The organism is Chitinophaga silvatica (genome assembly GCF_003419895.1).
Classification (GTDB): domain Bacteria; phylum Bacteroidota; class Bacteroidia; order Chitinophagales; family Chitinophagaceae; genus Chitinophaga; species Chitinophaga silvatica.
Genome location: NZ_QPMM01000013.1, coordinates 173014 through 230684 on the forward strand (window position 1 = coordinate 173014; position 57671 = coordinate 230684).

The window sequence follows — 57671 nt, forward strand, 5'->3', positions numbered from 1 at the left end:
ATGTAAGTCCTTATCTATTAAATCTATTGGAAGAATAACGTATTTTACCCCTATCAACATCTACCCGCATGAAAGTTTTTATAACAACCCTCCTTTGTTGCCTGGTCATTTCCTCATTTGCTTCCATTGATCGGACCACCAACGATTCTGCCCAATTCTTTACCTCTTTTGATGGCACTAAAATCCACTATACAGTCAAAGGATCAGGTAATCCAATCCTCCTGGTACACGGGTTTATCGTTGATGAAAGTTCCTGGCACAAGGCGCCTTTGTACGATTCCCTGTTGAAAAATGGATTTCAGGTAATTACCCTCGATTTGCGTGGCAATGGCCTCTCGGATCACCCACATGATAGCCTGGCTTATCTCAATGATGCTGAAGCTAAAGACATTATGGGGCTTGTTACCTATCTCAACTTACCAACTTACCGGGTAGTTGGCTATTCCAGAGGGTCTATCATTGTAGCCCGCCTCCTGGTACTGGATACTCGTGTAAGAAGCGCAGTAATGGGGGGTATGGGAATCGCTTTTACCAATCCTTTATGGCCAAGACGACTCCAATTCTACGATGCATTATCCGATAAATCGGTTCCCGAACTGGCTGAAATGGTAAAATATGTAAAGAAATCAGGATTAGATCAACGTGCCCTCGCCCTTATGCAATTTGGGCAACCCAGTACTTCTCCTGAAGAATTAAGCAAAGTAACAAAACCGGTTCTGGTGTTAGGTGGCGATAAAGATCCTGATAATGATACAGGTGGTTCCCTGGCCGCATTAATGCCGGTAGGCATGCATGGAACTGTTCCGGGTGATCACAATAGCGTTGTAAAAAGCAAACCGTTTGCAGACTGGGTCCTGCATTTCCTGCAGGAACACTAATATTTAGGTATGCAATAACTTATTAAAATATTCCGGCGCATATAATAACCTGCTTCCATACCAGGAAAACATTTCCCCGTCTACCAGTTTAATATTGGCTTCCGGTAACATTTCCTGCAATGCTAAAACATGCTTTTCCTTAAATGGATAGGGTTCGGACGACAATAAAATCCACTGATCTGGAACTTTCTTCAACTCTTCCAGTGAAATTTCGGGATATCGGGCAAGATTTTTAAACAGATTTGAAATGCCACATTTTTCAAGCATATAATTGATAAATGTATCTCCTCCTGCTACCATCCAGGGTTCCCGCCAGATAAAGTAGCTGGCATTTATTATTTTGTCTGATGGTTGAAGTTGGGCAAATGCCTGCTGAATATTTACAAGTAATTCCTGAGCAACTGCCCAACGATCTGTAATGGTGCCTATGCCATCTATCATGGCATAGGCATCTTCCAGGGTATGTATATCGCTTACCCAAACCGGGCAGATACTCATTAATGCTTCAATATCGCTTTGCAGATTTTCTTCTTTATTGGCGATAATTAAATCGGGGGATAGTTGCTTTACAATATCTATATGTACCTGTTTAGTGCCACCCACTCTTTGTTTGCTGTGAAACCACGTCGACGGATGTACGCAAAATTTGGTAATTCCGACAACTTCATCTTCTAGCCCCAAACTAGATAGTAATTCGGTCTGGGATGGTACCAGCGACACAATTCGTTTTGGTGCTTCTGGTATCTCAACTTCTCTGTTTAACTGGTCTCTGAAAATCATATTATCTTCCTAATGCCTGAATAATATCGTATTTGGTTACGATATGGTGATTACCGCTATCATCTCTGGTTAGCACTGCGCCATTTTCTCTGTTGATATACCCGGTAAGCTTTTCTATTGGTGTATCCTGGCCAACGAGTGGGAATGGGTTTTGCATCACCGTCCGTACAGCTGCATCTTTTAAATGGGTATCATCTATCAGTTTATTGAACAATCCATTTTCCGAAACAGCGCCAATTATTTCACCCTCAGCAATTACAGGAATATGTTCTATATCAAATTTCTTCATTTTAGCAATTGCTGTACTTACTTTCTCGTCTGCTCCAATAGTGACTAAAGGTTGATTTTTGCGACTATTGATTACATCCTTTACAGTTTTTACATCCAGGAAGCCGCGTTCCATCATCCATTGGTCATTATATACTTTCGCAACATACCGGCTGCCATGATCATGGAAAATAACCACAACCACATCGGTAGGTTTTAGCTGTTCCTTCAGTTGTAATAGTCCGGCAATCGCTGATCCGGCAGAATAACCAACGAAAATTCCTTCTTCCTTGGTGATTCTTCTGGCCATTACGGCCGCATCTTTATCTGTTACTTTTTCGAATGCATCAATAACCGACATATCATAGTTCTGAGGTACAAAGTCTTCTCCAATACCTTCCGTGATATAGGGATATACTTCATTCATATCGATGATGCCGGTATCGAAATATTTTTTCAGAAGGGAGCCATAGCTGTCAATAGCCCAAACCTTGATAGCAGGATTTTTTTCTTTCAGGTATTTACCGGTTCCGGTAACGGTACCGCCAGTACCTGTAGCCACTACAAGATGGGTGATCTTGCCTTCTGTTTGTTCCCAGATCTCGGGGCCGGTTTGTTCGTAATGCGCATCCCTGTTGGCCAAATTATCGTACTGGTTCACGTAAAAGGAATTAGGCACTTCGGTAGCCAGTCGTTTCGATACCGAGTAATAGGAGCGGGGATCTTCAGGTTCTACGTTTGTTGGACATACAATTACTTCGGCACCCACAGCTTTGAGGATGTCTACTTTTTCTTTAGACTGTTTGTCTGTAGTAGTAAAGATACATTTGTAGCCTCTCACAATGGCGGTGAGGGCAAGCCCCATACCTGTATTACCCGACGTACCTTCAATAATGGTACCTCCGGGTTTGAGCAACCCTTTTTGCTCAGCTACATCAATCATTTTTACGGCCATCCTGTCTTTAATGGAGTTGCCTGGGTTAAAAAATTCAACTTTTGCTAGCACGGTGCAGGGTAATGAAGCAGTAACCTTGTGCAATTTCACCATTGGGGTATGGCCTATTGTTTCCAGAATGTTATCACAATATTTCATATATATGAGGTTGTACTTTTACGAATGTAAGGGTTTCCGTGTTTCTCGCAAAGCGGCAAAGAAGCAAAGACGCAAAGGAAATTAATGATTATTTTAAAGGCTTCAGTCTGGTTTATAGCCTTATAGTTATCAATTAAAGGTTCCCTAAAAATATTCGCTATGATCCTAAATTTCCTTTGCGTCTTTGCTTCTTTGCCGCTTTGCGAGCAATATTTACCATTATATTTGCCAACAGATGAGTGAAAGAATATTTATAACCGGGATTGGTACAGGGGTCGGAAAGACCATCACCTCAGCCTGTGTTACAGAAGCCCTGCAGGCCGATTACTGGAAACCAATTCAAACCGGCCTGATGGAAGGCACAGATACTGATACCGTTCATGCTTTATTGTCTAATGATGTGTCAGTTTGTCATCCTGAAGCCTGGAAACTGGAAGCACCAGCATCCCCGCATCTGGCTGCGAGACTGGAAAATAAAACTATTAATCCTGATGCAATTATAGCGCGGGTTGAATCATATACACCCGTAAACCGGCCACTGGTTATTGAAGGCGCCGGCGGCTTGTTGGTTCCTGTAAATGATCATTATTTTACAGCTGAATTAATTTCAGATTTAGGAGCTAAAGCCTTGATAGTAGCGCAAAATTACCTGGGTAGCATCAATCATGCATTACTTACTTCAGCTATGCTGAAACACCTTGGAATTCCCGTTTTAGGCTGGGTATTTACAGGCGATTATCACTCCAATGAAGACGATATTGTGAAATGGAGTGGCTATCCAAAAATTGGTCGTATACCCTGGACGGAGCATGTAGATAAGTCATTTATTCAGCAACAGGCACAGTTGTTGTCTGCTTCCCTCCATACTTTACTGGCATGACCACTAAGAAGGATATACGAAAACATTTCCTGGAACTTCGATTAAATATGCCTGATGCGGAAGCTGCTGAACTGAATAACCAATTACTGCAGCAGGTACAGCTTCTTACGCTGAGCGAAATCAGAATAGCCCATATTTTTCTTCCTATTTCCGAGAAAAAAGAAGTCGACACCTGGCCAATGGTAAAATGGTTCAGGGAACATTATCCTGAAATTGAATGGACAATCTCCCGGTCTGATATGCAGTCAGGAGACATGCAGCATTTTTTGTGGAAAACCAATACTGTTCTCGTTAAAAACAAGTTTGGTATACCCGAGCCAGCGAGCGGAGAACTGATCGAACCATCGGAGATCGACCTGGTTTTTGTTCCAATGCTGGCATTCGATCTGCATGGCCACCGAATTGGCTATGGCAAGGGAATGTATGACAGATTTTTGCACCAATGCAAACCCGAAGTGAAAACAGTAGGACTATCCATCTTTGAGCCGGTAACTGAAATTAAAGACATTGAGCCCTGGGACATTCCGTTGCACAGCGTAGTTACCCCGACTCAGATTTATCAATTTAAATGAAATAACCGTGTTGAGCTACCTGAAATTTCTATTATACCCCTTCTCTCTGCTTTATGGCCTGGTAATGTGGATCAGAAACCGGTTTTATGATAAAGGCTTGCTGACAGCCGTACAATTCGATTTACCCGTTATAGCTGCCGGTAATCTTTCAGTAGGAGGAACCGGTAAAACACCGCATGTCGAGTATATGATCAGGCTATTGAAAGACCATTTTAAAGTGGCTACATTAAGCAGGGGATACAACAGAAGAACCAGCGGATACATATTGGCAGATGAAAATAGCACAGCTGCAGATATTGGGGATGAACCCATGCAGTTTCATGATAAATTCCCGGAAATTAAGGTTTGCGTAGGAGAAGAAAGAATGCTTGCCATTCCTCAGTTACTGGGAGATGAACCCGAAACGCAGGTAGTACTGCTGGATGATGCATTTCAGCACAGATCAATAAAACCCGGATTGAATATAATGATTACCGATTATAGCCGGTTGTTTACCCGCGACTATGTAGTGCCATTCGGCCGCTTAAGAGAAGGTCGGCTTGGCTATCATCGTGCAGATTGTATCATTGTATCTAAATGTCCGCCCACCATGTCGGTTGCCGAAAAGCAGGCATTAGAGAAAGAAATCAATCCATTGCCGCATCAGCAACTCTTTTTCACTACCTTGCAGTACGGAGCTCTAACAGATATGGTTACCCATCAACCTGTTGAGATTCCGGCTTCAGCAACTGTTTTACTGGCCTGCGGAATCGCCAGACCAGAGCCACTTGTAGAAGAATTAAGAAAACGTTTTGATCAGGTCTATTTATTATCATTCCCTGATCACTATTATTATACAGAAAAGGATATTGCAAAAATTAAGAAAGAATGTAACGACTTACCAGGAAACAACAAATTTGTAATCACTACGGAAAAAGATGCGGTAAGATTACAATTATTAAAAGCAGCATTGGCAGAACAAAACTTGCAGATGGCTGTTATGCCAGTTGAAATAACATTCCTTTTTGGTGAGGCGCCATTATTTAATAACTTTATTTTTGACTATATCAATCGGTATCAACTGATTACCAGTTAATGATCACCTTACAACTTACACATGAGTAAAAGAAAGAAAAATAAGCGGAAAGATAAACGTAACCATTTTCCCCAGCAGCAAAATAATAACGGATCAAAGAGAGTCTATAAAGGACTGGTAGAAGTAACCAGGTCGGGAATGGCTTTTGTCATCGTAGAAGGTTTGCCAAGGGATATCATGGTAAAGCAAAAGAATCTTAGCACCGCATTGGATGGAGACGAGGTATTGGTAGAAGTTTTGAAACAGGGCCGGCACGAAGGCCGGATGGAAGGGGTTGTAACGGATGTCACTAAACGTAGTAAAACCGAATTTACAGGCACCTTGCAATTAAACAAAGGGTTTGCCTTCTTAATACCAGATAAAGGGCTGTTTATGCCCGATGTATACATCCCTGCCAATTCTATTAAGGATGCAAAGGATGGTGATAAAGCTGTCGTAAAGATTGTTGCCTGGGGCGAAAAATCTAAAAAACCAGTTGGCGAAATCGTCGAAATTCTGGATGCCAACGACACAAATGACCTGGCTATGAAGGAAATCCTGGTGGAAGCCGGCTTCCCTTTAAATTTCCCTGCCGAGGTACTCAACGAATTAAGCCGGATTCAGGAAAATATTTCTGATGAAGAAGTAGCCAGACGTAAAGATGTCAGAGACGTTCTTACAATGACTATCGACCCGGTAGATGCAAAGGATTTTGATGATGCTATCTCAATTCGTTTACTGAAAAGCGGATGGTATGAAATCGGTGTACATATTGCCGATGTTAGCCATTACGTAAGACCTGGAACCGCACTGGATCTCGAAGCCGATAAACGGGCTACCTCTGTTTACCTGCCAGACAGGGTTTTACCAATGCTACCTGAGAAAATTTCAAATGAACTTTGCTCACTGCGCCCTCACGAAGATAAACTGACCTTCTCCGCCATTTTCCAAATGAATGAAAAGGGCGAAATCAAGCAACACTGGATTGGTAGAACCGTGATACATTCCAACCACCGGTTTACCTACGAGGAAGTACAGGAGATTATTGAAACAGGTGAGGGCCCATATAAAGAGGAAGTATTATTGTTGAATAAAATTGCACAAACTTTCAGGGCAGAACGTTTTGCAAAAGGAGCTATCAATTTTTCATCCCAGGAGGTAAGATTTAAACTGGATGAACATGGTAAGCCTCTGGGTATTGTAATCAAAGAGAGCAAGGAGGCCCACCAATTGATCGAGGAACTGATGCTGCTTGCCAACCGGACTATTGCTACCTATGTAGCCAAAATTCAGGTAAATAAACAACCAGTGCCTTTCCCGTACCGGGTACACGATACTCCGGATCCTGAAAAGCTGAGAATATTTTCTTTGTTTGCAGGTAGGTTTGGATATCGTTTTGATCTTTCAACCCCTGATAGCATCGCCCGTTCTTTCAATTATATGTTACAATTTGTGCAAGGGAAACCAGAACAGCCAGTATTGGAAACACTGGGTATCCGCACGATGGCGAAAGCCGCATATACAACCGATAATATTGGCCATTATGGTCTTGGGTTCGCCGATTATTGTCACTTTACCTCCCCGATTCGCCGATACCCCGATGTACTCGTACACAGAGTATTGGCCGAATGCCTGAGCAATAATGTGCATCCGGATAAACAGATGGAACAAAAGTGCAAGCATAGCTCAGAAATGGAGAGAAAGGCTATGGAAGCCGAAAGAGCAGGTAACAAATATAAGCAGGTAGAATACATGCAGCAGTTCATTGGTGAAACCTTTGAAGGTGTAATCAGTGGCGTTTCTCATTTTGGATTCTGGGTTGAAACTATCGATACTAAGTGCGAAGGCCTTATCAGTATTCATAACCTCAGCAAAAAAGAAGACTTTACATACAACGAGAATGAATATTCATTAGTCGGACAAGCATCCGGCCGTAAATTCAGTATTGGTCAGAAAGTTTCCATTCGGGTAGTTGCAGCTAATCTTGCTAAACGCCAACTGGATTACGATCTGGAAGAAGAATTGAGCGGCACCACTTATGCGGCTAATGCTCCAAAAGGCAGAACCAACAGGCCTCCATTTGCACCGGAGAAAAAGAAACAGAAAGAAAAAATCAGGCGTCAACCAACTCCTGCTCCAATTCCTCCTGTTTCGTTGGGCGAACCTACTCCAACTCCAATTGTGGATGTTGTAGAAGCAGAAACTCATATTGCCGTTGCTCCAGCTACCACAGAAGAAGTGAAAGCACCGGCCCCTGCAAATCCAACTCCTGAAAAGATAGAGGAAGTGACGAAAGAAGCAGGAGTTACAATTAAGGACTCTGGTACATTAAGTCCGGAAGGTCCTAAGAAGAAAACTAAGACTACAAAAGAAGAGAGTGCAGTAGCTCCTAAAAAAGCAGCTGCCAAAAAGGAACTTAAGAAGTCTAAAGAAACAAACGTTATCGCTCCTAAGGAAGCAGCACCAGAGAAGAAAGCGAAGGAAGCAAAAGAAGCAAAAGAAGAAAGTGCAGTAGCACCTAAAAAAGCGGTTACGAAGAAATTGAAGAATTCTAAAGAAAAAAGTGTAGAGGAAGCGGCACCAGAGAAGAAGGCTAAGAATACAAAAGAAGAAAGTGTAGTAGCGCCTAAAAAAGCCGCTGCTAAAAAGAAACTGAAGGATTCTAAAGTCGAAAGTCAAGTAGCTTCTAAAAAAGCGACGCCAAAGAAGAAAACCAGGAATACAAAAGAAGAAAGTGTAGTAGCCCCTAAAAAAGCGGCTGCCGGCAAGAAACATAACGATACTAAGAAAACGGCTGCTAAAAAGAATGTAAAGGAAGAGAAAACAACGGCTGCCGGGAAGAAAGCAAAGGAAACAAAAAAATCCGTTGCTGTGAAAAAAGAGCAGCCGAAGAAGAAGGCAACACCTGTGGTAAGCAGCGCTAAAAAGAAAGCGAAAAAAGTTGAAGTTAAGAAGGCGGCTCCAATCACTAAATCATCTAAAGCTCCGGCATCAGCCAAAAAAGCAGCAAAAAAGGCTGTTGCAAAAACTGCAGCCAAAGTAGAAGCTAAAAAGGCAGCTCCCAAGAAAAAGGCGGCAGCTCAAAAGGTTGTTAAAAAATCCGGAACCAAGGCAGCAGTAGCCAAAAAAGCAGCTCCTAAAAAAGGGGCGGCTAAAAAAAAGGCAACACCTAAGTCTTCCAGCCGGCAAATAAATGATTCAACAAAAAAAACAGTAACTAAAACATCAGCTCCTAAAAAGGCAGATAAAAAGGTTGCTCCTAAAAAGACGGAAAAGAAAAAGCGTAAATAATGCATTCATTTAAAGAGTTAATAGCGCAGTTTAATCAATATTTTGATCAGCAAAAGTTCCCGGAACAACCTGCAACACTGTATAATTCTGCCAGTCATATTCTAAACATGGGAGGGAAGCGTATACGTCCTGTTTTATGTTTAATGGGTAACGAATTATTTAATGAGCTAAATCCCGATGCATTTGAAGCCGGAACAGCGGTAGAACTGTTTCATAACTTTACATTATTGCACGACGATATTATGGACAAGGCGCCGCTGAGAAGAGGTAAACCAACTGCCCATACAGTATACGGTGAATCGGCAGCCATCCTGGCCGGAGATGTAATGTTGATCAATGTATATGAGCATCTGAATAAAGTGAATGCCGGATACAAGCAAAAGATCATTTCTGTCTTTAACCGCGCAGCCATTGAAGTGTGCGAAGGACAGCAAATGGATATGGATTTCGAATCGTTGGACCCTGAAGCCGTACAATACGACGATTATGTAAATATGATCGGATTGAAAACCTCCGTATTGCTGGCCGCAAGTTTACAAATGGGCTCCATCATAGGTGGAGCCGGAGATGGAAACCAGCAGCATCTTTACGCCTTCGGAAAGAATGTTGGAATTGCTTTCCAGATCCAGGACGATTACCTGGATGCCTTTGGCGACCCTGAGAAATTCGGTAAGCAACAAGGGGGCGATATCCTGGTCAATAAAAAGACCTTCCTTTTGCTTAAAGCCTTTGAATTATGTAACCCTGCCGAAAAAGAGCAGCTGAAAAAGCTGTTAACTTCCTCGCCGGATGATAAGGTAAACAAGGTGTTGGATGTATTTAGCAGCTGCAAAGTTGATAAATGGGCTGAAAAGGAAAAGGAGAGATTTACCCAACTGGCTTTTAATAACTTAGATGAAATTGCCGTCTTATCTGCAAGAAAAGAACCATTGAAAGAATTAGCTAACTTTTTACTGGAACGGCAGCAATAAGTTTTATATTTAAAATCGCATTATATTCGCGTGTCTATTTTCAGGACATAAGAAAGATGCTGCGCACCGATTAAGTCTGAAGACAATATCAGGTGCGCAGCATTTTTGCAATATAGCAACAACAAAATTTATTAAATTTAGACAACCTGTAATCTAATTCCTTAGCCAATGTCAAATTCGCTGTTTCGTAAAAAGTCACTTGCCGCCATTATTAAAGATTCTAAAGAAGGATTTACTGAGGGTCATGAAACAGGGAGTATGCATAAGGTCTTGAAAGTAAAAGACCTTACGGCAATGGGAATAGCCGCAGTAATAGGAGCCGGTATCTTTTCAACTATTGGTGAGGCTTCCTTTCACGGTGGCCCTGCTGTTTCGATACTCTTCATTATTACGGCTGTTACCTGCGGTTTCTCTGCATTATGTTATGCAGAATTTGCAAGTAGGGTACCGGTATCAGGAAGTGCTTACACCTATTCCTATGTAACTTTTGGCGAACTGGCTGCCTGGGTTATTGGTTGGGCTTTAATATTGGAATATGCCATCGGTAATATAGCGGTGGCCATTAGCTGGAGCGGATATTTCAACAACTTATTACATGGCCTGGGATTAGACCTTCCTGTCTGGTTGGCAAGCAACTATGATAGTGCTACCCCTGAAATTATTGCAGCAGCTCCCAAGATAGCGGGTTTACCTATTATACTCAATCTACCTGCCTTTTTTGTTGTTGTACTCGTCACTTATCTCGCATATGTTGGTATTCAGGAAAGTAAACGTAGTGCCAATCTGATGGTGGCGCTCAAGATTCTGGTTATCCTGTTTGTGATTGTAGTAGGCTTTTTTTACGTTAACACCTCCAATTGGCATCCTTTTATGCCAAATGGATTTTCAGGCGTTTTAAATGGTGTTTCTGCCGTATTTTTTGCATATATCGGTTTTGATGCAGTAAGTACAACAGCCGAAGAGTGTGCTAACCCACAGCGGGATCTGCCTAAAGGAATGATTTACTCTCTGATAATCTGTACAGTATTATATATTCTGATCTCATTTGTGCTGACAGGGATGGTACCGTTTACCTCCTTAAATGTGGCTGATCCATTGGCATTTGTATTCGATAAAGTAGGGTTGACCTGGATTAGTTATATTATTTCCGTGAGCGCTGTAATAGCAACTATGAGTGTGCTGTTGGTGTTTCAGATTGGCCAGCCAAGAATTTGGATGAGTATGAGCAGAGATGGATTACTGCCAAAGAAATTCAGTAAAATCCACCCACGCTTCAAAACTCCTTCCTTTGCAACCATTATTACAGGTATAATCGTAGGAATTCCGGCTCTTTTCCTTAACCTTACTATCGTTACAGATCTTACAAGTATAGGTACCTTGTTTGCCTTTATCCTGGTTTGTGGAGGGGTATTATTGCTGCCAAGAGAGGAAAAAGCTACAACCAAACGTTTTCAACTTCCATATATCAATGGCCGGATTATCGTACCAGCAATAGTTATTCTGTTTGCGGTATTATTCAGAAGCGGATTAGCCGAAAAGCTATCCTTCAGTGGTGGCTGGGAGGTATGGAAACATAATATCCCATTCTTTTTATTCGTGATAGCCACTATTATCATGACTTATTTTTCCTTCACAAAGAAACTTTCACTTATTCCGGTTTTGGGTATGTTAAGCTGTTTTTATCTGATGACAGAAATAGGGCTTAAAAACTGGGTCGTTTTCAGCATTTGGTTACTCATAGGTTTAACAATTTATTTTGGGTATAGCTACTACAATAGCAAGCTGAAAAACGCTGTTAACTCGTAATAGTTTAGTAACTTCATAGTAGCTCTTTGATCCTAAAATTTTTATTTTATGAACACGCTACAACGGATTGAACACTGGGGGGATACACATCATCCCAACTGGCTGAGTGCTATACGCATTCTGCTGGGGATTTTTCTAATGGCTGTGGGTATAAAGTTTGTAATGGACAGGAATGCACTCATAGCCGTAATTAATCAGAATCCCGGCTTAGCCGCATTGTCGGTAATGTTGGGTCACTACGTAGTTTTTGCCCATTGTGTTGGTGGGCTGTTTATTGCAATGGGGTTATTTACCAGATTAGCTGCATTATTGAATATTCCGGTATTAATAGGCGCTGTATTTTTTGTTCATTCCCCAACGGGATTGTTTAGCGAATATCAGCTCCTTGGACTTTCAATATTAGTATTAGCATTATTAATTCTTTTCGTAATTGAGGGTAGTGGCCGTATTTCAGTAGATGAATACATGCGGAGACATCCCGGAAGAGAATTCAGAGATAAGTATATAGACTTTTAAGTTCTTCCAAAAACAAAGTAATTAAAGGCATAAAATCTTAAGGGTTTTATGCCTTTTTGCTTTCTGGCAACCCATCTCCTAAAAATGCTGCTTTGCAGCTTTGAGAGAAAAAAATACTTTTGCATCTGAAGAATGCAATTATGAAATATCAAATAGGCGATAAAATATTACTGTTGAGCACTAAGGAAGAGGGCACAGTAGTGGATATAGTGAATGATAATATGGTGATGATTGAATTAAAAGGAACCTCTTTCCCTGTTTATTTAGATCAGATCGATTTTCCATACTTCCATAGGTTTACCCAACAAAAATTGGTAAAAGACAAACCTAAATTAGTACCAGGGGATGAGATCAAAGTAGACCGACGTAAGTATGAAGTTTTTAAAACTGATAAGGGTGTTTTCTTATCGGTTTTGCCTGTATATGAAACAGATGGTTATGATGAAGTTGTTAAATTGATGAAATTCCATCTGTTTAATGATACTCCGCATGCTATGAGATTCTATTTCCAGATATGGCTGAATAACCAGCTGGATATGGAAATCAAGAATGAAATTCTTCCATACAATCACTTTTATTTGGCAGATCTTTTATTCCCTTACCTGAATGATAATCCAAGATTTGAGTTTACTTTCTTCCTGAAAGAACCTCAGCCCGGATTGGCACCTTCTGTTAAGAAAACCTGGAAAATTAAGCCAAAGCAGATGTTTGTGCAGTTGGAAGAACTAAGAGCTAAAGCTGAAGCTACTTTAACCTATACATTATTCGATAAGTTTCCACCCAAAGAACCAGATCCGGTTCCTCAGCCAGAACCTTCGAAGAAAAAGTCGGCTCCTATTACCAGTATAGGTTCAGGCAATTTTGCAAGCCTACTGAGCAAAATTCAGTTACAGCCTGAAACTACAGTTGTACCGCAGCAGGAAGTGGATTTGCATATCGAAGCATTAGAGAAGAATCATAAAGGAATGAGCAATATTGCTATTCTGGCGGTTCAGTTGAATGCATTTCAACGGTATCTGGATTTAGCCATCAGTCATCATCAGCATAGTTTGGTGGTGATTCATGGAGTGGGTAAGGGCAAACTGAAGGAGGAAATTCATAATATTCTCCGACGTACTCCGGAAGTAGCCAATTTTGTGAATCAGTACCATGCAAAATATGGGTATGGGGCCACTGAGATCACTTTTCGCTAAAGTATTGATTTACTGAGAGATTTAATCTATATCTTTGTAATTAACTACAAACCGTGCTACCGCTTCATTGATAAGATGACGAGGAAAGTCCGGACAGCGTAGAGCAACGCACCACCTAACTGGTGGGTCCTGGCAGCCGCCAGGAACAGCTAGTGCCGCAGAAAATAACCGCCTCTGCTCTGTAGAGGTAAGGGTGAAAATGTGGGGTAAGAGCCCACGGCATTGACAGGTAACTGTTAGAGCGGGTAAACCTTGCGTGCTGAAATGCCATGTATACGGTCGTTTGAGGGCTGCTCGTCCGAGACCGAGGGTAGGCAGATACAGACAACGTGTGAGCGTTGTCGCAGATAAATGGTAGCATCTCTACTTCGTAGAGAACAGAATCCGGCTTACAGGTTTGTAGTTTTTTATTTTCCTTTTGAAAATCTGAAATAACCCCTTTATCTTCCATAATAATTTTAATATCTCTATCATATGGATCAAAAAGATGAACGTACCTGGGGCACCTTGGTACATTTAGCCGGTATTGTCGGCATTTCCATTATACCCAGGGTCGGTAATGTTATTGCTGTGCTCATTCTCTGGATTTTAAAACGTAACGAATCCAAATGGTACGATGAGCAGGGAAAGGAAGCTATTAATTTTCAGATCACTATCAGTATAGTGCTGGTTGGCCTGAATGTTATAAGCAGCATCAGAGACGGATTTTGGGAGTTGGGTTCAATGTGGTGGTCACATGGCTTTACCATTTTCCACTGGAGGAATAGCGGGTTGGAAGGTATAATAATGGTGGTAAACATAATCTTTAGCATAGTGGCTGCAATTAAAGCCAGCAAAGGAGAAAGCTATAAGTACCCATTAAGTTTACGCCTGGTAAAGTAAGATGTTTCTTAAATAAGAATGCCCCTTTCATATAGCCATTAACGGTTGATGAAAGGGGCAATTTATTTTTAATAAACCAACTAGTTTTTATTAACTGTTTTCAACTTTGGTTTATGTTGTTTCTTTTTCACATTCTCGCCTTTCAGAGTAGCAGCTAATTTCAACGCTTCATAGGTATTAACTATGCCACCAGATTTAGAGAGTTCAGAAAATTCTACCTGTTCGTCTTTTGTGCCTGGTTTGGTTACCATTTTGGTGCCATCCGGTAAAGGAGTAGCGCTTTTTTCCAACACATATTTCAGCTGTTGAGCACTGAGGTCCGGATAATAGGATAATACCAGTGCAGCTACACCGGCTACTACAGGGGAAGCCATACTGGTTCCGCTGGCAGATCTGTAAGTATTTCCTCCTGGTACTGTGGAGTAGATCTGTACACCTGGTGCAAATAAATCGACCTCACTTTTCCCGTAATTCGAGAAGTTGGCTACTTTATCATTTCCTCTGCCTGTGCTGCTTGCACCAACAGTGATGAAATTGCTTGCTTTACCACCACTCAAATAGTTAGGGTTAGGGTAGTTTGGAATTGAATCATTGTTGTTGCCATCATTTCCGGCTGCATGAATCAATAAAACCCCTTTGGATTCTGCATATTTTACAGCATCATCTACCCAGTCCTTATGAGGAGAAAATGGCTTTCCAAAGCTCATATTAATGATTTGGGCACCATTGTCAACCGCATAGCGGATCGCCAATGCAACGTCTTTATCTCTTTCATCTCCATCCGGAACAGCTTTTACGAACATGATCCTTACGTTATCTGCTACACCGTCGATACCTACTCCGTTGTTACGGGCAGCGCCAATGATACCGGAAACGTGGGTTCCATGGAAACCAAATTTACCCATCACATCATTATTTCCGTATTTGTTGTCGTTGATATCTTCGAGATTATCACCAACAATTCTTTGTCTGTTGGCATTTGGAGGAGTATCACTTGCCTGAGCTTTTCTCTTCAGGTCTTTCATATACTCATCGAATTCTGTTTTGAATTCCTGGAAGGTTGGAGCCTCTCCAGGAGTACTCTTCAACAGTCTGTTCATGAAGTTGCGAGCCAGCAAAACATCCTGATTGGTTGTTTGGATGCTGTCTAGTTCCCCAACAGTAAAATCATCCTTGCCCAGGAAGTTTTTCAGGATAGATTCGCATTTATTTACGTTTTCCTGCACCTTAGCCATGCTACGGTACTCCATTTTTTCCTGGGTATTGGATTGTTCTATCTTCACTTTAACTTGCTGCCAGATAGCATAATCCTTATTATCCTGCGTTAAAGCAGAATCCGGGTTATGATATTTATCTTTTATTCTGAAATATTCTCTGGCTGCCTCTTCAGAATCTTCCTGCAAACTGCTGCCATCTTTACCTCCGAGGAAGTTCCAGCCATGTATATCGTCGATATATCCGTTGTGATCATCATCTTTTCCGTTTCCAGGTATTTCGCGCGGATTAGTCCACAATACCGATTTGAGATCTTCGTGTAAAGTATCAATTCCGGAGTCAATAACAGCTACAATAACTGGGGTGCTTTTTTTGCCTTTTAACAATTCTTTGTAGGCTTTTTCTGTAGATGTACCGTAGACACTATCAACTTCGTAAGTTAACAAATGCCAATTTTTCGGTAATGGGCCTTTACTTTGAGCTGAAGCATTCACTGTAAAAGTTGTCATCAATGCCAGGCAACCAGCGAAGATTGCCACCTCTCGACTAAACAATTTCATGTTCTATAATTTTCCCGATATTTAAAAGTATCATGATAATGATAAAGGTATACAAAAAGCCGCTATTACATTAAACTTTAATGATAAACGTACAAAAGGTAGGTTGATTGGAGCGTTAAAAACACGTTAATTCTCTTATCATTTAATTTAAGCTAACTCATTGAAATTCGGGAAAGTATGAAAATTTAGCAGGGGAGAGGATTTTAGCCTTAGAGGTCGATTAATGAGCTTACCACTGATCATTATATTGTTTGGGTGAAAACTTCATTATTGTAGTTTTAGGATGTTCTTTTACCCCATACCCCAATTACTCATCCCCAAAACTATTTCCATATTTTAACAAAACCCATTTCACTCATCATTAATCATTAAACTATCAGTCATGTTGAAAACTCTTATGATGGCCGTATTATTTGCTGCCGGTACATTAGTAGCAAAGGCCGATCCGGAAGAAACCACCATTATTTTTGTGAATTCAGCTGAAACGGAAAGTTCCCCCTCTTCAGATCCAGGTTTAAGCACCAACGGACAGGATCAGGCAAAAAGCCTGGTAGATGTATTAGAAGGAATGGAAATCGCAAACATTTACACAACTTATGCAAATCGATCTGTTGCCACAGTTACTCCCTTAGCGGAGCATCGTAAGCAAAAACTCGAATACTTTCGGTTAAACGGAGACCAGGAGCTTACGGCTAGTATTTTAAAGGACATGATAAACAGAAACAAGGGAAAAACCATTGTAATTTGTAGCGATCCCGAGCTTGTAGCATCCTTAATTAGAGAGGCCGGAGTGAAAGGGAAGGATGCCAAATCCTTACATGATAAGGGTTGCGGAAAGGCGTTACTGGTAAAAGTCAATAAAGGAAAGCCGGCAGTAGCACAAACGTTGAATATGAATTCTCAGAAAAAAGTTTAATATTTATAGTCGGAAGGGTAATTAATGGCTTCCGCTATTAGCTACTTTTCTCATAAGCATGGTTTCCGTTTAACGAAAAGCGGGGTTCTCTAACCTCGCTACTATTTTTAAGATCATGCTTTGCCGGCTAATGGCATTAATTGTTTGTTTAAACGATCAAGAAATAGAATTGTTTATCAATCGCTTTTAAAAATCTGATCGGAAGCCTCTCCCTTCATGAAAATTAAAAGCTCCGGGGCAAAAGCCTCGGAGCTGCAAAAAAAAGCATTACTTAATCTATTAAAAATCAAACTTAATTCCCTGAGCTAAAGGTAAGCTCGTAGAATAATTGATTGTATTAGTCTGACGTCTCATGTATGCTTTCCAGGCATCAGAGCCACTTTCTCTTCCTCCTCCTGTTTCTTTTTCACCTCCGAAAGCACCACCAATTTCAGCGCCTGAAGTACCAATATTCACATTGGCAATTCCACAATCAGAACCGGCATTGGAAAGGAATTGTTCTGCTTCCCGCAGGTTTAAAGTCATGATAGCTGACGATAACCCCTGTGGTACATCATTTTGCATGGCAATTGCCTGATCCAGCGTCTGATATTTCATTACGTAGAGGATTGGGGCAAATGTTTCGTGCTGAACTATATCGTAGGTATTCTCCACTGCTGCAATGCATGGTTTTACATAGCATCCGGATTCGTATCCCGGGCCACTTAAAACACCGCCTTCCACAACAAAGCTGCCGCCCTGTTGCTTAATTTGTTCTATAGAGTCTAAGTAAGCGTTTACAGCTGCTTTATCGATCAATGGGCCTACATGGTTATGTTGATCCAATGGATTACCAATTCTCAGCTGTGCATAGGCTTTTGCTAATTTGGCAACAAAGCTGTCGTAAACACTTTCATGAATGATTAATCTGCGGGTGGAAGTACATCTTTGTCCGGCTGTTCCTACCGCGCCAAATACGGCACCGATCAACGACATATCCAGGTCGGCATCGGCGCTGATGATGATGGCATTGTTTCCACCTAATTCGAGTAATGAACGGCCTAATCTTTCACCCACGGCAGCTCCCACCGCCTTACCCATTCTGGTGGAACCTGTGGCAGAAACCAATGGAATACGCTTGTCGTGAGCCATCCATTCACCGGCATCCCTGCCGCCGGTGATCAGGCAGCATACTCCTTCCGGAACATGGTTGGCTGCAAAAACCTTAGCTACGATATGCTGACAAGCCAGGGCTGTTACAGGTGTTTTCTCTGAAGGCTTCCAGATGCAAACATTTCCGCAAACCCAGGCCAGCATACTGTTCCAGCTCCAAACCGCCACAGGGAAGTTGAAGGCAGAAATAATGGCAGTAATACCCAGTGGGTGCCACTGCTCATACATGCGGTGACCAGGGCGCTCCGAATGCATGGTTAAACCATGTAATTGTCTGGATAACCCAACAGCCAGGTCGCAGATATCAATCATTTCCTGTACTTCTCCATAGCCTTCCTGAAGGCTTTTACCCATTTCATAAGACACCAGTTTGCCCAAATGCTCTTTATTGGCACGGAGGGCTTCCCCAATTTGTCTTACTACTTCGCCACGTTTAGGAGCCGGCCAGGTACGCCATACTTTAAAGGCTTCCTGGGCCACAGCTACTACCTGATCATAATCTTCACGGGTAGCTGTTTTAACGGTTGCAATCTCTTTATTATCTACAGGAGAAACAGAGGTAATAGCCTCACCATGTGCGGCTAACCAGTGCTGACCAGTGCTTACGCCACTTTGGGATGGCGCAATATCAAATATTTTTAAAATGTCTTCAGCCATTATATTGGTGTATTATCAAACTAAATTAGGAACTTTTTTTTGTTTGGGTTGAGTAGGTGCTTTCGAAAATCTTATCGGCATTCCCTGTTTCGAATCCTTCCCGGCGATGTTCTCTTTTAATTTCGTCGCTCTGTAGGTGCTGAAAAGCTGGTAGAACCTTCCTTTCGGCAAATTCTACATACGAACCTGCTATTGGAAATACTTCTCCATTTGCGAAGGTGGCATCAATCATCTTTGCCACTGTGCTGGATTGTAGCAGATTACCATCCGGACTGGTTTTTATTTTTCCACCGGCATCATTAAGGATGAAGCCATGTTTTTCGAGGAAGTTATTGAATTCAGCGATGGTATTATATCCGGCTGGCAGATTATGAACACTTACGGTGAAGTGGTTGAGGTAATATCTGTTGTAGATAACCCAGGCGGCATACTCGCTTTCTGCTGCAAGCGCCTTGAAATCTGCCAGGGTAGGGGTGCGCCATAGAGCACTATGCAAAAATTTATCTACGGCTTTGGCATCATCCAGATCCAGGTTGTTTACCGGATCACTTACCACTTCATTGGTATAGCTTTGAATGATTTGCTGTGCATTTTCACTTAATTCACTTACCCTTAATTCACTGATGAAAATACGTGGATATTGAGGTGCCGGAGGTGCATACCACCAGGCATCCAGCTTTTTACCGGCGAAATAAAATTTCTCTCTTTTGGTATAACCGTAATGCAGAAATATTTTTTCCAGAGATTGTACACCCAACTGTGGAACTCCCATTGTTCTGAAAGCAATATGATCGTTTTCGATATCATCGGCTTTGCTGATAATGCCTTCACTGATCATAGCTTTAATAACAGCTTCAACGTCCGGAACCCTTTGCTGATAGCGTTCCATTAAACCATTTAAAACATCTTGTAACATAGTTGTTGCATTCTAGTTATAGTATACCGCAAAACGGTTATTGATCAAATCATTAAAAGAAACATCTTCCTGACGGATAAATCCTTCTTTTGGAAGTATCCCTTTGGCGTGCAGATCAATAACTGCACATGCAGCTCCGGCAGTGGTAAGCTGAATGGCTGTAAAATCAGTTCCTTCAATAAGCTGATTATAGATCTTACGGGAATAGGAACGTTGAACAGAACGACCATTTATAGTACCAGAAACCGATACAAATACCAGTACCACATCCTGAGGGGTGAAAGGTATGCTATCTTCCATTATTTCCTTCAGCGTCTCTCTTTTTTTATTCAATTTTAACTCATTCAATAAAATCTTCATAAGATGGCAATGGCCAGGATACCTTACAGTTTTATAGTCGAGATTATATACTTTATTTTCTAATATTTCGGCCAGTGCACCTAATCCGCCAGAGGTATTAAAGGCTTCATATTCTATACCGTCGAGGGCAAAACGTTCGTATCCTTCCAAAGGCATTACTTCCTTGCGAGTGCCTTCGTAGATGGCATCACACGGGTTGCAGTATTCATTGATTAAACCGTCTGTACTCCAGGTGAGGTTATACATAAGGCTGTTTGTCGGGAACTGTGGGAGGGCGCCAACACGCAGGCGTACGGCTTCCAGGGTATCAAATTGTTTGGCAATATCATGCGCTGCAATACTGATAAAACCAGGTGCCAGGCCGCACTGAGGCATAAAGCTAACATCCGATTTTGCCGCAATCTCACGTATTGCATTGGTAGTGGCTACATCTTCAGTGAGATCGAAATAATGTGTATGTGCTTTAGCTGCTGCGTCAGCTATTTTTACATTCAGGAAGAAAGGGCAGGCACTTAAAACCATATCTTCACTCTGTAAGGCTTGTTGCAGGGCCGTAGCATTATTTACATCCAGCTTTAATTTACGTATACGGGCGTCCGTATTTTTTTGTAGCAATGCTTCATTGCTATCGGCTAACGTAACTACGTAATCGCCCGATTGTTGTAAAAGAAATGCAGCAGTTTCGCCAATCTTACCGGCGCCAATAATCATAACACGTTTCATAAAGTGAATTTTTTGCTGATGGAAACTCTATATAGTTTTAATTTTACGTATAGGCGTTACCGTTAACAATCAGGCATGTTGTTAAACAGATATAATAATCATCAAAATATTATATCAATCCAACATCATTACAAATGCATACAAGCATGTATAACAATGATGAAATACAACACGACTAACCGTTTCAGCGGTTTGTGAAAAAATAAATCAGGAATAGAAAATTTGTAAGTAATACTACTTAAGGCACATGGGAGCAGGTGCTCCTGAGATAGGAAAGTAAAGAAAGCTGTATGTTTAACAGATAATTCATTTGTCTACCTAAAGTATCAAACAAATATAAGTAAATAGAATGAAAACAACCTAAACAATTTCTTAATGTTTGTTTTTAGGATGATTGACACTTACTTTTTTAAGGTTAAAAACCAATGTTTCTATCCAACAAAATCAATAAAACGCTTAAATGAATTTCAGCGATTGGAAGATCAGGAGAAGTAGTATGGGGTTAAATAAGAAGCAGATTGTTTAACTCAACCAATCTGCTTCTCTTATTTTAATATTGTTCATTCTCATTAGGGAAGTCGTTAGACTTAACATCCTGAATATAGGACCTTGTAGCGCCCAATATCACCTCATAAAGATCGAGGTATCTGCGAAGGAAACGAGGCTTAAATTCCTTATTGATGCCCAGCATATCATGCATCACCAGTACTTGTCCGTCTACATATTTACCTGCACCGATACCGATGGTAGGAATGCCCAGCGCTTCAGAAACTCTTTGGCCTAATTGAGCGGGAATCTTCTCCAGCACGATACCAAAACATCCTGCTTCTTCCAATAGCTTGGCATCAGCTATCAGTTTTTTGGCTTCATCTTCATCAGTAGCTCTAACGGCGTAAGTGCCAAATTTATAGATCGATTGAGGAGTTAAGCCCAGGTGGCCCAATACGGGAATACCAGCAGAAATAATACGTTTTACCGACTCAATGATTTCTTCTCCGCCTTCAATTTTAACGCCATGAGCCCCGGTTTCTTTCATAATCCGAACCGCCGATTGCAATGCTTCCTTTGAATTGCCCTGATAAGATCCAAAAGGCAGATCTACCACTACAAAACAGCGATTTATTGCTCTTACAACTGAAGAAGCATGATAAATCATCTGGTCTAATGTAATAGGAAGGGTTGTTTCATGTCCTGCCATTACATTGGAAGCCGAATCACCGACTAACAGCATATCAATACCTGCATCATCAAAAATACGAGCCATTGAATAGTCGTATGCAGTAAGCATGGAGATTTTTACACCATCATGCTTCATCTTTCGCAATGTGTGAGTGGTGACGCGCTTAATTTCTTTGTGAACAGACATAAGCAGTTGTCTTTGTAGTTAATAATAACTGCAAAGGTTACAATATAATTAGATAAATGAAAAAGTTTTTTATGTGCGGCCGGGGATTTGGGCACTTGCTGCAATCTCTTCGTACAGCGCGTGTATCAGGCCATCGGCCAACCCAATTTTAGGAACATAGATCTCATCTGTGTTGGCCCATCTCATAATGTTGATATAGATCTGTAGAGCAGGAACAATAACGTCGGCTCTGTCTTCCCTGATATTGTAAAAGTGTATGCGTTCCTGTACGGTGAAGTTGCTGAATTCTTTATAATAATCTTTAAGGACCTCCAATGTTAATGGCTTGCCTTCCTTACGTTTCGACAGTGAAAAGATTTTATTGATGTTGCCACCGGAACCAATAGCAATAACAGGATCAGTATTTTTCAGCTGAGCTTTCAGGAAGTCTTTCAGTTGTTGCCACTGTGTATCGGTAACCTGCTGATGTAAAAGCCTGATGGTACCTATATCAAAAGATTCTTTAAAAACCGGCTGGCCTTTGCTGTAAAGCGCAACTTCAGTACTACCACCACCAACATCGATGTACAGATAAGATTTTGACTTATCCATAGTTTCTGCGATGTGGTTCTCGAAAATGAAAGCTGCTTCTTCCTGGCCGGTAATAACACTGATCTCAATTCCGGTTTCATCTTTAACCCGTTCGATCAGGTGATTGCCGTTACTGGCGCCGCGCATCGCTGAGGTAGCACAGGCTTTCAGATATTTGACCTCATAAACATCCAGCAACAGTTTATATGCTTTGATCGTACTGATCAGGTGTTCGGCTCTTTTTTCTGAAATATAACCACTGTCGAATACGTCTAAGCCCAATCTTAAAGGAACTCTCACCAGATTAACCTTGGTGAAGTCGATAATCCCTTTAGTATTGGGCGATACTTCTGTTATAAGCAGCCTTGCGGCGTTAGAACCTATATCGATAGCAGCTAGTTTCATCTATTGATCTTTAAGTAAGCAGCAAAGTTAAAAAAATTGAAATTAATGGTATTGCTTCTCACTCAAATACTTGTATATCTCAATTTGTGTTCTTACTTTTTTATCACCTTCTGTTTTGTATTCATTCTTCTGATCGTTATCCAGGATCCGGGATTTAACGTTTCCGCTAAGCTGGATATTCATGATATCGACCAGCTCCTGACGTATAGCCGGGTCCGTAATTTGAACGGCTGCTTCTACCCGGTGATCCAGGTTTCGGATCATCCAGTCACAGGAGGCGATGTATACCTTTTCCTGGCCACCATGATGGAAAATAAATACCCTGGCATGTTCCAGATATTCATCTACGATACTTACGGCCATGATGTTTTTCTTCCACTTTTTATTTTCGGTATAAGCGCAGCAAATTCCCCGTATCACCATTTTTACGTTTACCCCGAATTTAGCCGCCTCATATAATTTACCAATCAGAACAGCATCTGAAAGCGAGTTCATTTTAATGGTAATGGCTGCTTTCTTATTATGTTTTGCGTTTTTAATCTCTCTGTCTATCAGTTTCAGGAAGGTATCCCTCATGTTGGTAGGGCTTACAGGTAATGTTTTACATTCCTGCAGAATTCTCACATCATGCCTGGTGTTTTCGAGGTAGGAAAAGATCCTGTTAATATCAGCCATAATTGCCCGGTTGGAGGTAAGCAGGCAGTGATCACCATAAATCCTGGCAGTTTTTTCATTCAGATTCCCGGTACTGATAAATCCGCATTGAATGGTTTTATTGCCAATCCTTTTCTTGATAACGCAAAGTTTGGCGTGAACTTTCATATCAGGAACTCCCAGGAATACCTTAACGCCTTCTTCCTCCAATCTCGATTTCCAATCTATGTTGGCAGCTTCGTCAAACCTGGCCCTGAGTTCCAGTACCACAGTAACCTGCTTGCCGTTTCTGACAGCATTAATGAGGGCATTTATAACTTTTGAGTTACGTGCCAGTCTGTACGCTGTTATTTTGATGGAAGAAACGTTTGGATCAATGGCTGCTTCCCGGAGTAAGTCGATGATAGTATCAAAAGAATGATAAGGGAAATGCAGCATCACATCGTGACGTTGGATTACATGCATTACACTTGGAGCATTCTGAAAAAGCGGATGAATAAAGGTTTTACGATGAGTATGAGGCGGGAAGATCGACTCAGGGAAGCTCATGAAATCCTTAAAGTTATGAATTCTGGCGCCGGGGATGAGGTTGTCTTTCCCTGATAAGCCCTGGCGGCGCATGAGATATTCGAGCAATAAAGGATCAATTTCCTTGTCGTACACAAAGCGCACGGGTTTACCCTTCCGGCGGTCTTTAAGCCCTTTTTCCAGCTGATGGATCAAACTATCGGAAACATCATTGTCAATGTCTAATTCGGCATCTCTGGTCACTTTAATGATATGTGCAGAGAACTTATCGTACCCGAAGTAAACAAAGATGTTTGGGAGGCAGAAACGGATGAGGTCTTCCAGCAGAATAATATCATGCTCTCCTGGTTTGGAGGGGAGGATGATAAACCGGGGTAATACATTGGTAGGAATTTCTATCAATGCAAATTTCTGGCGTACGGAGTTATCTTGTCTGGCCAGTACTATGGCCAGGTAAATTGATTTATCGCGAAGAATAGGGAATTGTTGGATACTTTCTATCATCAAAGGGATGATATTCGTGCGTACCTGCTCGTTGAAATAGTTGAGAACGAACTTTTGCTGTTCCTTATTCAGTTGTTTTTCGGTGCGGAGATAGATATGCTGGGATTCCATTTCCTTAGCGATATCTTTCCAGACGTGATCAAATTCCTGTTGTTGTTCGATTACTTTATTTTGAATTTCCTGTAAGATTTTATCAGGATTTTCTTCCAGGTGCATTTTAGCAGTTTTGCCAAAAGACATCATTCTTTTAAGTGTGGCAACTCTTACTCTGAAGAATTCATCGAGGTTATTGGAGAAAATTCCAAGGAATCTGATTCGTTCGTGAAGGGGTACCGTTTTATCTGCAGCTTCCTGGAGTACCCGGGCATTAAATGCCAGCCAGCTGATATCTCTGGCAATGAGCCTTTTCTTTTCGGGAGGGGTACTTTTTTTTCGGGTCGTTTTCTTGGTTAATGATACATCCGGCATTGTAATATTATCAAAAGTCTCACCATTCGGCAAACGCATACAAACTATTTTACATTCAAAAAATTCACATCGTATTATAGATTGCGATGATACAGTTTTCAGGGTAAATACTGTATTAAATTAAAGTTAAGGAAAAAAGTGATGTATATCGCAAAGAGGCAAAGAAGCAAAGTAGCAAAGAATAAAAAGTGAATAATGATAAAAGCGGATGTTTTTTTAAAAAACATCCGCTTTTATCAAATAATTTCTTTGCTACTTTGCTTCTTTGCCTCTTTGCGAGAAAACAGATAATCCGATGAGGCTGATAATACCCAGTACAATTACGAGGGCAGTTTGAGCAGCCCAGATGATCCATCCGAAAGCAAAACCAATGGCATAGGGAATGCCGTATAATTCAAGTGTTTTTTGAACGAGGGGAGGGTAAGCTCCGATTCCGCCTGGAGTAACGATCATGCCTACACTACCAATCATGAGTACAGCTAGTGCGGCGCTAAGGCCCAGGTGGTTCGTTTCCTTAAGGCAGTAGAAGCCAATATAAACCTGTGAGAGGTAGCAGCCCCAGATAAGGATTGAATAAACGATGAACCATCCTTTATTCTTCATTTTACCGATTGAAAGAATTCCTTCCAGGATACCGCGGGCAAGATTTTTAACGGTAACGGCTACTTTGGAACGTGAAAATTTCCGAAGGAGCCAGGCAATGAGTACAATAACTAGAACCAGGATTCCAATTCCGGCCAGGATTTGTACCAGGTTGGCATTGGCGATTTTTTCGCTGAGTTTTTGAATGATTGTTTCATTGACGTAAGAGCCTAGCGTTTCGAGCTGTGAAAGTACGGTAAGTACCATGAGGAGGATAAGACAGAGCAGATCAACGGCACGTTCGGCGATCATGGTGCCTACGAGTTTATCGGCTGGCACTTTTTCGTAGCGTGCGATAACGCCGCAGCGGGTAACTTCTCCCAGACGGGGAATGGCCAGGTTTACGAGGTAACCTACCATAACAGCAAAAAAGGTGTTGAGAGTAGAAGGCTGATAGCCTAATGGCTTCATGAGGAATTTCCATCTAATGGCTCTGAACCAGTGACTGGCGATACCAATGATCATAGTTGGTATAAGTAGCCAGTAGTTGGCACTACGAAAAGCAGCATTGATTTGAGCCCATTGTTCCGGAGAAATACCTCTGGTAAACAGCCAAATAAGTAACACCCCTATGCCGAAAAAGCAAATAAACTTTAGAAGGTTTTTTAGTGCTTTAGGCATGTAGCAGGACTTTAGGGTTGATTAAAAAACAATAAATGGGTTTATAATTTATTTCCCTCTTTCGGGAATACGGCAATAGGTGTATATTTTTTAGCTTCTTCGAAGTCCATAATTGCATAGGAGATGATAATTACGATATCTCCTGGAGCAACCTTTCTGGCAGCCGGGCCATTCAGACAGATGACACCAGAAGCACGTTTTCCTTTAATTACGTAAGTTTCTAGTCTTTCTCCGTTATTAACGTTTACTACCTGAACTTTTTCGTATTCAATTAAACCAGCGGCATCCATCAGGTCTTCGTCAATCGTGATACTTCCAACATATTGCAGATTGGCTTCCGTAACTACCGCGCGGTGAATCTTACACTTTAAAATTTCAATTTGCATAACTATAACTGGCTTAACGCTGTTTAAAGAGCGTTTGCAAAGCTATGGAAAAATAACCGAACATAAATCAGCGCCCGCTATAGAATTGCAGTAAGCGATGGCGGGCACTGAATATGGTTAAATCCGGCCTTGTAAAATTATGTTATCGATCAGTCGGACACCGTCGAGCCAGGCAGCGATGGCGGCTACTACGGTAGCGCTTTCAGCGGGAGGTTCGTTTAGTTTGTGAATGGTACCGTTTTCTACTATCAGAATATCAACGTATTCGGGATCGAATCCTTCATTTTTGAGGAAGTCGAATGCTTCGTGGGCATCTTCCATAAAAAGGAGGCCTTTACCGTAGTTCTGTTTTATCTTTTGCAGTGCTTGATAAATAGCAATTGCTTTTTTTCTGGCAGTGGGAGAGAGTCGGGCATTCCGACTGCTCATGGCTAAACCATCGGCCTCACGTTGGGTAGGACATACTACCAGTTTGGTATTTGACTGAATGATATGCAGCAGTTGACGAACAATCAGACACTGTTGAAGGTCTTTTTGTCCCATAAAAAGCTGGTCAGGTTGCACAATATCCAGTAACTTGTGAACGATTATACCAACGCCTTGGAAATGTCCTGGTCTGAATTCTCCTTCGAGAAGGTTTTCCAGGTTTCCGAAGTCGTAATGGGGTTGTTGACCGTTGGGCCCATCAGGATACATTTCTTCTACAGATGGTAAAAAAAGTATATCCGTGGATACAGTATTTAATTTTTTAATATCCTCATCTACGGTAATGGGATATTTTTCGAAATCTTTTGAATCATTGAATTGTGTCGGATTGACAAAAATGCTGCAAACGACCACATCCGTTTCTTTTTTTGCGGCCTGAATAAGTGACAGGTGTCCTTGGTGGAGGGCGCCCATAGTAGGCACAAAACCAATGCTTTTGTTATTTTTTCTTACCAGGTCTAAATGCTTCTTTAGGTCGGTTTTGCGCTTAAATAGATACATAATTCATTGCTTAAAAGGATGTTAAAACTGACAGATTGACCAATATTCCGTAAAAAATCCGTAATTTTGCAAGCCAAATTAAAAATTACTGCATTAATAATCAGCGTTAAATGTCCACAAAGAAAAGAATTCTTTTTATTGCCCAAGAGATGTCGCCGTATCTGGAGTTGAGTGAATATGCGGCCATGGTCAATAAAATGGCAATTAAGTCCAATGAGGCTGGCCTGGAAGTGAGAGTGATCATGCCTAGATTTGGAATTATTAATGAGAGAAGACACCGTTTGCATGAAGTTGTAAGGTTGTCGGGTATCAACATAGTAATTGACGGAGATGATTATCCGTTGATTATTAAGGTTGCCTCGCTGCCTAATGCCCGTTTGCAGGTGTACTTCCTGGATAATGAAGATTATTTTAAGCGGAAGACGGTTTTTGCAGATGAGAACGAGGAGTTTTTTGATGACAATGCTGCGAGAGCTGTGTTCTTCTGTAAAGGAGCCCTCGAGACGGTGAAAAAATTCGGATGGCCTCCGGATATTATTCATTGTAGCGGGTGGATGACTTCTTTGATTCCGATGTATTTAAAAACGGCCTATAAGAAGGAACCTGTTTTTGCTAATTCAAAAGTCATATATTCGTTGACGCCAAATTCTTTTAAAGAGAAGTTGGGTTCAACTTTCATTAAAAAAGCGACTATCAGTAATCAGATTAAGGAAAAAGATCTGGAGCTTTTTAAAGAAGGTACCAATACTGCTTTAAACAGAGGTGCAGCGAAGTATGCAGATGCTGTTGTGTTGGCCGGTGAGAAACTGGAGAAGAAAGTGGTGGATGAGGTTAAAGCGGAAAAAGGAAAGATAATCTTACCTTTCAAAAAAGATAATGAAGATCTTGGCGATTACTTACAATTGTATAACCAGTTGTTAGGCAAATAGCCAATTAATAAGCATGTTCGGGCAGTTTTAAAACAATACTCACTAACAACTTAACGCGTGAAGATCAATTTCAGGAACCTTAGCTTTTTAGCTACCTATATAACTCTACTATTTGGAGCTGCTGGTTGTAACAAATCAACAATTCTTGGAGGAAGTCTTATTCCCCCGGGCGATCTGGTAAATTCACAGGATACTATCATTACCGACATCATAGCCAACAACATCCTACGCTATGATTCTTCCATTCTGAATGGTCAGAATGCCTATAAAAAAATCCTCGGTTCAATTAATACCGACCCGGTTTTCGGTAGAACCCAGGCCTTCGTGTTTATGCAGGTGTCATTACCGAAGAGCGATTTTACCTTTGATGGTACCGGTCAGACGTTGGACTCTGTAGTATTATCCGTTAGCTATGCAGGATATTCCGGAGACTCGTCTACTCCACAAACCTTCAGGGTTTATCGTATGAATGAACCAGGGTTTACCATTGATTCGAATTATGCTTACAATAAAGTGTTGGGGTATAACAAAGGCGAATTACTAGGTACAGCTACTGTTACTCCTATTTCACTGCGCGACTCCGTAAATATTTACGGGAATATGCAAGCCGCACAGCTCAGAATTAAATTGAGCAGTGCATTTGGAAATAATTTATTGCAACAAACCACTGATGGTGCCTTTAAAAATGATTCGTCGTTCAGGGATTATCTGAAAGGGTTTGCCATTGTACCTGATACCAGTTTAGGTAACACCAGCAATATGATTTATCTGGATCTCAACAACTCCAATACCAAGTTGTCTGTTTTCTATAAAAACAGTACTGATGATTCCCTGATTGCAACAATGGGATTCAATCAGTATGCCAGTGCACACGCGAACTATTTTATTCGTAATTATAATGGTTCTCAGGCTGCCAGATTTATTAACTCCAATAATCCAAATGGCGACAGCCTTTTGTTCCTGAATGCAGCTCCGGGATTATTTACCAACATTAAAATTCCGGGATTGGAGAACTTCCCTAATGTGTTAATCAATAAAGTTGAATTGGTAATTACTGAGGTAACTAATGGACCAACTGATAGAAATGATATTTTTATTCCTCCAACTAGCTTATCTTTGCGCCAGTATACAAACGGTGATACCACCAAAATCCCCGTTGATTATAATGTAGGAGGTGCTTCATACTTTGGCGGCACACGTCAGGTGGTTACCAACTTTGGAGGAGTGCAGGTATCTCAATATACCTTTAACCTTGCAAATACCGTTCAACGGTTCATCAAGAAGCTCGACCCCAATAACGGTTTCAGATTGGAGGGCTATTCCCCTCTTTACATGGATGTAAATCGTGTGAAGGCCGGAGGAAGCAATCTTTCGCAGTATAATATCAAACTCAGAATTATTTATACTAAACCATAAATCTACTAATCCCGGTTTTTTATGCCATATTTATTTACATCTGAATCCGTTTCAGAAGGACATCCCGATAAAGTAGCAGATCAGATTTCAGACGCCCTGATTGATAATTTTCTGGCCTATGATCTTAAGTCAAAAGTAGCTTGTGAAACACTGGTTACTACTGGCCAGGTTGTATTGGCTGGTGAAGTAAAATCAGAAGCCTACCTGGATGTTCAGGATATTGCCAGAGAAGTAATTCGCAAAATTGGTTACACGAAGAGCGAATATATGTTCGAAGCTAATTCATGTGGTATATTCTCAGCTATTCACGAACAATCACCTGATATCAACCAGGGTGTTGAACGCGTAGCTCCTGAAGATCAAGGTGCTGGTGACCAGGGGATGATGTTTGGTTATGCTACCCGTGAAACTGAAAACTACATGCCGTTGGCGTTGGATCTGGCACATAAACTGTTGCTCGAACTGGCCGCCCTGCGCAGAGAAAATAAAGATATTACTTACCTCCGCCCTGATGCTAAATCACAGGTTACTATCGAATATTCTGATGATAACAAACCTTTAAGGATTGATACCATCGTTATTTCTACACAACACGATGATTTTGACGAGGATGGAAAAATGCTGGCTAAGATTAAGGAAGATATGATCAACATCCTTATTCCTCGCGTTAAAGCACAATTGAAGCCTGAATTACAAAAACTGTTTGAAGGCTACGATATCAATCACCATATCAACCCAACCGGTAAATTTGTAATCGGTGGCCCACATGGCGATACTGGTTTAACAGGACGTAAAATCATCGTTGATACCTACGGTGGTAAAGGTGCGCACGGTGGTGGTGCTTTCTCTGGTAAAGATCCTTCCAAAGTAGACCGCTCTGCTGCTTATGCTACCCGTCATATCGCTAAAAACCTGGTAGCTGCCGGAGTTTGTGACGAAATATTAGTACAGGTTTCATACGCTATCGGTGTTGCTAAACCTTGCGGCGTTTACGTAAATACTTACGGTACCAGCAAAGTAGGGCTCCATGACGGTGAAATCGCTAAAAAAGTAGAAGAAATCTTCGATCTGCGCCCTTATGCTATCGAACAACGCCTGAAACTGCGTAACCCTATTTATAGCGAAACCGCAGCTTATGGACATATGGGCCGTCAACCTCAGACTATTACCAAAGTATTCAATAAAGGCAAGAAGAACGAGAAAAAAGTGGAAGTGGAATTGTTTACATGGGAAAAACTGGATTACGTGGATAAAGTGAAAGCTGCTTTCTCCCTCTAATAAATAAAGTGATCAGCATATTTACTGGCCAGTACAACTTCAAAAGTGTACTGGCCTTTTATTTTGAGTCGTTTACCAGGTAAAATGGGCTAAACTTTTAATTAATCAGCAGTTCCTTCAACATAAAGTCTAAAAAAAGTTCAAAATTTTTTATATATAATGACTAAAAATATATATAAAAATAAATAATATGGTTAATGGTATTGGATTTCAAGGCTGATAAGTATTTGCACCCCGCAATTTAATAAGTAGTTCAACCAACTTACAAGGTTGAGATACCCAGACTTATAGCCTAACGTAATTTTGTGTTTTATGTATTAATAATATTTGAAATATAAATTGCGTTTTTGTATTTAGATTTATAGATATTGCAGGCAAGTTAAAATTACCAGCCACAAGCTTTTATCCGGAAAAAAGTAGGCTGGCACCATGTCCAAACAATTTATTCTATAACTCTAGGAAAGCAAACTACCATAGGTAGAAAGAAAAACCATTACACACCATAACTGAATTTTGAAAGACCATGATGAAGAAACATTCAATCTCTTCAAGAATTATGATGCTACTTGCATTTGCATTCTTCTTTGCTCTTGGCAGTTGCTCAAAAGAAAAAAACACTCTGGAAATACCAACGCACGGCCAAACCGATACAACTACTGCTGGCAAACCAGTACCCTCTACAGGTAAGGAATACACTTTTGTACCTGATGCAAATGGAAGATTATTACTGGATGACAGCAAAGGACAATATAAAGGAGGGGATATCCTTAATTTAAAAGGAACTTTTACTACTGTTGTTATTACAAATCTGAAAGGTTCTGCCGGCAATCCAATTATTGTTAGGAATGCTCCTGGTACCGTTGTTAAAATAGGCGTTCCTTCCTGGAACGGAGGCTCATGGTCTACTGCTTTTAGCTTCGTTAACTGCCATTATATTAAGGTTGGTGGAAGTAAAAGTAAATCAGATATTCTGATCGATGGAAGCACTCAACCTTCAAGAGAGGCATATTTCAATCTTACACTTAGCAGTCATTCCGACAATTTCGAGATCAGCAATATTACAATCCGAAACGGTGGAACAGGAATTTGGGCAAAGACAGAACCGTTAAAAGACGATCCTTCTACCCATTACCCCAATTCAACCATGGAGAATCTGCTTATTCATGATGTTGAAATTAGCGAAACCTATAATGAAGCAATGTATATAGGACATACTGCCCTTTATTGGAATCTTACTGCCAATGCTCCCTATTACGGCGATCCTTCAGGGTTTACTCCCGGACAGAATTATGTGCAGCCAATTAAATGGCGTAATGTAAAGATCTTCAACAACAGGGTTTTAAGTGGCGGAAAAGATGGTATTCAAACCTCAGCTATAGACCAGTTGGAGATTGCTGGAAATGAAGTAACCCAATGGGGCGGACAACATAATTCCGGCCACAATGGTGGTATCCTGATCGGAGGAAGAACTACTAATACCAACGTTCATGACAATTACGTACATAACGGTTGGGGTGAGTTAATCCAATTTTATGGAACAGGAGAGAACGGCGCTACTCACATCATTAAAAACAATCTGCTGAGAGATAATGAAGGCGATGGTGTAAGTTTAAGAGGAACAAATAATGCCGTAATTCAGATTCAGAATAATACAATTGCAAATGTAGGTGGAGTATGTCTTCGAATTAATGGTTATCAGGGAATGAAAGCTCCTCAGCAAGTTAAATCCAATGCATTTATTCAGCCTAAACCAATCGGAACTACAGTAAGCTTCAACGCATATGTATATACTGAAAATGGAGGCGTTTATGTAGAAGGAACCGGAGCTGAAGCAAATACCAGGATTCCGACAGTAGCTGAAGCAGGTGTGGATACCAATAATTTCTATCAACCTAAGGTCGGTTCAGCTATTCTGTCTTCCGGGTATCGGAAATAACGTTTCAATCCAGCTTAAGAAAATCTTTTATTAAAGGATTCACTTGATCTGGTTGCTCATAATGTGGCATATGCCCGGCATTGGTTATCTTTTTGCTAATCAATGTCGGGTATAATTTTTTATAATCCTCTAGTTTTTGAATAGGGAAGAAGGGATCACTATCTCCGTAGATCAGCAAAATGCTGTTGGGCTGAATGGCCGACAAAAAATGCAACTGGCTTTTATTCAGCATGCAATGCCAGGTAGATAATGTAATTCGTTTATATCCTTCAAAGTCAATGAAGTGCTGCAATCGCTGGCTATATTTTGCAAATAACTCCATATCCCTGAATTCTTTTCGCTGATTTTCTATTGAACGCGGATACCAATAACAGGTCATCAGAAATTTGTCTAGCACTGGAACAGACAATAATTTTGAGGCGCGTAAATCTCCGCTCGCTGCGGGGCCCAACAACACAAGTTTTCTTACCCTTTCCGGATGCCTGGCGGTAAACTGCATGGCAATGGCTGAGCCCATAGACATAGCCACCAGATCTACGGGCTGCTTAAATCCTAATGTGTCGAGTAACTGCTTTAATTGTTGCTCATATAATTCAGCAGAATAGTCCACATCCGGGCGGTCGGAATACCCCCTGCCATAAAGGTCATATGTAAGAATCCTGGGGCTACCCTCAAGCATAGATGGTAATGTATAATCCCAAACTTCCATACCTGTAGCCCCGCCTCCATGAATAAAAACGATAGTATGACTACTATCCGTACCACTTATTTTGTAATGAACAAGTCCATCCTTTAAGGCAATAAACTCCCCTGGAGCCTGTGACCTTAATTGGTCATTTACGCTGTATTTCTCCTGAGAAAAACTCATCCACACGTAAATAGCCAATCCGGCTAGGATACAGACTCCCAAAATGAACGTTACAATTTTCAGTGCTTTTCTCATTTCTTATATTGTAGAAGCCACTCGTAGATGTTTAAACCATCTTCCTTATACGATGGGGTGTAGTAAGTTTCCCAACAACAATGTTTATGATCGCCTATGGTTATTTTAGTTAGCCCTGGCTTATATTTATTGGTACTGTCGACATATGCCTTGCAATTACTTAGAAATGCAATTTCTTCGGTTCCTGCAAAGTACCAGGTATGAATATTGTTTTTGGCAGTAATGGAGAAACTCTTTAAATTTTTGTCGTAAATAGAAGCAGGCGACATACATACGGCTGCGGCTATACGAGGTGCTGTAACCGGGTCTGTAATTGCCATGCCAACAGACCAGCCACCCGCACTATAACCAGTAATGTAAACACGTGCAGGGTCTATCGGGTATCTTTTCAGCAGGTCATCCAGTGCAACATTTAAGTGTTCGGGGCCTAAAGACCAGCTGGTTGCCAATGGAGCGAATACAATGAATTCGTATTTTTTTCCATCTACTTTATTTACAGCATCGATGTTTTTCCCTGCATGCATTTGTTTGGTCACTCCCTGGTGAAATATTTTTGTCACGTCATCTCCAGCAATACTTTTACCATGAAAAGCAATGATAATGGGATACTTTTTCCCTTCTTTCATGTTGGGAGGTAAGTGGATCAATGCCGGAACATGATGCCAGGGTGTTATCGGTACCTGAATTTCTTCAAATGGTTTCAAAGAAGTCTGCTGCCCCAGTGCCACCCTTCCGCATATCAAAATAAGTGTAATAAATACTATCTTCTTCATCTACTTATAAAAAGGAATAATTTACAGATGTAATAAAACGTCTTCCAGCGTAGTGCCTATAATCGCTTCAAGAATGTACTTAGACTGTTTTACATCTCTTTCAAGATTTACTTTTCTTACCATTTCTGCATTGTAAATACGATATGCATCGTTTACAGTTTCTACTGCAGTATTTTGATCTCCACCTGAAAATTTGGATTCAGTTTGTTTATAGTGGTTATAGGCATCTTCCAACAATGGTAGTTGCAATTCATACAATTGTTTATTCGCTGAATAATCTTCATATGCTCTTAAAACTGCTGATTTCAGGTTTAGCTTTTCACCTTCTTTTTGCTGATCAATAGATCTGCCAGTGGCTTTAATAGACTTTACTTCAGCTGGGATACTTACAAAATTTCCCAAAGGAACCATTATACCAAAATTATATCTTGGATAAAGGGTGTTATTATTGGTATTTCCTTTAATCGTATACTCGTTTAAGTTACCAGCGGCGGTAAGCATATTCAACCAACCGGCTTTGGCCCTGGTCTGATCATAATTTGTTGCTGTTTTCTTCTCTTCCAGAAGCTTGATAGATGGATTGTTCATGGCTAATTCCACCAATCTTACTTTCAACTTTTCAACAGTATAAGTTTCGGTAGGTAACTTTAATATTATTGAGGTATCACGGGCAGAATGTTGCTCCTGGGCTGATAAAGTGCTACAGGTACACGTCGCTAATAAGAAAAACAGGATCTGTTTCATTTGTTGATATTTGTAGTTGATAAATATTTTGTCTTGATTACTATTCCATTAAGCCCATAATATAGCATTGCCGACTCTATCAGTCCGGATGCTTCCTGAGCATACATACTAACCGTTAGAGCAAACAATACGCAGGCAACTGTTAGTGCAAATTGTTTTTCTTCTTCTGTTTTACCATTGAAGTAATTGGCAATAGCATATTTCAGTAGCAGATATAGATTAATCATCACCAGAATAAGACCAATCGGACCTTGTTCCAATGCCGTACGGAGATAACCGCTATCCGGTGGAAATCCATCCAGTTCGGTACCTGAACCTGGTTCACAACTAAGTAACCCGCCACCGATAGGATGACTATATATATATGGTTGAATACGATGTCTGTTAACATCTCTTACATTGAGCGAAGCATCTTCAGTGCCGGAAAAGGCAGTTCTGATACGAACAATAGTGGGACTATTATGAAATGGCCCAAACATCATCACTAAAAATGCAAGTACAAATAATGCTACTCCAATGATAGTATTACGGTTTTTTAGATTTATAAGAACCAGTATTAATATTCCCATTGGTACCATGATGTAAGCAGTTCTTGTTCCTGAATATCCCAGGGCCATAAATTGCAAAATCATGGAAATCACCAGCAGTACTTTTTTCCTTATTGAAATCAGTTTTTGGGAGCTGGTAAGTAAGGTTATATTGATAATTACACCACATGCCATTAACAAGCCAAATACCGCGGGATCAGACATGAATGAAAATATGCGAATGCCTGTAATAATGAGTACCGTCTTGAATTTTTCAGGATACCGGGCAATGAATGATTTCTCAAACGGGAGTAAACCAAACCATTGCTGGATACAGGCATAGATTGCAGCTATTGTAAGTATTGTAATCCAGAATTTCAGGAAGAATTGGAGATCCTTCATATTTCTTATAAGCTTCATTACAAGAAACATAAAAAGATAATTTCTCAATAACCCACGGGCGAAGGTTGTCCAGCCATGACGGTCATGAACAGCAGGATTGAAAAACTCAAGTAAAATCAATCCTGTGTAGATGTAAAATGAAATTAATAAGGGATCCCTTATGAAATCAATCTTTCGAATACTTTTATCATCCTGGTTCATCAGACTACCAAGTATGGTAATCAATAGCATTGCATCGATCACTACACCCACACTTAATTCAGCGCCAGACATTCTTTCAAGCACCCGTACTGTTAATGCAACTGTAACCGCAATATAGTACCCGGCCCTGTAGTTCATTACGGCAACTCCAGCCAACGCCAGCCCAAATACTCCTCCAAGCAATAGCACAGCAAACTTTACGTCTATTGAACTCAGGTAAGCAATTAGTGGTATAGCTAATATCCAAATAGCGGTGAGTGAATAAGTCAGTATGTTTCTCTTCGTATATTCCACAATGCTCAATTACAAGAACACAATTTTTACCGACATGGCTATTAATACCAAAACAATAAAAATCATGATCAGGGTTTGATGAAATGATTGATCTATAGGTTTCTTCTTTACTTTCTTTTTCATTGCAGTGAAACGCTTTTAGATCTTTGTTTTACTTTAAATTGGCCGGTAAAGAGGAAGGAAAATCCAAATTTGACACAGCATTTATATATCAATAATGAAAGACTAATAGCAGATGGAATTAATATAACCAGCAGTATTGTACCGTTAGTCAGCCCACTTCTTATCAATATTTCCCGCAAAATTGCAGCTATACTCACATGCAATAAATATATGTATAGAGAATAGTGCCCGATTGTCCGAAAGAACTGTAGTTTATTACTGGCAGCAAGGCAGGAAGAAAGTTGTATAACAAACAGACATCCATAAAGTGCTATCGGTAAATAAAGAAACATATTCATGTCCTGATGAAATAGGTAGTAAAATTGCAATCCTATAAATACAAAGAATGAAAAAAACAGGTATTGGGGATTTGATAACCGTTGTTGTACATTCTCCTGAAAGAAAAATTTTGCACCAAAGTCTCCCACTGCAAAAAATATGTAATGCAACATTATATCATACAAGGCACTGTATTCACGAATGGTAGGAGAGAACCCCAAAAATACCAGTCCAATGAGCAGATGAATATATTTGTTGCCTTTAGTAAGCAGGTTTACAGTCAGGTATAATATTGTTACATTAAACAGTGCAAACAGATACCAAAGTTGATCCAACTTTCTTGGTTGTAAAAAGATATCCAGGTAATCGGCTAATGTTCTGCTTGAGTTTGTATAGGCAGAAAATACAATTTGCAAAGTTATTTGTACGATAGCCCATAATAAGTATGGGTAGAGTAAAGTATTTATCTTATTAAAAACAAAACTATTTTCCCCCCGTTTACTTAAACTCCTCACAAAAAAAGCTCCTGACAGCAAAAAGAATAGTGGCATTCTGAAGCTGTAAAGCATATCATTAGCAGCTATTATTGATGCGGGCATTTCTATACCTTTTGCCAGTAAACCATAAGCCAAATGCCTGTATACTACCAATATAATAGCTATACCCTTGGCATAATCCACCCAGGCATAACGTTTACTATCAGTTGTGGTCGAGTTATTTGTCATATTGGACAGTTGCTGATGACTTAATTATCAGAGCTCCAGAAAATCTTCCTTCACAGCATTCAATACTACTCCCAGGAATTTATCACCAAGACTTTCCAGAAATTCTGAAGATTCGTGGTCTATTTGTTTCATGTGGAGTTTGGAAGAAAATATAGCTACAACACCTTCTGCATAAGCTGAAAGCTCACGGCTGTCGGTAAAATCATTCAACGGAGCACCTTCCATAATAATATAGTCGTAGTATTTCTTGAGTTCATCAAGGTAATTCAACACATTATTTGGAGGCAATATTTCAGAAGGAGTATAGTCGCCTCCTTTGCATCCCATTACTTCAATTCCCGGTGTGCTATATGTGGTAACATATTCCCGGAATTTCTCGATACTAAAATCCTGAGGTGGAAGGGAGAAAGATTCTAAAGTCTTAGCCGCTTCCATCTGAACAGTTATATCATTATTACAAAAGTTAGTATCCAGAACAAGCACACGTTTATTGCTCAGGCTCAGACTATAGGCTACTGCTTGTACCAGGGTGGTTTTGCCCTGTTGAGGTTCTGTACTGGTGAACAGGAATATTTTTCTCTGGCTGTTTTCCAGTTCAAAACGGAGCTTCCTTAGCAGCTCTCTGAACATATTCTGACGCTTCAGCCACTGCGTTTCATCTGTTTTTTTCTGTAGCGTTTCCAGAATATCATACTTACGGAGGTTAGTATGATTGATGGTAGCAATGAGTTTCAGGTTGCTTTGGCGATTAAAGACAGATGGAGACTTTAAGGAATTGTCCATAAATTCTGTAAAGAGAATTCCAAGACTCGCTATAATAAACACAGCAGCACCCGACATTCCCATAATTATTAAACGCTTGGACGATTCAGGAGTAAAGGCTGGCTGACCTTTTAAAGTTTGGCGGAAGTTGTCCTGAGGCACATTATTATTATCTAATGCAGCAGCAAGTTTCTCCTTCAATTTATTGTATTCTTCCTGGGCCAGTGTTACTTCCTGTTGTAAGCTACCTACAGTTGCTTCTTTATTGGCATATGAGCCAACGGAAGAACGTAATCTATTGATTTTGCTTTCCAGGCTACTGATATTCAGCTTAGAAGCACTTAATTCGGCTTCCTGCGCACTTTTACGTTGCATCAATTCATCACGGGAAGCTACTTTGCCGCTAGGTGTACCGTTATCTATAAGCGCTTTCTGTAATTTGGCACGTTGTGCTTTAATTTTATCTGCCAGGGCATTATCTGAGCTACCAGTACGGAGGTACTCATCATTTAAGTCGTTGATTTGTTTTCTTAATGCCAGGATCTCACCATTTGAATTATTATAGGCGGCTTTACCACTACCGGCTTGATTGAGCTGATCGCTGAGGTTATTGATAGAAGCTTGTAAAGCATTGAAATTCGCCCGCTCATCCGACAAAGATTTTTCAAATTGTTTAATGAGGTCCCATTCATTTCCACTTGCGGTTTCCACGTTCAATACACCCTGGGCTGTTTTATATTGCCTCAATGCTTCGATCTTAGCATCCAATTCTTTTTTCTTCTGGTTAACGAGCGATTCAAAAGTGGCTACGTTTTCAATAGTTCTTTCTGAACGTGAGCTGCGATAAAACCTGATGAATTCGCGATACAGGCTATTTACAGCATAGGCGGAAAGATCCGGATTTTCGGTGTAGGCAATTATATTGATGTAGTCTGTACGGGATAATCTGTTTGCATAAATCATTTTGCGAACAGATTCGTAATCATACTTATATAATTTCATGTATTCGAGCACTCTTCTTTCTTCAGGAGAGGAGCTTGACAGTACTTCCAGAGAATCATACTTCTTTCTGCAAATTCTATAGATCTCTTCTCTGTTGGCAACTTTATATTCTGGTTTTTTAAATTCCTTTTCTGTCAGGGTTCTGAATGGCTTATTGGAGGTCAGATCATGCATCATGAGGTCGCAGGATAGCAGTCCGATTACCAATGGAGAATTCATTGTTTCCACCACATTATCAAATTTCACATCTGCTTCAAACAAATTTAGGTTTTCGTCCCGTAATTTGATTTGTTCATTGGTGGTGAATCCTGTGGCCAATTGAGCTGTGGAAGCATAGAGCCGGGGTTTCCCAATGGTAAAGGCAAAGGCGGCAGCTACAGCAACTGCAGTACTAATAATTATCCACCATTTCTTTTTAAGTAGTGCCTTTATAAAAAATACTATATCCATATTCTATTTAAATCCTTTAACTATTTGATTATAGGGGCATAGGAACAATTATCTGATAATAATCATCTAGTACCCGGTATTTTATTACTGGAATATCAAAGGAAATGGTAAAATAAGTTGGCAATGTGCCTTCTGGTTTATCGGAGGATGAGGTTATATTCAAATACCAGAACATGATAGGTTCAGGTATATTCGGTTTGTGTAGCAAAGGTAGTTGTTTCAGTTCAACTAGCTTTTTTTTTTAAGCGAACGGCGAATTTTTTTTGGTAATCGTTTAGGTTTTACCCGTAAAAAAAAGGTGATTGTTTGCACAACCACCTTTTTTAGAATTTGAAAGCTTTATTTACAGCTTCATTAATTTAATTGTTTGTGTTTCACCCTTGTTGGTAGTTACACGCAAGAGATAAATACCAGGTTCCTTAATGTTACCGGAAGTATTGAATCTCTGTTGAGATCTACCAGCAGGAACTCTTCTCATCTCACTGTAAAGTTTTCTACCGGTCAGGTCCACGATTTCGAATAGCATACCCGAAACTTCGTGTGGTAGAGATACATCTACAGCCAGGGTATTGGTAAATGGATTAGGATAAACATTTAACTCCAGCTTAGCTGTTGCTTCCACTTTAGTAGCATTGGCTGTAGCAGGGGCTACCACCATAGACTGCTGTGTACCGCCTAATTTAGCCAGGTTGCTTGAGCTATTGTCCTGAATATCAATTTCCATTGCATTCAGATAACCTACCTGACCACCTGGAGGAATGCTTAGCGTAAAGGCAATTTCACCGTTTGCATCTGCTGTTAATCCTGCAAAATCAGCTGTATTTGAAGTGTTGTTTTGAGCGTATAATGTTTTAGACACTCCATTTACGGTAAACTGAGTGCTGCCATTATCTGGCTGAGGTGCCCACCATTTACTGTTAGACAGGAATTTCAGGGTGTAGGTAGCATTTGGACTTAATCCGTATAGATGTCCGTGCATTACTGATACACCTGAGAAGAATCCTGGTAATGATCCGAAGTATAAGTATTCGCTTAATACAACGTCAGGGTATACACCACTGTTATTGCCTGTAGTGGCACCTTCTATACCAGCTGCCCACCACCAAACTTCATCAAATCTGAAGCCTATGCTGGTAGATTGGCCAGCGTCATTTTTCAGGTTTGCAGTTGGGCCTGTGATATTATTCCAAGGAGCCGGCGCTGTTTGATTGAGTTTGAAGTTCAGCAATATTTTAGAAGAACCACCACTTCCGGCAGGTTGAGTAACTGTCAGATTGAAGGTAGTAGTATCGGCAGCACCATATGAATCCCGTACTATGATACGAAGATTATTATAGGTACCACTGTTACTGGTGGTAGGACTAATAACTAATGATCTGCTGGAACCGCTGGTTGTTAATGTTACAAAAGAAGGCAGATTTGAAGTAGTAAATGTGATTGGATCTCCATCCGGATCACTTGCCACTACCGGTATAGTCAGGGTACTTCCTGCTTCTACAGTCTGATCTGCAATTTTTGTAATGGTCGGAGGATTATTTGGATGAGAAGTAGAACTACCTGCCACCAATTCCAACGCATTCAGGTAACCAACCTGGCCTCCTGGAGGAATGCTTAATGTAAAGACAATTTCTCCATTTGCATCAGGAACCAAACCAGAGAATACTACCAGGTTTGATGTATTGTTTTGTGCGTATAAAGTTTGTGACACTCCATTAATAGTGAACTGGGTACTACCATTATCTGGTTGAGGAGCCCACCATTTACTGTTAGATAAGAATTTAACTGAATAAGTCTTAGTTCTATCCAAACCGGATAAGTGACCTGTCATTACCGGTGCTCCGCTAAAGAAGCCAGACAATGATCCGAAGTAGAGATACTGACTCAATACCACATCCGGATAAACTCCACTGTTGTTACCGGTTGTAGCACCTTCAATACCAGCTGCCCACCAGTTTTGGTCGAATTTCAAACCAATACTGGTTGTTTGTCCGGCCTCATTTTTCAGATTGGTAGTGTTGGTACCTGTAATATTATTCCATGGTGCCGGTGCAGGATTATTCAGATGGAAGTTCAATAGCACTCTGTAACCGCTTGTATCAGCTCCCTGACTGGTAACAGTAAGGCTGAATTTAGCAGTATCGCTGTTTCCATGATTATCTGTAGCTATAACTCCTATGTTGTTGTATTGGCCAGCCTGACTGGTAGTTGGCTGAACAAGGAGGTAAGGCGATCCATTACCCTGAACTACTGTTACGAATGAAGGAAGTTGATATCCTGAATAAGTAATCGGATCATTTTCAGGATCAGTTGCACTGAATTGAATATGTAAGGTATCACCAGCTTTTACAGTTTTATTAGCAATTGGTGACATCACCGGAGGCAGATTAACAGGATTGGTGGTTGTATCATTCGCACCACCTGCATCTACTTCCAATGCATTCAGGTAACCAACTTGTCCGCCAGTCGGAAGACTCATGGTAAATTTAATTTGACCGGTAGAATCGGCTTTAATGTTTTCAAACACAGCAAGATTTGATGTATTATTCTGAACATTAAGCGATTTTGTTACACCATTGATAGTGTATTGAGTAGAACCGTTATCAGGTGATGGAGCCCACCATTTACTGCTACCGAAGAATTTAACGGTATAAGTACGGTTTGTTTCCAATCCACTGATTCGACCTGTCATAGAAGTTGGACCACTGAAGAATCCTGGTAATGATCCAAAATACAGGTACTGGCTCATCACCACATCCGGATATACTCCGGTGTTATTACCTGTAGTAGCACCTTCAACACCAGCTGCCCACCACCATACTTCGTCGAACTTCAATGAAGCACCAGTAGTTTGGCCGTTATCATCCTTCAGGTTGTTGGTTGTAGTACCTGAGATATTATTCCAAGGAGCCGGAGCCGGACTGTTTAATTGGAAATTCAGGAATAATTTATAGTTCGGAGTAGGCTTATCTACTACTGTAAGTACGAAACTACGAGTATCGGTACCTCCACGGTTGTCAACAGCTTTCACTGTAATGGAATAAGTACCGGCATCTGCATATCCTGGTTTCAGGGTAATTAAACAGGTATCATTCAGGCTCTGTAAAGTGGCGAAGGAAGGCAATTGTAAAGCTGTCCAGGTAAATGTATCACCTGCATTGAGATCCTTTAGACTAAGTTTAACAACTTTAGTCGTTCCTTCGTCAACACTCACTGCCGGAATTGAATCAATAACAGGAGGATAATTGTCGTTTACGACTACAGTAAAGAATGCAGTATCTGCACCACTGTTGGTATCCGTAACAATTACACCTGTATTGAATGTACCTTGTTGGTTTACGCCAGGAGCCAATACAATAGAAGTAATACCATTACTTTGTTGTACGGTTATAAATCCTGGATTATTGTAAATACTGTAACTCAGTGAATCGTTATCCGGATCACTTGCGTTGATGCGGATGCTCTGAGAAGTACCATATCTGATAGTTAAATTACTGATACTGTCGATAACCGGTGGGTTATTCAGTGATTTAGCACTAACTGCTTTTGTAAAGGCAGAATAACCACCCTCACCAACGGCTCTTACTTTATACCATGCAACGGTATTTGCTGCCAGTGTAGAGTCGTTAATAGTACCAGATCCGGAAACGCCAGGACCAGTAGATTTCAGGAAGCTGAAGTGCAGACTGTCGGTTAATGAACGGTGTACTTCAAATCCTGTTTCATTTGTAGAGTTATCGGCCCATGTAACCTTCACAACAGTTGTGGAAAGTGCCTGTGTTACAGGAGTTCCGGGAGCTGCAGGAGGAGTAGGTTTGGCCGAGGTAGTAGCATTAGCGGTACTGGTAAATGCAGATTCACCAAATTGACCTATAGCCCGTATTTTATAATAGTAGGCAGTTGAGGCATTAAGGGCAGTATCTGTATAAGCAGTAACGTTAGCAGCTGTAGTGGCAACAATATTGAATGTGCCATTGCTGCTGGTACTTCTGTAGATTTCAAACCCTGTTTCGTTGTTACTGTTGTCTGTCCAGGTAAGATTTAGCTTGCTGTAATTATTTACAGTAACCTTGAGGGCAGAAGGAGCAGTAGGAGCACTACCTGTTACCGTGTTAGGATCAACGAATGCTTCAGCCGGGATCAGCTGGCGGGTAGTTATACCTGCCTGAGTGCTGGACCAGTATACTTCCATTACAGCATCACCGCCTGCCTGGAAGAAGGTAACAGTGATTGGATAAACTCCTGCGGCAACATTAGTTACAGTTCCTGAAGCAAAGGTTGCACCATGTAATCCGTCGTTACTAACCGTGGCAGTAGCAGAGTTGCTATATGTTTTATTGAAATACAGCTTACTACCATCATCTGAATTGGTTTCAAATTTATATGTACCGGTTACAGGGATCTTAATATAGCCTGTCCACATTACTGCATAATTTACAGTAGTTGTAGACGGAACTACAGAAAGGTCCGGTGTATAGGCTTTACCTGTTAGTACCGGAGTAAGCGTAGTAAAGTTTGGCAGATTGCTCCAGCTTCCATTGTATATTTTGTAATCGAGGTTTGCTTTCTTGGTTCTGATGGTTACCTGATTACTTGGAGTTGAAGTTTTGCCAGAAACATCTTTTGCTTTTACGTAGAAGTTGTACAATGTACCATCGGTAAGGTTAGTAACGGTTCCGGTAAGAACGTTTCCAACCGATAATACAAGCACATTGTTTGCATAGATATCGTATCCTGCAATACCTGCATCATCTGTAGCAGCTTGCCAGGTTAATACTGCCTGGTTGTTGGTGTAACTGGCTACAGCTACTGATGGAGGTGCTGTTGGCGGTAAGGAATCGAAATCTGTTTTGCCTTGAACTACAGCGGATACAGGACCTGCTGCATTATCATTTACAGGCCTGATTTTATAATAATAAGCGGTATTTGGAATGAGGCCATTGTCGTTATATGTAACTACGTTAGCGTTATTCTTACCAATCAGGGTAAATGGACCACTGGCCTGGGTTGCGCGATAAACTTCAAAGTATTTTTCGCTGTAAGCCTGGCTACTGTTTTTAACCCAGCTTAAATTTATTTGAGTTTTGTTAAAGCTGCTTACAACGAGGCCGCTGATTGCATCCGGACCATTAATACCTGTACTGTTAACAATACGGAAAGTATCTGAATAGCTGCCAACACAATATCCAGTTGCAATAGCTCTTGCAACATATGCACCTGGTGTAGAAGTAGTGAGTGTATTGGTAGTACTTAGTACACCTGAGGTTCCTGCACGCAGCCACTCATAGGAACTCATTCCGGCAGGGATCTGAAGCGTTAGGCTTGTTCTTCCGTCTGGTGCCGGTAATACGTTACTGGCGAGGGTAGGGGAGGTTGTGATAACAGGAGTAGGGCTGGCAGGTTTGTATGCCAGGGTAAGAGGTGTAGGAGACCAACCTGTCCATCCACTAGGTAATAAAGCACGTACACGGTAGCTACCCGGTGATGTAACAACGATCGAATTTGCTGTTCCATTGGCGATTGTTACCTGATCCTTTTGCCATTCATACTGCTGAAATCCGGGTGCAATACCTATTGTAACCGATTCTCCGGCACAGAAGGTAGTGTTTCCAAAAAGGGCATATGGATTTAGTCTGTTTGCCCTTAACATAAACGGTGTGAAGTCGGGCTCATTCCAGGCATCCAACCAGGTATTATGCTCGTCATTGGGGTAGGTAGTTAGTTTGATATTACCCCCGGCAGCCTGAATAGTAGAAACAACTGTATTAGTTGTATAAGGGGCAGGGTTACCGTCTTTTCCACCCTGAAACAACCATATTGGAGTGAATTTATAGTTATTGATCGAGTTCTGGTAATCCAGTGAAATGGCGCTCATTGGTAATGCTCCTGCAGTTAATTGCGGGTAGCGGATAGCAAACTCCCAGGTTCCCCATCCACCGGCAGAAAGACCGTTTAGAAGTAATCTGTCAGGATCTCCTTTGGCATTGGTAACAATTGAGTCGATTACTGACTTGAGATTATCATAGTCATTGGTGCCCCAATAACCACTTTGGCTTTGTGGATATAATAAGAAGCCATCAAAGGTACCATCATCCACACGCTGCATCCAGGTTTGACCTCCCCACAGCAGGTGGAACTCATTGTCGTAAGTGGTTCCGGCTTCACCTACTCCATGAAAGAATAGATAAATCGGATATTTCTTTCCATCATTTGCTCCCTGAACATAAGATTTAGGGAACTTCAGACGGAAAGCCATGTTCTTATAAATATAACACTTGTAGGAGTCGGTGTTATATCCCATTCTCACTGTTCTTACCCACTTCGTGATTTTATCGAAGACAGGGGAGGCAGGAGGATTAGCCGGATCATATGTAATGACCGGATCATTGGAGTTGAGGGCTGACTGTGCATGTGTTGGGATATAGCACCAGACCAGCAACAATAGCATTAAAAAGCGTAAAGTTCGAATCATGGAATATGTATTAAGCCTGTCCCGGTTCGGGACAATAACGAAATAATGATACCTTTCCGGATAACCAGAAGGTCTGTTCTCAGGAGATGGAAAAAATTAATACTTAGCTAAGCATTTAAGCTTCAGCTTAGTGAAGATTGTTCGAGGATAAGGCTAAATTATATTTCAGTAGTATTCGACTGCGAAAATAGGGAACCTAAATAATTTTTTTTAATGTTTTTCGCAAACGGTTTCTTTTGGCTGGTAAACGTAACTTTTAAGAAGATAACTGTTTTTTTGATTAAGAAACAGCTACACTTCTTTTGGAACGCTCCCAGGCAGCCGATTGTTTTTTCCTGAAAAATTTAAAGCTTCCCGCAAATACTGCAAAGTTCATAAACACAAAATAGAAGGGTATATAAAGGTATTTGACTTTCGTTTCCCGAATTGCCAGCAAGTAACCCATTAATGCTGCAGTGTAAAAGCATAACTGCAAGATTCCTGTAATTAAGAGCACTTGATAAAATGAAGATTCAGGAGAGGCTATAATAAGGAATAGCATATTACTTATTATAGCAAGTAATAGCCCGAGTGGGGCGAGTGTCCATCTCAATACCCTGTGAGAAACATATTGCCAGGTAATTTTGGGATATTTAAAGGGGTTTAAGAGGGGGAGAAGGCGCGACATTGACTGATAACCTCCTGCCGCAATCCTTACTTTTCTTTTATATTCTTCCGGTAAAGAGGCTGATGCAGTTTCCTGTGCATAGGCTGCTGGTTCATATAATACTCTATATCCTTTCATATTCATATTAAAGGAGAGCATAAAATCATCCAGGATGGTATCTGTTGGCAAAGGATCATAAACGGAGGTACGAACAGCGATCAATTCGCCAGCTGCACCCATTACACTATAAAGTTCGGCGTCCCATTTCTTTAGCAAGGATTCGTACTTCCAATACATCCCTTCACCTTGGGATTCGGCCCCCCCCGTTGTACTAATTACCTTTTTTTCGCCGGCAACAGCGCCGGTGTCAGGATACCGAAAATGTGACATCAGTAATATTGCAGCGTCAGAGTTTAGTATTGTATTGGCATCTGATAAAACGACAAAGGGCGTTTGCACATAACTCATTGCCCTGTTGATCGCAGCGGTTTTGCCAGCACGCTGAGGCTCATATAATAATGTTATCTGTGGGTATAACCTGATAAGTTCGTTTGTCCGGTCGGTTGAGCCATCTGTAATGAATATATAATGAATGAGCTCTTTGGGGTAATGTAGCGACAGAGTATTCTTGATCTTTTCTTCAATGAAGTCCTCTTCATTATATGCAGCAACCAGAAACGTTACTTCAGGTAGATAAGGAACCTGGACGTCTGTAGTTTTGCCATACAACAGTCGTTTTATCCTGATTGCAATGTATAACAGCAAAGGATATACAGCATAGTGATATGCTACAACAGAGATACTTAAAATGCAGATGACAGCTAGTAGTAACATGAGGAGAACATTTGGATTTCAATCATTTGGGAAACAAAAGTAGGTAATTTGATTAGAAGCAATAACAATTATGTATCAAAAATTTGGATTTAGAGATTTATTCAAAGGACAATCGACCGTTTACTGTAAAAATTCTAACACTTACCAGAAAAAAGCACTCGTTTACCAAAAAAGAATTTCAGATTTCCAGAATTGAATACTTTTGTGAGCGTAATGATTGAATGATTAATATTTGATCTTACAATACTTAGAAGGAACCGTTTTAATTATCCTACCATATATCCTCTATAAAAACCGCCTGGTTCTTTCTGTAATTAATTTGAGACCACATCCAATTTAAAGCCTTCGGGAAAAAGCATAGTTAATTTATGCGCGACCCATTAACAGTTTTAAATGAAGGTAAATGAAAAAGACAATTTTATTAGTAGATGATAGTATGCCTATGCTTTTCTTACTGGAAGCGGTTTTAGGAAAAGAATATGCGATTGTGACAGCGCAGGACGGACTGGTTGCGATGTCTTGGTTAATGAACGGAAATAAGCCGGATCTGATTATCTCTGATCTTCAGATGCCCAATATTGATGGATGGGAGCTGTTGAATTATATCTCTGGTAGCTATCTGTTTCAGGATACACCGGTGATTGTTTTGTCTGGTTATTATAAAGATACAACCAGCGATCTTGAACTGAAACATCCGAATGTACGGGAAGTAATACAGAAGCCATTTGACCCTACGCAATTGCTTCAGAAAATAGGATACATTCTCAACAGAGAAATGTCTATTTCCGCCTAAGTTAGGCAGCATTGCTTTTTTGTAAAATACCTGATTATGAACACCTTTACACCTGATCTACTGAAGAATGAATGCATTCAGGGAATTTCTGCGAGCAAAATTACCCTGAATAACCCCAATCGTGAGAAGTCGATATTGTTCGTTGGTGCACCTAAACCGGAACAGAAAATATCTGATAAGGGATTTAGATGTATCTATGTCAAGCAATTGCAGGATGTTAAAAAAACGCTCAGTTTCTTAATGGAAACTGATAATAATCTGCCTGTAGCTGTTGTGTGCTATTATGCAAAAGGAATAGAAAGTGCTTTGAAGGAATATTGGATGAATGTTGGTAATTATCATCCGATGGCCGGCGTACCTTTCTTTGTTTTTACAGATGGTGAAGTATTGGAGGATCCACATTCCTTCAGGGCAACATTCAAATTTGTTGATGATATCATCACTGCAGATGCATGGAATCATCTGGAAGCAAAGATTGCTACCATTAACAAATTCAAAAAGATCTGCACGTTTCCTACTTACCAGCAAAGGGAAGTGGCGGCACCCAGATATACCCGTCACTTTGTGAGCAATTTCCTGAAGCGCTCGCTGGACCTTACTGTAGCCCCATTAATCCTCCTTGCATTAAGTCCTTTAATGCTACTAATTGCCTTATTGATTCGCCTCGAATCCAAAGGACCAATTTTTTATGCTGCAACAAGGGCAGGACGTAATTACAAAATTTTTAAATTCTACAAATTCAGAACAATGGTCGCAAATGCCGACAAAAAGCTGAAGGAACTTCAGCACCTGAATATGTATGAAGATAAAAAAGACGGTCCTGTTTTCTTTAAAGTTTCTAATGATCCAAGGATCACTAAACTCGGAAAATTTCTCCGCAATACAAGTTTGGACGAACTCCCGCAATTATTAAATGTTATTAAAGGCGATATGTCACTCGTTGGTAACAGACCGCTTCCATTATACGAGGCTACTTCTCTGACTACCGATAGCTACGCCGAACGCTTTTTAGCCCCGGCAGGTATCACAGGCCTTTGGCAGGTTAAGAAAAGAGGAAATAAAGAAATGTCTGTTGAAGAACGCATTGAGCTTGATATTTCATATGCCCATCAACGATCTTTCCGATATGATATGTGGCTGATAATTAATACGCCGAAAGCGCTCGTTCAAAAAGACAATGTATAATGTTATTTATTATAGAATTAATAATTTTCGGATACCTGGCGGCGTGTGTAACTTATAACCTTGTGCTGGCTGTAGCAGGAAAGCTTTTCAAACGTAGTAAACTAACTGATGAAGTAGCTAAACAATATGGTAAAGTTGCCATATTAATCCCCGCTTACAAAGAAGATGAGGTTATTGTATCTACAGTGCTCAGTTATAAAAAATTAAATTATCCTGCTGATAAATATGAGGTGATTGTAATTGCAGATTCATTGCAACAAGAAACCATCAATACTTTATCAGAGATGGATGCAAGGGTATTGGAAGTATCATTTGAAAAGAGTACGAAAGCTAAATCCCTGAATGTTGCGTTCGGAAAATTAGGGGATGATTTTGATATGGTACTAATAAGTGATGCAGATAATGTGCTGGCTCCGGATTTTCTTACAAAAGCAAACTTGCTCTATCAAAAGGGGCATTGGGCTATTCAGGGGCAACGTGTTGCAAAAAATCTCGATACCCCGTTTGCTATATTGGATGCTGCCAACGAAATTATAGCGAATCATATTTATCGGAAAGGTGCCAATGCATTAGGATTATCTTCTTCCGTAATTGGTTCTGGTATGGTTTTCCATTATCCACTAATTAAAGAAGTACTGCAGGAAATTCAGGCAACAGGTGGATTTGATAAGGTGCTGCAACTACTGATTGTGGAAAGAGGTATCAGTATTAAATATCTGGAAGACGCGTATATCTACGATGAAAAGATTTCTCATTCCGCTGTATTTGAAAACCAGCGTAAGAGATGGGTTTCAAGCCAGATCGTTTATCTACGTACTTACTGGACCAAAGGTTGGAAAGCATTATTCCGTGGTAAACTTAATTATTTTAATCTTTCTGTTTGCCAGAATGCCTTAATGCCAAGAATGCTATTGTTGTTTAGCCTAACTATTTTAACATTAGCTGCTTTCCTGCTTCAACAATTTCTCCATTTTTCCTGGTGGTGGATGCTAGGTTTATTTATCGCAAACGGGCTTACCCTGTTGATTCCTATTCCAGCTAAGTTTTACTCCAACTACCTGCTCACGGCGCTGGTGGCATTACCCAAAGCCATGCTAATAATGGTGAAGCTAATGTTCCGCCTGAAAGGTGCAGATAAAACATTTATTCATACTAAACATACCCAAACCGGTATAAATAACCCGTTGTTACATGCACCTGGAGAATAAAATACAGCCCCTGGTTTCTATTATAACAGTTAATTACAACAATGAGGTGGTAACAGCTGAGCTCATGGCTTCCTTGAAAAAAAACAGCTATACCAATCTCGAAGTAATTGTTGTTGATAATGCCTCTGCAACAGATCCTGCCAGTCTTGTTCTAAAAGAATATGAAGACGCGAAAATTATTTATAGTGAGAAAAATTTAGGATTCGCAGGCGGAAATAACTTAGGTTTGAAACAGGCAAAAGGTGAGTATATTTTCCTGGTGAATAATGATACCGAATTTACAGATGGGCTTATTGAAGGTTTACTGGAAGTTTTTTACGCACATCCGGACGCAGGTTTGGTAAGCCCTAAATTTCATTACTTTTTTCATAAGGGAACCATAGAGTATGCAGGCTACCAGGCTGTTGATCCTATCACGGGCAGAAACGGAATGGTTGGTTGCAGGGAAAAGGATGAAGGGCAATACGATAACCTGATGGTAACGCACTATGCACATGGTGGTGGAATGATGACTTCCGCAGCTGCCCTCCGCGATGTTGGGCTGATGCCGGAAGTTTACTTTCTGTACTATGAAGAGTTCGACTGGTGCGAACAATTTAAAAAGAAAGGGTATAAGGTCTATTATCAACCTAAATCATTGATCTACCATAAAGAGTCGATGACTACAGGAAAAAACAGCCCTTTAAAAACATATTACATTACGAGAAATCGTCTTCTCTTTATGCGCCGTAATGTAGCACCTTTTTCAAGAACACTTTTTCTCGGATACTTTATATTTCTCACTATCCCCAAAAATACTTTACAATTTCTTGTGAAGAAAGAAGGGGTACATATGAAGGCTTTCTGGCGTGGCATTTACTGGAATATTAAGAATTTTAAAACGGATAACATATGTGTGGGATAGCAGGGTTTATTGACTTTTCTAAACAATCGGATCATCAGATATTAATAAAGATGACCGATGCAATGATACATCGTGGTCCGAACGACGCTGGTTATGAAGTTTTTGAGCAGGATACTGCAATGATCGGATTAGGACAAAGACGTTTATCTATTCTCGATTTAAGTGCATCTGGTCATCAACCGATGCATTATGAAAATTATACTATCATTTTCAATGGTGAAATCTATAATTTCAGGGAAATCAGAGAAGAGCTAAGAATGCTTGGCTATACCTTTAATTCTGATGGCGATACTGAAGTGCTGCTAAAAGGATATGCCGCGTGGAAGGAAAATGTATTGAGCAAATGTATAGGCATGTTTGCTTTTGTGATTTACGACAGACTGAAAAATGAGGTGATACTTTTCAGAGATCGTGCAGGCGTTAAACCCTTATATTATTATTGGCATAAACAACAACTGTTTTTTGCTTCTGAGCTTAAGGGAATTATGGCCCATCCATCTTTTCCAAAAGAAATTGATCCCGATAGCTTATCGCTTTTCCTCCAATATAGTTATATACCCGGGCCATTTACAATTTTTCAAAATACCCGTAAGCTGGCACCCGGACATTTATTAAGAGTTAAACTTACAAATGGGGAAGTATCAGAATCTGCCTACTGGAATGTTTTAAGATCTTACCAGCAGGAAATAACCGAATTACCAGAGTCTGAAATAATAGATTATACTGCTTCCTTACTTCATAGTGCCTATAACTATCGGATGGTTTCAGATGTACCGGTAGGTGTATTCCTCAGTGGAGGCTATGATAGTACCAGCGTTGCTGCTATATTGCAGTCCGATAGCACAAGTAAGATTAAAACCTTTACAATTGGTTATAAGGAACAGGCCTGGGATGAATCGGCGGAAGCAAGAAAAATCGCTGACTATCTGGGTACCGAACATTTCGAATGGATCGTAGGCCCTGAAGAGGCGAGAGGGGTACTGGAACATCTACCCGAAATCTATGACGAACCATTCGCTGATAATTCTACTGTTCCAACAACATTGGTAAGTCAGTTTGCCGCTAAAGAAGTAAAGGTTGTATTATCGGCTGATGGAGGGGATGAATTATTTGCAGGATATAATAAGTTCAATCAATCTTTAAAATATACTAACAGCTTCCCACGAATAATACAACGTTCATTAAGTGGTATGATGTCGTTGGTTGATCCTGAAAATATTCCATACTTCAACAAGCAATATAATTTCTCTTCAAGATACGAAAAGATGAAGTTGATATGGGCAAGCGGAAAACCTCAGCAAGCCCTGAAATATATTAGTCAATACCTGACAGAATCTGAAGTTGGTCATTATACCGGAGTTGGAAAAAGTGCCTACCAGACAAATTTCGATCTGAATGGAGAATTGAACAGAATTAGTGATCCATTAAACAGGTTATTGGCAGTTGACTATAAAACTTTTCTGGTAGATAATAACCTGGTAAAAGTTGACAGGGCAACCATGTCTGTAAGTATTGAAGGCAGGGAACCAATGTTAGACCACCGCTTAGTTGAGTTTCTGGCGCAGGTTCCTTCTTCCCTTAAAATGAAGGGGGGTGTCAACAAATATATTCTTAAGGAGATAGTGCATAGGTATGTACCTAAAAAATTAATGGAAAGACCCAAACGGCCTTTTATCGCTCCATTACAAGTCTGGTTCAAAGATGAGTTAAAAGAGCAAATGCAATATTATCTGACAGGTTCGAGGCTGGCAAAATCGGGTTTCTTTAATGTACCGCATGTAGAGAAGCTCTTGGCACACTACCTGGCTGGCGGTAAAGTAAGCCACCAGAAATTATGGAATATGCTGGTATTTCAGCTTTGGTATAGCCGCTGGATCGAAAAACTATAGTACATGACACAGAAAAGGAAAATACGTGTATTGGAAACTATCCGTCAGGGAAAAATTGGCGGAGGGGAAAGCCATGTACTGGATCTGGTAGCAACACTTAATAAAGAAGAATTTGAACCTGTAGTGTTATCTTTTACGGATGGTCCGATGATCACTGCATTGGAAGCTATGAATATACCTGTAACGGTTATTCAAAGTGAAAAGCCATTCGATTTAAGGGTTTGGAAAGCAGTTAAGCGTTTTATTGCAGCAGAAAATATAGATATTGTTCACGTGCATGGAACAAGGGCCAATACTAATGTATTGTGGGCAGCCCGCAGTCTTGGTCTTCCAATCGTTTATACTGTTCACGGTTGGTCTTTTCATGAAGGACTGCACCCAATTTCCAGAAGATTGCGTATAGCAGCAGAGAAATTTATTACCCGGAAAGCCAATATAAATATCTGTGTTTCTGCAGCCAATCAGCATACCGGAACGCTTGCCCTGGGTAAATTTAATAGCATTGTTATCAGGAATGGAATCAACCTGCAGAAATTTAATGCAGATGCTTCGTACCCTGATTTAAGAGCCTATTTTAATATCCCGGCAAATAAAGTAGTTGTATGCTTTATCGCTCGCATGACATACCAGAAAGATCCTATAACAATGGTAAAAGCCTTTGCTAAGGCCTCTTTAGCTGCACCACAGTTACATTTGATTATGGTTGGCGATGGAGAGTTGAAAGAGGAGGCTATGAAAGAAGCAGTATCTAACGGAGTTCAGGATAAGATTACCTTTGCCGGATTCAGGCAAGATGTGCCAGCCTTGTTAAATGCAGCTGATATTTATTGCCTGCCTTCTTTATGGGAAGGGTTTCCTATAGGCGTTTTAGAAGCTATGGCAATGGGGAAAGCCGTAGTGGCCTCCGACGTAGATGGAACCAAAGAAGCTGTAAGTCACAATGAAAACGGTGTACTGGTTCAGGCACAAAATATAAGTAGTATTGCTGCAGCTTTAGTTGCTCTGGCCACAGACCAAAGCCGTAGAAATTCTCTCCAGCAGGAGGCCAGGAAAACAGTATTGCAACGCTTCAATGTTACTAAAATGACAAACGAAGTGGAGAAAGTTTACCATCAATTACATAAACACTAACCGATTACACATTATATGACAACAACCGCAATTACCTACGGCTACGATCGTATAACCGATATAAAAAGATTGAATTTTATTACAGATAGTTTGAAACAGCATATTCCTGATGGAGGAAGAGTATTGGATGTGGGATGTGGAAATGGTGTGATAAGCCGACATCTCGGACAATTCGGTTACCAGGTGCTTGGAATAGATATCAGTGAAAAAACAATTGCAGCTGCCAATAAAGCAAATACGCATGCTAATGTGAAGTTTGCAGCAATAAGTGCAGAGGATTTAACAGCTCAGGGAGAAACTTATGATGCTGTAATCTGCAGCGAAGTATTGGAACACCTGGATCAACCGGCCCTATTACTGAATACTATTCATGCTTCTCTAAAGGATGACGGATTACTTATTGTAACTGTTCCGAATGGAAATGGCCCACGCGAACTATGTGTTACCAGACCCATGCTAAAGGCCAGAAATAATCCTGCAGTCTGGAATGGAATCAATAAAGTGAAAAAAGTGCTTGGTTTTAAAGGTACTACGGCTCAATCGCAAGCTGATAACCTCGACCATGTACAGTTTTTTACAAGAAATGACCTGAGAATCCTCGCAAAGAACAGCTCTTTTGAAATTATCAGATTTGCGAAAACAAATTTCGTTGAGGATGTATTCCCATTTTCTATTCTCACCCGCAGAATAAAGTTCTTACAAACCCTGGATTGCCAGGTTGCTGAAATCTTACCGTATGGTTGTACGGGAGGGTTCAACACCTTGTGGCGTAAGTCAGGTAAATAATTTTTAATTCCAGGTGTATAGTAAGGTGACTTTCAGGAGTAAGTCACCTTTTTTATTTTAATAAATCCATGCAGCGATTATGATTGATTGGATTTAAAGCGTACTCCAATTCCTTTTGCTTTATTGAGTAATTGTTTGCATTCCTGCCACCCCAACTGCCAGATATTGCTGGTATGTAAATCCGGTAAATATCTCTTTAACAGGAAATATCCAAGAACAACTGCAAATATCAGATTGAGAGAGGAAGCAATGGCTACTGATTTAATATCTGCAAACATCCAAACCAATGATATGTCTAAAATAACATTTAAGCAAAGCCTCAACAGATTCTTATAGAAATTAATATTAGGCTTGTTGATCATGTCGAGCGTTACACCAATAAACCTGTCGATTGGGTACAGAATTGCAGAAACCAGAAAGATGATTATAATTCCTTGCGCAGAAAGGTATGAACTTGAGGCCAGCAGTTTAACCAGCGGATTAATAAATAGTAAAAGGAAGATGATAAATGGAAGAATTAAAATTGTAACAGTGCCGGTATATTTAGAAAATGCTTTTGCCACATTTTTCCAATTACCTCTGTTGGCTTCCTCCGAAAGTGTTGGCTGTGCAGTGGCTACAAAGCTTCTCAGTATTATTTCAATCACTTCCATAAACTTCTGAGGAATACTGTAAACTGCAACCGCAGCAGGACTAATCATTGTTCTTAATACAAGGTTATCTGAATAGTTCAGTAATGCAGAAGATAACATACTCCCAACAATCGACTGGCCATATTTAAATATCTCCTTCATCTTGGCAGTATTGCGGTGTTTTAGGGTATGAAGGGCCGTCCACCTGAAAAACATACAATAAATGCTGGTAAGCAATAAAGAAATTGCATAGGCATAGACAACTGTATGCAGGTTGAGTTGCTGTAGCAGATATAATACGATAAGTAGAATCAGATATGATCCATTTTGCATGACCCGAACCTGAACTATTTTATCGAACCGCTGGTTGGCTTGTAAAAGCCAGGTAGTCATATTAAATGGAAGAGATAAAAGCGTCATAATCCCCAGGGAGCCAAGGAAAAAGTGCCAGGTGGGGCTAAACAGGTTTCCGGAAAAGGCAAAGAGAATGGTACTCAATATGATATATGTACCGGTAAGTAGGAGTGCTACATACCATGCAGCGCCGGTTACCTGATT

43 protein-coding genes and 1 other RNA gene (1 of these 44 running past the window's edge) are annotated in these 57671 nt (G+C 40.5%); 23 read left to right on the forward strand and 21 right to left on the reverse strand.

What is annotated here, in order from left to right:
• Nucleotides 1-68 precede the first annotated feature (68 nt).
• Nucleotides 69-878, forward strand: a complete 810-nt coding sequence (locus DVR12_RS23140; protein WP_116978186.1) for an alpha/beta fold hydrolase — start codon at nt 69-71, stop codon at nt 876-878.
• Nucleotides 879-881: 3 nt separating this feature from the next.
• Here the strand turns inward: DVR12_RS23140 and DVR12_RS23145 are convergent, their stop codons facing one another.
• Nucleotides 882-1658: an ABC transporter substrate-binding protein gene (locus DVR12_RS23145; protein ID WP_116978187.1), complete on the reverse strand. Its 777-nt coding sequence runs from the start codon at nt 1656-1658 to the stop codon at nt 882-884.
• A 1-nt stretch (nt 1659) separates the two neighbouring features.
• Nucleotides 1660-3018, reverse strand: a complete 1359-nt coding sequence (locus DVR12_RS23150) for a pyridoxal-phosphate dependent enzyme (RefSeq protein WP_116978188.1) — start codon at nt 3016-3018, stop codon at nt 1660-1662.
• 235 nt (nt 3019-3253) lie between these two features.
• On the opposite strand from DVR12_RS23150, the gene bioD reads away from it, so the two are divergent.
• From bioD to DVR12_RS23205, 10 genes are all read left to right on the forward strand, one after another.
• Nucleotides 3254-3898 carry a dethiobiotin synthase gene (gene bioD / locus DVR12_RS23155; RefSeq protein ID WP_116978189.1) on the forward strand — a complete coding sequence of 215 codons (645 nt, stop codon included), beginning with the start codon at nt 3254-3256 and terminating at the stop codon, nt 3896-3898.
• Nucleotides 3895-4470, forward strand: a complete 576-nt coding sequence (locus tag DVR12_RS23160) for a 5-formyltetrahydrofolate cyclo-ligase (RefSeq protein WP_116978190.1) — start codon at nt 3895-3897, stop codon at nt 4468-4470. Before bioD ends, DVR12_RS23160 begins: the two co-directional genes overlap by 4 nt.
• Nucleotides 4471-4477: 7 nt before the next feature.
• On the forward strand, nt 4478-5545 hold the full coding sequence (lpxK, locus tag DVR12_RS23165; RefSeq protein ID WP_116978191.1) for a tetraacyldisaccharide 4'-kinase: 1068 nt from the start codon (nt 4478-4480) through the stop codon (nt 5543-5545).
• 21 nt (nt 5546-5566) lie between these two features.
• The gene (gene rnr / locus DVR12_RS27950) at nt 5567-8815 is read left to right on the forward strand and encodes a ribonuclease R (protein ID WP_233522449.1); all 3249 of its coding nucleotides are present in this window, start codon (nt 5567-5569) and stop codon (nt 8813-8815) included.
• Nucleotides 8815-9786 (forward strand): polyprenyl synthetase family protein, encoded by a 972-nt coding sequence (locus tag DVR12_RS23180; RefSeq protein WP_116978192.1) that lies wholly within the window; start codon nt 8815-8817, stop codon nt 9784-9786. Before rnr ends, DVR12_RS23180 begins: the two co-directional genes overlap by 1 nt.
• Before the next feature lie 168 nt (nt 9787-9954).
• Nucleotides 9955-11592, forward strand: coding sequence for an amino acid permease (locus DVR12_RS23185; RefSeq protein WP_116978193.1), 1638 nt, complete (start codon nt 9955-9957; stop codon nt 11590-11592).
• 48 nt (nt 11593-11640) lie between these two features.
• The gene (locus DVR12_RS23190) at nt 11641-12108 is read left to right on the forward strand and encodes a DoxX family protein (protein WP_116978194.1); all 468 of its coding nucleotides are present in this window, start codon (nt 11641-11643) and stop codon (nt 12106-12108) included.
• Nucleotides 12109-12248: 140 nt separating this feature from the next.
• The gene (locus tag DVR12_RS23195; protein ID WP_116978195.1) at nt 12249-13301 is read left to right on the forward strand and encodes a Smr/MutS family protein; all 1053 of its coding nucleotides are present in this window, start codon (nt 12249-12251) and stop codon (nt 13299-13301) included.
• Nucleotides 13302-13344: 43 nt separating this feature from the next.
• Nucleotides 13345-13709, forward strand: an RNA gene (gene rnpB / locus DVR12_RS23200) — RNase P RNA component class A.
• Nucleotides 13710-13775: 66 nt separating this feature from the next.
• Nucleotides 13776-14183 (forward strand): DUF4870 domain-containing protein, encoded by a 408-nt coding sequence (locus DVR12_RS23205; protein WP_116978196.1) that lies wholly within the window; start codon nt 13776-13778, stop codon nt 14181-14183.
• A gap of 80 nt (nt 14184-14263) precedes the next feature.
• Here DVR12_RS23205 and DVR12_RS23210 read toward each other — a convergent pair whose 3' ends face one another.
• Nucleotides 14264-15958, reverse strand: a complete 1695-nt coding sequence (locus tag DVR12_RS23210) for a S8 family peptidase (protein WP_199417182.1) — start codon at nt 15956-15958, stop codon at nt 14264-14266.
• Between the two features lie 382 nt (nt 15959-16340).
• Here DVR12_RS23210 and DVR12_RS23215 point away from each other — a divergent pair, with 382 nt between their 5' ends.
• Nucleotides 16341-16874, forward strand: coding sequence for a histidine phosphatase family protein (locus DVR12_RS23215; RefSeq protein ID WP_116978197.1), 534 nt, complete (start codon nt 16341-16343; stop codon nt 16872-16874).
• Between the two features lie 279 nt (nt 16875-17153).
• Here DVR12_RS23215 and amaB read toward each other — a convergent pair whose 3' ends face one another.
• From amaB to panC, 9 genes are all read right to left on the reverse strand, one after another.
• A complete protein-coding gene (gene amaB / locus DVR12_RS23220) occupies nt 17154-18683 on the reverse strand; it encodes an L-piperidine-6-carboxylate dehydrogenase (protein WP_116978198.1) in 1530 nt (509 codons plus the stop codon).
• Nucleotides 18684-18708: 25 nt separating this feature from the next.
• On the reverse strand, nt 18709-19599 hold the full coding sequence (locus DVR12_RS23225; RefSeq protein WP_116978199.1) for a DUF1338 domain-containing protein: 891 nt from the start codon (nt 19597-19599) through the stop codon (nt 18709-18711).
• 12 nt (nt 19600-19611) lie between these two features.
• Entirely contained in the window at nt 19612-20682 is a 1071-nt protein-coding gene (locus DVR12_RS23230; protein ID WP_116978200.1) for a saccharopine dehydrogenase family protein, read from the reverse strand.
• A 550-nt stretch (nt 20683-21232) separates the two neighbouring features.
• Nucleotides 21233-22048, reverse strand: coding sequence for a 3-methyl-2-oxobutanoate hydroxymethyltransferase (gene panB, locus DVR12_RS23235; protein ID WP_116978201.1), 816 nt, complete (start codon nt 22046-22048; stop codon nt 21233-21235).
• A 69-nt stretch (nt 22049-22117) separates the two neighbouring features.
• Entirely contained in the window at nt 22118-23023 is a 906-nt protein-coding gene (locus DVR12_RS23240; protein WP_116978202.1) for a Ppx/GppA phosphatase family protein, read from the reverse strand.
• Nucleotides 23024-23065: 42 nt separating this feature from the next.
• On the reverse strand, nt 23066-25216 hold the full coding sequence (gene ppk1, locus DVR12_RS23245; protein ID WP_233522450.1) for a polyphosphate kinase 1: 2151 nt from the start codon (nt 25214-25216) through the stop codon (nt 23066-23068).
• A gap of 213 nt (nt 25217-25429) precedes the next feature.
• Complete coding sequence (locus tag DVR12_RS23250; protein ID WP_116978203.1) at nt 25430-26440, reverse strand: lysylphosphatidylglycerol synthase transmembrane domain-containing protein; 1011 nt, start codon at nt 26438-26440, stop codon at nt 25430-25432.
• A 41-nt stretch (nt 26441-26481) separates the two neighbouring features.
• Nucleotides 26482-26826: an aspartate 1-decarboxylase gene (gene panD / locus DVR12_RS23255; protein ID WP_116978204.1), complete on the reverse strand. Its 345-nt coding sequence runs from the start codon at nt 26824-26826 to the stop codon at nt 26482-26484.
• A 117-nt stretch (nt 26827-26943) separates the two neighbouring features.
• On the reverse strand, nt 26944-27813 hold the full coding sequence (gene panC, locus DVR12_RS23260) for a pantoate--beta-alanine ligase (protein WP_116978205.1): 870 nt from the start codon (nt 27811-27813) through the stop codon (nt 26944-26946).
• Between the two features lie 110 nt (nt 27814-27923).
• Between panC and DVR12_RS23265 the strand changes: the two genes are divergently transcribed.
• From DVR12_RS23265 to DVR12_RS23280, 4 genes are all read left to right on the forward strand, one after another.
• Nucleotides 27924-28742, forward strand: coding sequence for a glycogen/starch synthase (locus tag DVR12_RS23265; protein WP_116978206.1), 819 nt, complete (start codon nt 27924-27926; stop codon nt 28740-28742).
• A gap of 57 nt (nt 28743-28799) precedes the next feature.
• The gene (locus DVR12_RS23270; RefSeq protein WP_116978207.1) at nt 28800-30158 is read left to right on the forward strand and encodes a DUF4270 family protein; all 1359 of its coding nucleotides are present in this window, start codon (nt 28800-28802) and stop codon (nt 30156-30158) included.
• Nucleotides 30159-30179: 21 nt separating this feature from the next.
• The gene (gene metK / locus DVR12_RS23275; RefSeq protein WP_116978208.1) at nt 30180-31436 is read left to right on the forward strand and encodes a methionine adenosyltransferase; all 1257 of its coding nucleotides are present in this window, start codon (nt 30180-30182) and stop codon (nt 31434-31436) included.
• 523 nt (nt 31437-31959) lie between these two features.
• Complete coding sequence (locus DVR12_RS23280) at nt 31960-33372, forward strand: right-handed parallel beta-helix repeat-containing protein (RefSeq protein ID WP_116978209.1); 1413 nt, start codon at nt 31960-31962, stop codon at nt 33370-33372.
• A gap of 4 nt (nt 33373-33376) precedes the next feature.
• Here the strand turns inward: DVR12_RS23280 and DVR12_RS23285 are convergent, their stop codons facing one another.
• The 8 genes from DVR12_RS23285 to DVR12_RS23320 all read right to left on the reverse strand — a co-directional run bounded on the left by DVR12_RS23285 (nt 33377) and on the right by DVR12_RS23320 (nt 48585).
• Complete coding sequence (locus DVR12_RS23285; protein ID WP_116978210.1) at nt 33377-34315, reverse strand: alpha/beta fold hydrolase; 939 nt, start codon at nt 34313-34315, stop codon at nt 33377-33379.
• On the reverse strand, nt 34312-35088 hold the full coding sequence (locus DVR12_RS23290) for a carboxylesterase family protein (RefSeq protein ID WP_116978211.1): 777 nt from the start codon (nt 35086-35088) through the stop codon (nt 34312-34314). The genes DVR12_RS23285 and DVR12_RS23290 overlap by 4 nt, the downstream gene beginning before the upstream one ends.
• A 21-nt stretch (nt 35089-35109) precedes the next feature.
• Nucleotides 35110-35832 carry a TolC family protein gene (locus DVR12_RS23295; protein WP_116978212.1) on the reverse strand — a complete coding sequence of 241 codons (723 nt, stop codon included), beginning with the start codon at nt 35830-35832 and terminating at the stop codon, nt 35110-35112.
• A complete protein-coding gene (locus DVR12_RS23300; protein WP_147323530.1) occupies nt 35829-37256 on the reverse strand; it encodes an O-antigen ligase family protein in 1428 nt (475 codons plus the stop codon). Before DVR12_RS23300 ends, DVR12_RS23295 begins: the two co-directional genes overlap by 4 nt.
• Nucleotides 37257-37375: 119 nt before the next feature.
• The gene (locus DVR12_RS23305) at nt 37376-38422 is read right to left on the reverse strand and encodes an acyltransferase family protein (protein ID WP_116978214.1); all 1047 of its coding nucleotides are present in this window, start codon (nt 38420-38422) and stop codon (nt 37376-37378) included.
• A gap of 27 nt (nt 38423-38449) precedes the next feature.
• Nucleotides 38450-40636: an exopolysaccharide transport family protein gene (locus DVR12_RS23310; RefSeq protein WP_116978215.1), complete on the reverse strand. Its 2187-nt coding sequence runs from the start codon at nt 40634-40636 to the stop codon at nt 38450-38452.
• A 343-nt stretch (nt 40637-40979) separates the two neighbouring features.
• On the reverse strand, nt 40980-47105 hold the full coding sequence (locus DVR12_RS23315) for a fibronectin type III domain-containing protein (RefSeq protein ID WP_116978216.1): 6126 nt from the start codon (nt 47103-47105) through the stop codon (nt 40980-40982).
• 280 nt (nt 47106-47385) lie between these two features.
• On the reverse strand, nt 47386-48585 hold the full coding sequence (locus tag DVR12_RS23320) for a glycosyltransferase family 2 protein (RefSeq protein WP_116978217.1): 1200 nt from the start codon (nt 48583-48585) through the stop codon (nt 47386-47388).
• A gap of 403 nt (nt 48586-48988) precedes the next feature.
• Here DVR12_RS23320 and DVR12_RS23325 point away from each other — a divergent pair, with 403 nt between their 5' ends.
• The 7 genes from DVR12_RS23325 to DVR12_RS23355 are packed head-to-tail and all read left to right on the forward strand — an operon-like array spanning nt 48989 to nt 56481.
• The gene (locus tag DVR12_RS23325; RefSeq protein ID WP_116978218.1) at nt 48989-49378 is read left to right on the forward strand and encodes a response regulator; all 390 of its coding nucleotides are present in this window, start codon (nt 48989-48991) and stop codon (nt 49376-49378) included.
• 36 nt (nt 49379-49414) lie between these two features.
• The gene (locus DVR12_RS23330; protein WP_233522451.1) at nt 49415-50563 is read left to right on the forward strand and encodes a sugar transferase; all 1149 of its coding nucleotides are present in this window, start codon (nt 49415-49417) and stop codon (nt 50561-50563) included.
• A complete protein-coding gene (locus DVR12_RS23335; protein ID WP_116978219.1) occupies nt 50563-51771 on the forward strand; it encodes a glycosyltransferase in 1209 nt (402 codons plus the stop codon). Before DVR12_RS23330 ends, DVR12_RS23335 begins: the two co-directional genes overlap by 1 nt.
• On the forward strand, nt 51755-52675 hold the full coding sequence (locus DVR12_RS23340) for a glycosyltransferase family 2 protein (RefSeq protein WP_116978220.1): 921 nt from the start codon (nt 51755-51757) through the stop codon (nt 52673-52675). The genes DVR12_RS23335 and DVR12_RS23340 overlap by 17 nt, the downstream gene beginning before the upstream one ends.
• A complete protein-coding gene (gene asnB / locus DVR12_RS23345; protein WP_116978221.1) occupies nt 52663-54564 on the forward strand; it encodes an asparagine synthase (glutamine-hydrolyzing) in 1902 nt (633 codons plus the stop codon). The genes DVR12_RS23340 and asnB overlap by 13 nt, the downstream gene beginning before the upstream one ends.
• Nucleotides 54565-54567: 3 nt before the next feature.
• Nucleotides 54568-55695: a glycosyltransferase family 4 protein gene (locus DVR12_RS23350; protein ID WP_116978222.1), complete on the forward strand. Its 1128-nt coding sequence runs from the start codon at nt 54568-54570 to the stop codon at nt 55693-55695.
• 15 nt (nt 55696-55710) lie between these two features.
• Nucleotides 55711-56481 (forward strand): class I SAM-dependent methyltransferase, encoded by a 771-nt coding sequence (locus DVR12_RS23355; protein ID WP_116978223.1) that lies wholly within the window; start codon nt 55711-55713, stop codon nt 56479-56481.
• Between the two features lie 77 nt (nt 56482-56558).
• On the opposite strand, the gene DVR12_RS23360 is transcribed toward DVR12_RS23355, so the two are convergent.
• Nucleotides 56559-57671, reverse strand: the 3' portion of a protein-coding gene (locus DVR12_RS23360) for a lipopolysaccharide biosynthesis protein (RefSeq protein WP_116978224.1). The gene runs 240 nt beyond the window's last position; 1113 of the gene's 1353 nt are visible here — the last part of the coding sequence; its start codon lies off the right edge, out of view; it ends in the stop codon at nt 56559-56561.

Excerpts from the sequence above, each read along its gene's own strand:
- DVR12_RS23140 (WP_116978186.1), top strand. The coding sequence starts at position 69 with ATGAAAGTTTTTATAACAACCCTCCTTTGTTGCCTGGTCATTTCCTCA.
- DVR12_RS23145 (WP_116978187.1), bottom strand. The coding sequence starts at position 1,658 with ATGATTTTCAGAGACCAGTTAAACAGAGAAGTTGAGATACCAGAAGCA.
- DVR12_RS23150 (WP_116978188.1), bottom strand. The coding sequence starts at position 3,018 with ATGAAATATTGTGATAACATTCTGGAAACAATAGGCCATACCCCAATG.
- bioD (WP_116978189.1), top strand. The coding sequence starts at position 3,254 with ATGAGTGAAAGAATATTTATAACCGGGATTGGTACAGGGGTCGGAAAG.
- DVR12_RS23160 (WP_116978190.1), top strand. The coding sequence starts at position 3,895 with ATGACCACTAAGAAGGATATACGAAAACATTTCCTGGAACTTCGATTA.
- rnr (WP_233522449.1), top strand. The coding sequence starts at position 5,567 with ATGAGTAAAAGAAAGAAAAATAAGCGGAAAGATAAACGTAACCATTTT.
- DVR12_RS23180 (WP_116978192.1), top strand. The coding sequence starts at position 8,815 with ATGCATTCATTTAAAGAGTTAATAGCGCAGTTTAATCAATATTTTGAT.
- DVR12_RS23185 (WP_116978193.1), top strand. The coding sequence starts at position 9,955 with ATGTCAAATTCGCTGTTTCGTAAAAAGTCACTTGCCGCCATTATTAAA.
- DVR12_RS23190 (WP_116978194.1), top strand. The coding sequence starts at position 11,641 with ATGAACACGCTACAACGGATTGAACACTGGGGGGATACACATCATCCC.
- DVR12_RS23195 (WP_116978195.1), top strand. The coding sequence starts at position 12,249 with ATGAAATATCAAATAGGCGATAAAATATTACTGTTGAGCACTAAGGAA.
- DVR12_RS23205 (WP_116978196.1), top strand. The coding sequence starts at position 13,776 with ATGGATCAAAAAGATGAACGTACCTGGGGCACCTTGGTACATTTAGCC.
- DVR12_RS23210 (WP_199417182.1), bottom strand. The coding sequence starts at position 15,958 with ATGAAATTGTTTAGTCGAGAGGTGGCAATCTTCGCTGGTTGCCTGGCA.
- DVR12_RS23215 (WP_116978197.1), top strand. The coding sequence starts at position 16,341 with ATGTTGAAAACTCTTATGATGGCCGTATTATTTGCTGCCGGTACATTA.
- amaB (WP_116978198.1), bottom strand. The coding sequence starts at position 18,683 with ATGGCTGAAGACATTTTAAAAATATTTGATATTGCGCCATCCCAAAGT.
- DVR12_RS23225 (WP_116978199.1), bottom strand. The coding sequence starts at position 19,599 with ATGTTACAAGATGTTTTAAATGGTTTAATGGAACGCTATCAGCAAAGG.
- DVR12_RS23230 (WP_116978200.1), bottom strand. The coding sequence starts at position 20,682 with ATGAAACGTGTTATGATTATTGGCGCCGGTAAGATTGGCGAAACTGCT.
- panB (WP_116978201.1), bottom strand. The coding sequence starts at position 22,048 with ATGTCTGTTCACAAAGAAATTAAGCGCGTCACCACTCACACATTGCGA.
- DVR12_RS23240 (WP_116978202.1), bottom strand. The coding sequence starts at position 23,023 with ATGAAACTAGCTGCTATCGATATAGGTTCTAACGCCGCAAGGCTGCTT.
- ppk1 (WP_233522450.1), bottom strand. The coding sequence starts at position 25,216 with ATGCGTTTGCCGAATGGTGAGACTTTTGATAATATTACAATGCCGGAT.
- DVR12_RS23250 (WP_116978203.1), bottom strand. The coding sequence starts at position 26,440 with ATGCCTAAAGCACTAAAAAACCTTCTAAAGTTTATTTGCTTTTTCGGC.
- panD (WP_116978204.1), bottom strand. The coding sequence starts at position 26,826 with ATGCAAATTGAAATTTTAAAGTGTAAGATTCACCGCGCGGTAGTTACG.
- panC (WP_116978205.1), bottom strand. The coding sequence starts at position 27,813 with ATGTATCTATTTAAGCGCAAAACCGACCTAAAGAAGCATTTAGACCTG.
- DVR12_RS23265 (WP_116978206.1), top strand. The coding sequence starts at position 27,924 with ATGTCCACAAAGAAAAGAATTCTTTTTATTGCCCAAGAGATGTCGCCG.
- metK (WP_116978208.1), top strand. The coding sequence starts at position 30,180 with ATGCCATATTTATTTACATCTGAATCCGTTTCAGAAGGACATCCCGAT.
- DVR12_RS23280 (WP_116978209.1), top strand. The coding sequence starts at position 31,960 with ATGATGAAGAAACATTCAATCTCTTCAAGAATTATGATGCTACTTGCA.
- DVR12_RS23285 (WP_116978210.1), bottom strand. The coding sequence starts at position 34,315 with ATGAGAAAAGCACTGAAAATTGTAACGTTCATTTTGGGAGTCTGTATC.
- DVR12_RS23290 (WP_116978211.1), bottom strand. The coding sequence starts at position 35,088 with ATGAAGAAGATAGTATTTATTACACTTATTTTGATATGCGGAAGGGTG.
- DVR12_RS23295 (WP_116978212.1), bottom strand. The coding sequence starts at position 35,832 with ATGAAACAGATCCTGTTTTTCTTATTAGCGACGTGTACCTGTAGCACT.
- DVR12_RS23305 (WP_116978214.1), bottom strand. The coding sequence starts at position 38,422 with ATGACAAATAACTCGACCACAACTGATAGTAAACGTTATGCCTGGGTG.
- DVR12_RS23310 (WP_116978215.1), bottom strand. The coding sequence starts at position 40,636 with ATGGATATAGTATTTTTTATAAAGGCACTACTTAAAAAGAAATGGTGG.
- DVR12_RS23315 (WP_116978216.1), bottom strand. The coding sequence starts at position 47,105 with ATGATTCGAACTTTACGCTTTTTAATGCTATTGTTGCTGGTCTGGTGC.
- DVR12_RS23320 (WP_116978217.1), bottom strand. The coding sequence starts at position 48,585 with ATGTTACTACTAGCTGTCATCTGCATTTTAAGTATCTCTGTTGTAGCA.
- DVR12_RS23325 (WP_116978218.1), top strand. The coding sequence starts at position 48,989 with ATGAAAAAGACAATTTTATTAGTAGATGATAGTATGCCTATGCTTTTC.
- DVR12_RS23330 (WP_233522451.1), top strand. The coding sequence starts at position 49,415 with ATGAACACCTTTACACCTGATCTACTGAAGAATGAATGCATTCAGGGA.
- DVR12_RS23335 (WP_116978219.1), top strand. The coding sequence starts at position 50,563 with ATGTTATTTATTATAGAATTAATAATTTTCGGATACCTGGCGGCGTGT.
- DVR12_RS23340 (WP_116978220.1), top strand. The coding sequence starts at position 51,755 with ATGCACCTGGAGAATAAAATACAGCCCCTGGTTTCTATTATAACAGTT.
- asnB (WP_116978221.1), top strand. The coding sequence starts at position 52,663 with ATGTGTGGGATAGCAGGGTTTATTGACTTTTCTAAACAATCGGATCAT.
- DVR12_RS23350 (WP_116978222.1), top strand. The coding sequence starts at position 54,568 with ATGACACAGAAAAGGAAAATACGTGTATTGGAAACTATCCGTCAGGGA.
- DVR12_RS23355 (WP_116978223.1), top strand. The coding sequence starts at position 55,711 with ATGACAACAACCGCAATTACCTACGGCTACGATCGTATAACCGATATA.